Source organism: Isoptericola sp. NPDC057191 (genome assembly GCF_042670225.1).
GTDB lineage: Bacteria > Actinomycetota > Actinomycetes > Actinomycetales > Cellulomonadaceae > Isoptericola.
In genome coordinates this window covers 1-55,892 of record NZ_JBHUWC010000004.1, presented here as the reverse complement: position 1 = coordinate 55,892, position 55,892 = coordinate 1, and the positions used below count along the sequence as shown (strand labels likewise).

Below are 55,892 nucleotides of genomic sequence, written 5' to 3'. Positions count from 1 at the left end.
GACGCTCAACATGGGGCTGTTCTTCTGCCTCGTGTACCTCGCGGCCCAGCTGCTCCCGGCGAGCGTCGCCGCCTCGCTGATGTCGCTCAGCCCGCTCGCCATCGCCGGCGCCGCATGGTTGCTGGTCCGCGAGCGCCCCACGCCGCGGATCCTCGTCGGGGCCGGCGTGGGCGGGGCCGGCGTCCTCCTGATCGTCAGCACCGCGACCGCCGCGCTCGACGGGTGGGGCATCGCGGCGTCGGTCGCCTCGATGGCGCTGTCGTCCGTCGGAGCCGTCCTCACGAAGCGGTGGCAGGACGGCACCCCCGTCCTCACGGTCACCGCGTGGCAGCTGGTCGTCGGCGGCATGGAGCTGCTGGTCGCCGCGGCCCTCGTCGAGGGGAGGCCGCCCGCGCTGTCGCTCTCCGAGACGCTCGCGTTCGCTTACGTGAGCGTCGTCGCGACGGCGCTGGCGTTCGTCTGCTGGTTCAGCGGGTTCCAGCACCTGCCGGCGGGCGCCGTCGGGGTGATCGGGCTGCTCAACCCCGTCACCGGGGTCGCCCTCGGGGTCGCCGTCGGCGGGGAGACGCTCACCGCGCTCCAGGGAGTCGGGATCGGCCTCGTGCTGGCGAGCATCGCGTTCGCCACGGGCGGCCACCGGGCCGGGTCCGCGCGGCGGGAGGCGCCTCGCCCCGGGACCCTCCCGGTCCGGCAGCAGGAGCCGGTTCAGCGCGTCGCCGCCTCCAGCAGCTCCAGCACGTGCACGTAGTCCCTGCCGGTGGCGCGGGCCATCCCCATCTCGCAGGTCCGGTTGTTCGAGACGTACGCGTCGTACCGGCCGTCCGGCAGCGTCCGCTCCCCTGCCGCGACCTCCGTCGCCTCGGCGTGCGTGGCGGCGGCGGTCAGCTCGGGGTGGAGCATGCCGCGGTCGCCGGCGAAGCCGCAGCAGCCCCACGCGGCGGGCACGACGGCGTCGTCCGCGACGGCCGCGGCCACGGCGCGCAGGTCGTCGACCGCGCCCAGGTGCACGGTGGCGCAGGTCGGGTGCACGACGACGCTCGGCAGGCGCTCGACGTCGACCCCGCGCGCCGCGAGCGCCGGCAGCACGTCGGTGCGCACGAACGTCACGGCGTCGACGATCCGCAGCCGCGCGAACCGTGCGGCGTCCTGCGCCGACAGGTGGTGCGGTGTCTCGACCAGCCCGTGCGTGCAGCTCGACGCGTCGCACACGACCGGCAGCTCGCCGCCGCGGGTCGCCGTCCACAGGGCGTCGAGCACCTGCCGCGCCATGCGCGCGGCGCCGTCGGGCAGCCCCTTGCTCACCCACGGCGTGCCGCAGCACAGCCCACCGATGCCCTGCGGCACGACGAGGCCGACCCCTGCCCGCTCGCACAGGGCGCGGAACGCGGCCTCCGCGCCGACCGGGCGTCCGTCGTCGGGCAGCCCGCCGTCCGCCGGGGCGAACAGCTCGCCCATGCAGGAGGCGAACAGGACGGCGCGGGGCGCGTCGCCGTCGGCCGCCGCCAGGTCTGCCTCCTCGCGCTGCGGACCGGGCCCGGGCAGGTCGCCGTCGACGCGCGGCACGACGTCGGTCCCCACCGCGCCGCGCGCGACCTCCGACGCGACGCGCACCACCGGCGTCGGCACCTTCTGCACGACGCCGAGCGCGCCGCGCAGCACGTCCACGACCGGCCCCCAGGACCCGGCGAGCGCCTCGCCGCCCTTCTGGACGAGGGCGGGGTTCGACCGCGCCCGGTGCCCCTTCATCACGACGCCCGTGTCGATGCCGACGGGGCAGGCCTCGACGCACATCGAGTCGGCGGCGCAGGTCTGCACCCCCCAGTACTCGTACGCCTTCGCCAGCTCCTCCCGCTCCCCCTCGGGGGCGACGGCGAGCTCCTTGAGCAGGGCGATCCGCTGCCGCGGCGTCGTGGTGACGGTGCGCGAGGGACAGCCGGGCTCGCAGTACCCGCACTCCACGCACCGGTCGACCAGCGGGGCGTCCTCGCCGCCGGCCGACGCCTCGACCTTGAGGTCGCGCAGGTGCTCGCGCGGGTCGTCGGTGAGGACCACGCCGGGGTTGAGCACGCCGCGCGGGTCGAACAGGCTCTTGATCTCGCGCATCACGGCGTACAGGTCGTCGCCGTACTGGCGCTGCACGAACGGCGCCATGATGCGGCCGGTGCCGTGCTCGGCCTTGAGCGAGCCGCGGTGGCCGAGGACGAGGTCCACGAGGTCGTCGCTGAACGCCTCGTACCGGTCCAGCTCGGCCGGGTCGCCGAGGCGGGGGCTGATCATGAAGTGCAGGTTGCCGTCCTTGGCGTGCCCGAACGTCACGGCGTCGTCGTACCCGTGCCGGGCGAACAGGCCGCCCAGGTCGCGCACGGTGGCGGTGAGGTCGGGGACAGGGACGACGACGTCCTCCAGCAGCGCCGTCGCCCCGGCCGGCCGGGCGCCGGCGACCGCCGTGTACAGGCCCTTGCGCACCCGCCAGAGGCGCTCGCGCGTGGCGGGGTCGGTCGTGAGGGTCGCGGGCACCTCCAGCGCGAGGCCGTCGACGACGGCGCGCGCGGCGTCCTGCAGGGGCGCGAGGGCGTCGTCGGTCGCCGCGCGGTACTCGACGAGCAGCGCCGTCTGCCCCGTGATGCCCGCGCCGCGCGCGAGGGACCGCATCGACGGGTCCGCCTTCGGGTCGGCGGCCGCCACGCGCAGCGACGCGGCGTCCATGAGCTCGATCGCCTCCGGCCCGGAGAGGCCGAGGGGCACCAGCGCGTCCGTGGCGCGCTCGAGCGAGTCGAAGACCAGCAGCGTCGTCGCGACCTTCGTCAGCAGGGGCACGGTGCGGAAGGTGACGTCGGCGACCCAGCCGAGCGTGCCCTCCGAGCCCACCAGCAGGTGCTCGAGGATCTTCACCGGGGAGTCGTGGTCGAGCAGCGCGTTCACCGAGTAGCCCATGGTGTTCTTCATCGCGAACTGCCGCTCGACCTCGGCGCGCATCGCCGGGCTCGACCGGACGCGGTCGCGCAGCGCGGCCAGCCCGCGGTGCAGGTCCGGCTCCCGCGCCGCGAGGCGCGCGTCGGCGTCGGGCGCCCCGGTGTCCACCACGGTGCCGCTCGCCAGCACCACCGTCATCGACTCGACCGTCCGGTACGCCGTGCGCGTGGTGCCCGACGACATCCCGGACGAGTTGTTCGCGACCACTCCCCCGACCGTGCACGCGATCTCGCTCGCCGGGTCCGGGCCGAGGCGGCGACCGTGCCGAGCCAGGTGGCCGTTGACCAGCCGCAGCGTGGCGCCGGGCTGGCAGCGCACCCGCTCCCCGCCGTCCAGCACCTCCACGCGCGTGAACCGGGTGCGCGTGTCGATGAGCATCCCCGCGCCCGACGCCTGCCCCGACAGGCTCGTGCCGCCGGAGCGGAACGTCACCGGCAGACCCCGCCGGCTCGCCTCCCGCATCGCGGCGACCACGCCGTCGACACCGTCCGCGCGCACCACGACCTCCGGCCGCAGCAGGTAGTGCGACGCGTCGTGCGCGTGCGCCACCCGCGTCAGCAGGTCCGTCCGCAGCTCATAGCCCAGGGCGTCCTCGGGAGACGGTGGGCGCCGCCGCGTGCGTCCGGTCGTGAGTCGTGCCGTCATTCCCGCACCTCCGTGGGCCTCCCTGGCAACGATGCCTCGCGAGCACGGACCCCGCCGGGCGGAACCGCGCTGCCCTCCCGCGTCACGACGGCCCTGTCCCCTGACCCGGTTGGCAATTTTCTCCACACCGTACCGGGTGTCGGGCAAGTGACTTCACGGCCGCGCGCGTCCGTGTGGCCGGCCGGAGCGCCGACCAGGGGGCAGCCTCGTCTAGCGGCTGACGTCGACCCCGTCGAGGGCCGCGGCCAGCGCCTCCACGATGCGCACGTCGCCGTCGAGCCAGTCCACGCCGAACAGGTCGTCACGCCCGAGCCAGCGCAGCTCGTCGTGCTCGACCAGGGGTGCAGGGTCGCCGTCGGTGACGACGGCGAGCCAGAGCCGCAGGTCGTGCCGGTCGGTGATGATCCAGGCGCCGTCGTCGGGCCCGGGAAGCTCGTCGCCGAGCTGGACCCGGACGCCGAGCTCCTCCACCAGCTCGCGGTGCAGCGCCTCGACCGGCGTCTCCCCCGGGTCGACCTTGCCGCCCGGGAACTCCCACCGGCCCGCCAGGTGGGCCGGGCGGCTCCGCCTGGCCGCGAGCAGGCGGGCCGGACGGTCGAGGTCGTCGACGATCGCGGCAGCGACCACGAGGCGGCGTGCAGTCATGAGCGGAGTCTTTCATCCGGGCCCGGACGTGCGAGAGCCCCGCACCGACGACCTCCCCTGTCGTCGAGCGGGGCTCCTACATCACGCGTGCGGTCAGCCGATGCCGTACCCGGACTGTCGCGCCCATGCGACGGCCTCGGCCCGGCTGGAGACGCCGATCTTGCGGTACACGCTGCGAACCTGCGACTTCACCGTGTTCCGCGTGACGAACAGCTTGGTCGCGATCTGCTCGAGGGTGACGTCCTCGGACAGGTTGGAAAGAACCACTCGCTCGCGGCGCGTCAGCAGGCGGGACGTCGTGGGGCCAGTCAGCTCGATGGTGCTCATCGTTCTTCCTCCTCGACGGCCGCCGACCGTTGGTCGACCAGGGGAAGCCGTCATGGATGAGGAGGAACGTGCAGCCTGGTCATGACGCAGATTTCTGCGCGTTGTCGCGACGGCGGGACGTCCACGGCCGGCTTCGGACCCCGTGGAGGCGAAGCCGGCCGTGTTGTCGCAGGTCAGCGCGGTTATCCCAGGCAATCAACCCATATCGGACCCGAAAGTCACGATTTGGTCACGGAATCCGGGAAAGCGTCAGCCCGCCTGCGCGGCGTACTGCTCGGCCGTGAGCAGGTCCCCGCGACCGGTCACGTCCACCTTGAAGAGCCACCCCGCACCGAACGGGTCGGAGTTCACCACGGCGGGGTCGTCCACGGCGGACTGGTTGACCTCGACCACCGTGCCGCTCACCGGCGAGTACAGCTCCGAGACCGACTTGGTGGACTCGATCTCCCCGACGACGGAGCCCGCCTCGATCGTCGCGCCCACCTCCGGCAGCTCGAGGTAGACGACGTCGCCGAGCGCGTCGGCGGCGACGGACGTCACGCCGATGGTCGCGGGGGACGCGTCGTCCACCCACTCGTGCTCGGCGGAGTAGCGGAGGTTCTCGGGGAAGTCGGCCATGGGACTGCTCCTTCAGGGGCTTCGGCAGGTGTGGAGAGGATCAGGACGGTCAGAGGACGATGGTCCTACGCACGCTGGTAGAACGGCAGCGGCACGACGACGAACGGCTCGGCGCGGCCCCGGACGTCCACCGCGAGGGCCGTGCCCTCCGCGGACACCTCGGGCGTCACGTACGCCATCGCGACCGGGTAGCCGAGCGTGGGCGACGGCGCGCCGGACGTCACGTGGCCGACGACGGCGCCGACGGCCCCGTCCAGGCCGCGCTGCACGACGTCGTACCCGGCACGGGCGGGCCGGCGCCCCTCGCCGCGGAGCCCGACGAGCACGCGCGCCGGCTGGCTCTGGGCACGTGCCGCCAGCGCGGCGCGGCCGACGAACGGCAGCGGCTCGCCGTCGGAGTCGGTCTTGTCGAGCTTCACGACGCGCCCGAGGCCGGCCTCGTACGGCGTGGTGGTCTCGTCGAGCTCGTGCCCGTACAGGGGCATGCCCGCCTCGAGACGCAGGGAGTCGCGCGCGGACAGGCCGGCCGGGACCAGGCCGTGCCCCTCCCCCGCCGCGAGCAGCGCCCGCCACAGCTCCACGGCCTGCCCGGCGGGGACGAACAGCTCGAAGCCGTCCTCGCCCGTGTACCCGGTGCGGGCCACGAGCGCCGCGACCCCGGCCACGGTCGCGGGAGCGGAGGCGTAGTACTTCATGCCGCGCACGGTCTCGACGTCGTCCGCGGCCGTGAGCGAGGCGAGGATCTCCTCCGCACGCGGCCCCTGCACCGCGACCAGCGCCGTCTCGGCCGACCGGTCCGTGACGACCGTGTCGAGGCCGGCGGCCCGCGCGACCAGCTCCGTCGCGACGCGCGGCGCGTTGCCCGCGTTCGCGACGACGAGGAAGTGCTCGTCCGCGAGCCGGTAGACGATGAGGTCGTCGAGCACCGCGCCGTCCTCGGCGCAGATCATCGAGTACCGCGCCCGGCCGACGCCGATCGCGCTCGCCTTGCCCACCAGCGCCAGGTCGAGCGCCGCGCCCGACCCCGGGCCCTCGAGGTGGATCTCTCCCATGTGCGACAGGTCGAACAGGCCCGCGGCCTCGCGCACCGCTCGGTGCTCGGCGAGGTCCGAGGTGTACCGCAGCGGCATCAGCCAGCCCCCGAACCCGGTGAGGCTGGCACCCAGCGCGACGTGCTCGTCGTGCAGCGGCGTGGTCTTGTCCTGCTGGTCCTCGGCCATCGAGGCTCCCTTCGGTGCTACTCAGGTCGTGCGTTGTGAGCGGGCGTTTGGCCCCGGTTCATCCCCGAATCAGGGCCACACGCCCGCCCACAACCGGGTCAGTGGGCGGTGGGCTCGGCGTACGACTCGAGGGGCGGGCAGGCGCACACGAGGTTGCGGTCGCCCTTGGCGCCGTCGATGCGGCGCACCGGCGACCAGTACTTGCCCGCCCGCAGGCTCGGCAGCGGGAACGCCGCCAGCTCGCGGGGGTACGGGTGCTCCCACGTGTCGGTCATGACGCTCGCCGCGGTGTGCGGGGCGTGGCGCAGCGGCGAGTCGTCCGCCGTCCACTCCCCCGCCCCGACGCGGTCGATCTCGCCGCGGATGGCGATCATCGCGTCGACGAAGCGGTCGAGCTCCGCGAGGTCCTCGCTCTCCGTCGGCTCCACCATGAGGGTGCCCGCGACCGGGAACGACATCGTGGGGGCGTGGAAGCCGTAGTCGATGAGGCGCTTCGCCACGTCCTCGGCCGTCACGCCCGTCTCCGCCGTCAGGGGGCGCAGGTCGAGGATGCACTCGTGCGCCACCAGGCCGTTCTCGCCCGTGTAGAGCACGGGGAAGTACGGGTGGAGGCGCGACGCCACGTAGTTGGCGGTCAGGACGGCGGCCTTGGACGCCTCCGTGAGCCCGTCCGGACCCATCAGCGCGAGGTACGCGTACGAGATCGGCAGGATCCCCGCCGAGCCGTGCGGCGCCGCGCTCACGGGCGCGATCCCCTCGTGCCGGGCGACGCCCGGGGTCGGGTCGGCCGGCAGGAACGGCACCAGGTGCGCCGCCACGGCGACCGGGCCCACGCCCGGGCCGCCGCCGCCGTGCGGGATGCAGAACGTCTTGTGCAGGTTGAGGTGCGAGACGTCGCCGCCGAACTCCCCCGGCCGCGCAAGGCCCACCAGGGCGTTCAGGTTCGCCCCGTCGATGTACACCTGACCGCCAGCCTCGTGTACAAGATCGCACACCTCGCGGACGTGCTCCTCGTAGACGCCGTGCGTCGACGGGTAGGTGATCATGATCCCGGCCACCTGGGGACCGTGCGCGGCGAGCTTCGCGCGCAGGTCGTCGAGCTGGATCTCGCCGTCGTCGGCGGTCGCCACGACGACGACGCGGAGCCCTGCGAGGGCCGCGGACGCCGCGTTCGTGCCGTGCGCGGACGCCGGGATCAGCACGATGTCGCGGTGCTCGTCGCCGCGCGACCGGTGGTAGCCCTTGATCGCCAGCAGGCCGGCGAACTCCCCCTGCGAGCCCGCGTTGGGCTGCACCGACACCGCCGCGTACCCCGTGATCTCCGCGAGCTGCGCCTCCAGGGTGGAGACGAGCTCCGCGTAACCGAGCGCCTGGTCGGCGGGCACGTACGGGTGCATGTCCGCGAAGCCGGGCCAGCTGATGGCCTCCATCTCCGCGGTGGCGTTGAGCTTCATCGTGCACGAGCCCAGGGGGATCATCGTGCGGTCCAGGGCGAGGTCCTTGTCGCTCAGCGCGCGCAGGTAGCGCAGCATCGACGTCTCGCTGCGGTGCAGGTGGAAGATCGGGTGCTGCAGGTACGGCGTGGTCCGGGTGACGGCGGCCGGGAGGCCGGCGTCCCGGGAGGCCGGGACGTCCGTCGCCCCGAACGCGGCGAGGACGCCGGACACGTCCGCGGCCGTCGTCGTCTCGTCGCAGGCGATCTGTACATGATCGGCGTCGGCCTTGTACAGGTTGTAGCCCGCGTCGGCGGCGGCGGTGACGACCTCCTGGGCGCGACCCGGGACGACGGCCCGCACCGTGTCGAAGAAGACGTCGTGCTCGACGGTGATCCCCGCGGCGCGCAGGCCGGCAGCCACGTCCGCGGCGCGCGCGTGGGTGCGCTCGGCGATCGCGCGCAGGCCCTCCGGGCCGTGGTACACGGCGTACATCGAGGCGACGATGGCGAGCAGCGCCTGCGCGGTGCAGATGTTGCTCGTCGCCTTCTCCCGGCGGATGTGCTGCTCCCGGGTGGCGAGCGCGAGACGCAGGCCGGTGGCACCGTCGGCGTCGGTCGAGACACCGACCAGGCGGCCGGGCAGCTGACGCTCGAGCCCCTGGCGGACCGCCATGAACGCGGCGTGCGGGCCGCCGTAGAACAGCGGGACGCCGAAGCGCTGCGCGGAACCGACAGCGACGTCCGCGCCGAGCTCGCCCGGAGAGGTGAGGAGGGTGAGGGCCAGGAGGTCCGCGGCCACGGTGACGAGCGAACCGCGCTCCTTGGCCTCGGCGACCACGCCGCGCGCGTCGAGCACCCGCCCGGACGCGCCCGCCTGCTGCACCACGACACCCACGAGGTTGCCCTCGGGCAGCGTCCCGCCCGCGGCGACGAAGGCGTCGAGCCCCGCCTCGAGCCCGGCGTCGAGCCCCACCACGACGACGGGCAGCCCGATGGCCTCCGCGCGGCCGCGCGTCACCGCGAGGCTCTGGGGGAACAGGTCGGCGTCGAGCACCACGTAGCCGCTCTTCGCCCGCGAGGCGCGCCACATGAGGGCGACGGCCTCGGCGACGGCCGTCGCCTCGTCGAGGAGGGACGCACCCGCGATCCCCAGGCCGGTGAGGTCCTCCACCGCCTGCTGGAAGTTGAGGAGCGCCTCCAGCCGGCCCTGCGAGATCTCCGGCTGGTAGGGCGTGTACGCGGTGTACCAGGCGGGGGCCTCGAGCACGTTGCGGCGGATCACCGGGGGAGTGGTGGTGCCGTAGTAGCCGAGGCCGATCATCTGGCGCTTGACCTGGTTCTTCCCGGCGAGCTCGCGCAGGTGCGCGAGCACCTCCGCCTCGGAGCGCGCCGCGGGCAGGTCGAGCGGGCGGTCGGCGCGGATCGTCCTCGGCACCGCGGCGTCGACGAGCGCGTCGAGGTCGGAGTAGCCGAGCTGCGTGAGCATCGCCGCGATCTCCCGGCCCCGCGGGCCGATGTGCCGGTCGGCGAAGACGTCGGGGTCGACGACGGTGCCCTGCGAGGGTGTGTCGTACGGGGTGGTGGTCACGTCGGACGCTCCGTGGGTCGGGCCGGGGCAGGCGGGGGACGGGCAGGTCCTCCCCGCTCTGTCATCCGACGCGCACACGTCGACCTGAGAGTTTTGCCGGTCCGCCGTGGCGTCGTCGCGGGGCTGGCCCCGCGACGCGACGGGGCGCGCCGACTTGCACCGTCGGTGGGCCCACCCGTCGCTGACGACGACGTGGGCCGCTTTCCAGAGTTGCCTCGCCGTGACGGTACGGGTGCCTGAGAGATTCCCGGGGAGGGTTGCTCCTTCGGCGCCGGCCGGCCCTCCTTCGGGGGCGCGGCGCGAGCTCTCCCGTCGCGGTTCGAGCGGCTATGTGGCGGCAGCACCAGGGTGCCGCTGCGTTGTGGTGGCAGCCGGGGCTGCCGTGTGACGCGGCCGATCCTACCCGGCCTCGCCGTCCTGCCGGGCCTTGCGTGCGTCACGGGCTCGCGTGCCCGTGGCGAACGCCCCCACCACGAGCACGGCGCCCGCGAGCACCAGGTACATCGCGAGGAGCTGGGCCGACGTCGCGACGTCGGCGCCGGGGCGCAGCAGCATGACCAGGCCGAGCACGACCCACAGCACCGCGTTCACGAGCTGCCAGTCCCAGGAGGCGGTCCGCAGGGCGCGGCCCCGCAGCCCGCCGATGACCCCGACGACGCCTGCCGCACACGCCCACACGGCCACGACCAGGTACATCACCGGGCCCGTCATGGACGGCCACACGATGACGAGGACGCCCGCGAGGAGGCTCACGACGCCCGCGATGAGCCGCCAGCTGATCTCGTCGCCCGCGCCCTCCGGCCGGCCGGAGCGCTTCGTCGGGGCGCCCTCGACCGTGAGCAGCACGCCCTGCGCGACGATCAGCGCCCCCACGATCCACCGCACCCACACCAGGCCCCGGTCCGGGTTCGCGAAGAGCACGATGCCCGCAGCGAGGTACAGAAGTGCGCGCAGGTAGACCAGCCCCCACAGGCGCCGCACCACGCCGAACGTGCGGTCGGACAGGGGAGCGGCCCCCGTGCCCGAACCCGCCGACCCCGCAGTCGTGTCGCTCATGGTCGCGATGCTAGGAGCGTCCACGCCCGGACGCGCGCCGGGCGTCGCCGGGGCTCGGCGGCCGGCCCGCGCCACGGGGTCAGCCGAGCTCGAGGTCCCGGGTCACCTCGACCATCGCGTCGACGACGGCGCGCACGGCCGGCCCCGGCTCGTGGCGGGTGGCCCGGTGCCGCGCGACGATGCGGCGGGTGCCGAGGCCTGCGAGCCGGGCGACCTCGAGCCCCTCGGGCACGTCACCGCCCTGCAGCGCGAGGGCGGGGAGCATCGCGACACCCTGGTTCGCGGCGGCGAGCGCGAGCGCCGTGTCGAAGTCGAAGAACCGGTGGCGCTGGTTCATGGTGGTGCCCAGCGTGCGCGCCAGGCGGCGCAGCGCCCGGTCGGAGGCCGTGTCCTTCTCCGCCCCGATCCACTGCAGGCTCGCGAGGTCGTCGAGCCGCTCGGGCATCGGCAGGCTCGCGGGGACGACGACGCACCAGGGCTCGTCGAGCAGCGGCACGTCGTGCACCCCGCGCGGGGCGGGGGCGTCCATGTCGGCGTCCCGCTCGAGCAGGATCACGTCGAGGTCGCCGGCACGCAGCATGCGGACGGCCTCGGCGGGCTCGTGCTCGCGCACGTCGACCTCGACGCCCGGGTACCGCTCCGCCAGATCCATGAGCATCGGCGCGACGACGGCGCGGATCGCCGTCTGGAACGCGCCGAGGACGACGCGTCCGCTCACCCCCTCGCCGAGCGCCGCGATCGCCTGGCGGGCCTCGAGGAGCTCGCCCTCGATGCGCTCGCCCGCCTCGGCCAGCACCCGACCGGCCGGCGTGAGCGTCACGCCGCGCGGCCCGCGGTCGAGGACGGCGAAGCCCTCCTCTGCCTCGAGGCGCGCGATCTGCTGGGAGACCGCGGACGGGGTGACATGCAGAAGGTCTGCTGCCGCGAGCACGCCTCCAGCACGGTGGACGGCAAGGAGGAAGGCAAGTCTCCGTGGGTCGGTGGCCATGTAGTGATCCTAACTACCTGTCGGAGAAAGATTTGATTGTGCTGAACGCCCTTCGTACCGCAGAATCGTTTCGACGCCAAGCCGGTGCCTCGCCCCGGCCCCCCGGTTCCCGGTGGCCGGCGTCCACATCCCTCAGTTCCTTCCTCTGTCGTGGCACAGGTGTGCCGCGCCGACCTACCCGGAGGTGCCCGTCATGACGATCTCCCTGCTGACCGTGATTACTGCCCTCGGATGGGCCGGCGCCCTCGCCGGGCTCATCGCCTACGGGATGGTGAGCAAGGGCCGCTGGACCGCGAGCTCCTTCGCGTTCCAGATCACCAACATGTGCGGCGCGGTCGTGATGACCGTGGTCGCGGGCGTCAACGGCGTCTGGCCGTCCGCTGCCGCGAACCTCGCCTGGATCGTCATCGGCGCGCAGACGCTCCTGACCGTGAGCAAGGCGCGGGCCGCGGCCCGGCGCGAGCAGGAGGACGCCCTGCGCGTCGAGTCCGCCGCACAGGTGGACCTCGCCGCCTGAGCCCCGGCTAGCTGCGCCGCCGGACCACGAGCGGCACGACGACCCAGAGCACCAGCAGCACCCCGAGGATCGACGCGCCGACCACCACTCCCGCGGCGCGGCTCACGACGACGTCGAACACGAGCATCACGGCGCCCGTCATGACGAACGCCATGAGCACGATGGCGACGCGCGTCATCCGGTCACCACCGGTGACGATCTCCTGCTTGAGCCGCCGCCGGAACAGGGCGCGGTGCAGGGTGACGGGGGAGACGAGCATCCCTGTGGTCGCCACCGAGAGGACCACCAGGACCAGGTAGAGGCCGACCTGGTACGAGTCCAGGTCGGCGAAGCGCTGCTGGAACGGCAGCGTCAGCAGGAACCCGGTGAGGATCTGCACGCCCGTCTGCATGACGCGCAGCTCCTGGAGCAGCTCGACCCAGTTCCGGTCGGAGCGCTGCTCCGGCGTCTCCGAGCGGCCGCGCCCGTGGTCCGGGACGCCGCCCGTGGGCTCGTCGGTCATGCCGCCTCCCCGCCGAGCGCGACGTCGACCACGACCGCGCGATGGTCGCTGACACCGAGGTCCACGGCGCGCGCGGACCCGGTCGCCGTCACCGGGCCGTCGGCCAGGACATGGTCGATGCGGAGCCGCGGCCGCGTGCGCGGATAGGTCGGCACGTGCACGAGCTCCCGCCAGCCCGTGCGCCGGGCCGGCAGGTCACCGCGGGTGTTGAGGTCACCCAGCAGGACCAGCGGCCGCGGCGCGTGCCGCACCCGCCGCTGTAGCCGGCGCAGCTGCGCACCCTTCCACGGCTCGTTCGTGGACAGGTGCGTGGCGACCACGGTCAGCGGGCCGTCAGGGGTCGCCACGGTCGCGGCGAGGGCCACCCGGGGCTCGTCCACGCCGAGCGGCGGGACCCCTGGCAGGTTGAGGCCGGGCAGGCGCATCGCGTGCCAGGCGCGCACCGGGTGGCGACTCAGCAGCGCGATGCCGTAGCCGGCCGGGGCGGGCATGCGGCCGTCGTCCCCGGTGGCGCTGCGCGGGGCGCGACGACGGCGCCAGGCCGGGTCGAGGGACCCGCGGATCGCGGGGAGGAAGCGGTGCTCCGGCATCCCGAGCGCCGCGGCGACGCGGTACGCCTGCGCCTCGCCGCCGGACCGCCCCTGGCCGTGGTCCACCTCCTGCAGGGCCACGACGTCGGCGTCCAGCGCGGCCAGCGCCGCGCCGAGCCTCTCGAGGTCCACCTGCCGCCCGTCCACCAGCGCGTGCTGGACGTTCGCCGTCACCAGCCGGATCATCCGTCCTCCGTTCGCGAGCCCGTACGCCCCTGCGAAGGCGCACCGCGCCCCGAGGTAGAGCGAGCCTCCCGCACGACGCGGCGTCTCGCACCACCTCGCGGCGCGCGGGCAGCCCCGGCGCCAGAGGTCGGCAGCGAGTGCGGCAGAGAGCCCGTCAGAGGGTGCGGTGCCAGGCCACGATGCGGTCGACGGCGCGGGTGACGACGTCGGGCGCGGCGGCGAACGAGAGGCGGACCCAGTCCCCGCCGTGCACGGTGTCGAAGTCGGCACCGGGCGTGAGGGCCACGTCCGCCTCGGCGAGCAGCCGCCGGCAGTAGGCCACCGAGTCCCCGCCGACGGCGTCGCGGAAGCCGGACACGTTGCCGTACAGGTAGAACGCGCCGTCTGCGGGGGCGACGGGGCGCCAGCCGAGCTCGTCGACGCGGTCGAGCAGGGCGGCGCGCGACACCGCGTACCGCGCCACGTTGTCGGCCGCGGCGGCGTAGCCCGCGGGGGAGAAGGCGGCCACGCCCGCGTGCTGCGCCAGCGCCGGCGGCGAGAGCGCCACGTTGCCCGCGAGCGCGTCGACGGGACCGACCAGCTCGTCGGGCAGCACCAGCCAGCCGAGGCGCCAGCCCGTCATGGCCCAGTACTTGGAGAACGAGTTCACGACGACCGCTCCCGAACCCGTGTACATCGCGGCCGTCGCCTGCTGTACATCGGGGGAGTAGGCGATGCCGTGGTAGATCTCGTCGCTGATCAGGCGGACGTCGTGCTCCTCGCACCACCCTGCGAGAGCGGCCAGCTCGGCGGGCGGCAGCATCGTCCCGGTGGGGTTCGCGGGGGAGGCGACCACCAGGCCGTCCAGGCCGCCCTCGTAGTACGCCTCCATGAGCTGGGAGACCGTGGGCTGGTAGCGCGTGCCCGGTCCGCAGTCGAGCTCCACGACCTCGCACCCCAGCGCCGCGAGGATGTTCTTGTAGGCGGGGTACCCGGGCCTCGCGAGGGCCACCCGGTCCCCGACGTCGAACGCGGCGAGGAACGCGAGCAGGAACCCGCCGCTCGACCCCGTCGTCACGGCGATGCGCGCCGGGTCCACCTCGACGTCGTACCAGCGGCGGTAGTGCCCCGCGATCTCCCGGCGCAGGGCGGGCACGCCCATCGCCTCGGTGTAGCCGAGGTCGGCGTGCCGGAGCAGGTCGGCCGCCTTCTCCCGGACGACGTCGGACGCGCCGGTCGACGGCTCGCCCGCGCACAGGTTGAGCACGTCGCGGCCGGCGGCGCGGCGCTCGTTGGCGGTGGCCAGCACCTGCATGACGGCGAACGGCGGCACGTGGCTGCGGCGCGAGACCTTCATGCGGCCATCATGCCGGGTCGCCGCCGCCACCGGGCGGAGCGCGCCTAGGCTGGAACCACCGACCGGAGGGATGCCGATGTTCCGACGCCGCCGCGACTCCCAGCACGAGCCCGGGACCGTGCCCGGGAGCGAGCAACCGAGCGACCCGGCCCGCCGAGCTGCGCAGTACCGGGTGGACCAGGAGATCGCCGCCGACACCGCCTCGGCCTCGCGCGACACGTCCGACGAGACAGGTGACGCGGAACGTGCCGAGGCATCCGAGGACGGCGCGCGCGGCCGCGCCCGGCGCCGGATGGACGACCGCGCCCTGTGGGTGGACACCGTCGTCGACCAGGCGATCCGCCGCGGAGAGTTCGACGACCTGCCGCTGGCGGGCAAGCCCATCCCGGGCCTGCGGGGCACGCACGACCCGGACTGGTGGTTGAAGAACCTCGTGGAGCGCGAGCAGATCACCGGGGTGCTGCCCGCCGGCCAGCTGCGCCGTGACGACGCGGAGCTCGACGAGACCCTCGATCGCGAACCGGAGGAGTCCCGGGTCCGCACGATCGTCGAGGAGTTCAACGCGCGCGTCGTCGACGCCCGACGCCAGCTGCTGGGCGGGCCGCCCGTCGTGACCCCCACGCGCGACGTCGAGCGCGAGGTGCAGCGGTGGCGCGAGCGCCGCCGCGCCCGCGGGATCTTCTGAGGCCACTGTGGGCGGTGCGTCCGAGGAGGTGCGGGGGACGACCGGGCACGCGGTCCTGCTCGACCTGCAGGGCACCGTCTACGAGGGCGACCGGCTCGTGCCGGGGGCGGACGACGCGGTCGCAGCGCTGCGCGACGCGGGGCACGCGGTCCGGTTCGTCACCAACACGGACTCGCAGGACTCGCCGTCGGTCGTCGCCATGCTGCGCGACATGGGCCTGGCCCTGGACGCGGCGGAGCTGTTCACGCCCGTGGACGCGGCGATCGCCGACCTGAGGCCACGGGACGCGCGGGTGCACGTGCTCGCGACGGGGGCGGTGCGCGACCAGCTCGCCGCGAGCCTCACCGTCGTCGGCGTGGACGACGGCCCGACGCACGTGCTGGTGGGCGACGTGCACGACGTGCTCGACTACCCGGCGCTGGACGGGGCGTTCCGCGCGGTGCTCGGCGGTGCGGAGCTGCTCGCGCTGCAGCAAGGGCGCTGGTTCCTGCGCGGTGGGCGTCCGGCCCTGGACACGGGGTCGGTGGTCGCCGCGATCGAGCACGGTGCGGAGGTGACCGCGCGCACGCTGGGCAAGCCGAGCACCGACTTCCTGCGGCTCGCGCTCGGCACGGTCGACCCCGCGCCCGGGCCGGCACGCACGTGGGTCGTGGGCGACGACCGCTCGTCGGACGTCGCGATGGGCCGTGCCGCCGGGGTCCGCACCGTGCTGGTGCGCACCGGCAAGTTCGCGCGGCAGGAGCACGACGGCGCCCTGCCGCGCCCGGAGCACGTGCTCGCCGACGTCACGGGGCTGCCGGCGCTGCTCGCGGGCGCGGAGGGCGCCGCGGGATAGGTGGGGGCTACCTCACTCGACGAATCACTCGACGAATCACTCGACGTAGGCGAGCGCGTCGATCTCGACGAGCATCTCCTCGCGCGGCAGCTCGACCATCACGGTGGTGCGGGACGGCAGCACGGCGTCGGGGCCGAGACGCTCGGTGAGGAACGCGCCGTAGGCGTCGTTCATCGCGGCGAAGTCGTCGCGGGTGGTGAGGTAGACGCGCAGCATGACGACGTCGGCGAGGGAGCCGCCGCCGGCGGTGACGATCGCCTCGACGTTCTGGAGCGTGCGCGTGGTCTGCGCGGCCACGTCGCCCGGGTACAGGTACTCGTTGGTGGCCGGGTCCACGGGGCCCTGGCCCGAGACCTGCAGCAGGTTGCCGACCCGCACGCCCTGGTGGAACGTGTGCGCGGGTGCCGGAGCCTGGTCGGTGGAGATCGCGGTCTTGGTGGTCATGCCGGGGTCCTTTCGGTGGAGGGGTGACGGGACGTGTCACGCCCCGCCCAGTCGGCCTCGACGGCGGCGGCGGTCGCCGTGAGGAGCGGGACGAGGTCGCGGACCCCGTCGAGGTCGAGAATCACGTCGGGCACGGAGACGGACACCGCTGCCACGATCGTGCCGGACGCGTCGCGCACGGGCGCGCCGACGCAGTTGACGAAGGGCTCGTGCTCCGCGGCGTCCTGCGCCCAGCCCTGCTCGCGCACACGCGCCAGCTCGGCACGGTAGGCGTCGGGGTCGGTGAGGGTGCGGGGCGTGAAGGCATGGAAGTCGGAGGCGGCCAGCACCTGGGCGAGCCGGCCCTCGGGCAGCTCGGAGGCGAGCACCTTGCCGACGGCGGTGGCGTGCAGGGGCGCCGGGAGCCCGAGCTCGGAGTACATGCGGACCGAGCTGGTGCTCTCGACCTTCGCCACGTACACGGGGCGCGTGCCCTCGAGCACGGCGAGGTGCACGGCCTGCCCGCCGGTGTCGCGCCCGAGGCGCTCCAGGTGGGGGAGCGCGACGTCGCGCACGCCGTGGCCCTCGAGCGCCTGGCGCCCGAGCTCGAACAGGCGCGAGCCCAGCGAGTAGCGGTGCCGGTCGTCGCGGCGCACGAAGCGCTCCTCCTCGAGCGCGCGCAGCAGGCGCAGCACGGTGGTCTTGTGCACGCCCAGCTCCTGGGCGAGGTCGTCGAGGGTGCGCGACCCGTGGCCGAGGAGGCCCACGATCTGCAGCGCCCGACCCACGCTCTGGCTCATCGCACCCTCCCTGACCTGCTGCCCGGCTCGCGCTGGGAGACCAGCGGGCACATGCTCGGACTCGTGCCGGATTGACGGCACGACCGGCGCGATGCTAGCAAGGTGCCACACCATGCGCAACAAACGTTGCGCTATGCGCAACGCAGCGGGAGCAAGGAGGGTCTGCCGATGGACCGCACCGGAGCCGACGACGCCTGTCGGATCGACCGTCAGAAGGTCGCGCGCCGCGACGGCGAGCGTGTCGACTGGCGCCACAAGGCCCTGCCGCCGACGTTCTGGGGGCTCACCGTGGCGGAGGTCCGCGAGCGCCGCCCGCGCCTGTCGGAGCTGCCCACCCCGCTGCTCACGCTCTCGCGCGCCGCCCTCGACACCAACCTGCGGGTCATGGCCGACTGGTGCGCCGCGCGCGGCCTCGACCTCGCGCCCCACGGCAAGACGACGATGGCGCCGCAGCTGTGGGCGGAGCAGATCGACGCGGGCGCGTGGGCGATCACGGTGGCGAACCCGTTCCAGCTCGGCGTCGCGCTGGAGTTCGGCGTCGGCCGGGTCATGGTCGCGAACACCGTCATCTCGCCCCTCGCGCTGCGCTGGATCGCCGACGAGCTGGCTGCCGACCGCGACCTGCGCGTCCTGGTCTGGGCGGACTCGCCGGCGACGGTCGACCTCATGCACGACGCGCTCGCGGCCCACGTCGCCGACGCCGGCTCGCGCCCGCCCGTCGACGTGCTCGTCGAGCGGGGCGGTGCCGGGGGCCGCACCGGCGCCCGCGACCTGGACACGGCGCTGGCGGTGGCGGAGCGCGTCGTCGCCTCGCCGCACCTGCGCCTCGCGGGGGTCGCCGGGTACGAGGGCGCGCTCGCGCACGACTCCGACGCGCACAGCCGGGACGTGGTGCGCGGCTACCTGGACGACATGGTCGAGGTGCACCGCCGGCTGGCGGACGCGTACGAGGTCGACGTGCCTGTGGTGTCCGCGGGCGGCAGCGCGTACTTCGACCTCGTCGACGAGGTGCTGTCCCCGCTGACCACGCAGGGGGCGCGCGTGGTGCTGCGCAGCGGCGCGTACGTCGTGCACGACGACGGCTTCTACCGGCACATCTCACCGCTCGGCGAGGAGCCTCGCACCGACGGCCCCGGGTTCCGCAGCGCCATGCACGGCTGGGTCCGGGTGACCTCGCAGCCCGAGCCGGGGCTGGCGCTCTTCGACGCCGGCAAGCGCGACCTCCCGTTCGACGAGGGCATGCCGGAGGTGCAGCTCCGCCGCCCGCGCGAGGCGGGGGAGGCGCCCACCGCGCTGCCCGGCGCCCAGGTCACCGCCTTGAACGACCAGCACGGCTTCCTCCGGTGGGAGGGCGAGGCGCCGGTGCGCATCGGCGACGAGCTGCGGCTCGGCCTGTCGCACCCGTGCACCGCGATGGACAAGTGGTCCCTCGTGCCGGTGGTCGACGACGCCGACGCGGCGGACCCGGTCGTCGTCGACCTCGTGCGCACGTGGTTCTGAGCGCGGGATGACGGCCGACCTGCTGGTCCGTGACGCGCTGGTGCTGGACGGCACCGGCGCGCCGGGCGTCGTGGCCGACGTCGCCGTGGCCGCGGGGCGGATCACCGCCGTCGACGCGGGCCGCTCCGACGCCCGCGCCGGCGGCGCGCACCGCACCGTGGACGCGGGCGGGCGCGCGCTGACGCCCGGGTTCATCGACATGCACGCCCACTCGGACGTGCAGCTCCTCGCCAACCCGGACCACACGGCGAAGGTGAGCCAGGGGGTCACGCTCGAGGTGCTGGGCCAGGACGGCCTGTCGTTCGCGCCCGTCGACGAGCGCACCCGGACGGCGGTCCGTGCCCAGATCGCGGGCTGGAACGACGACCCGCCGGACTTCGACTGGGACTGGGAGTCCGTGGCGGGCTACCTGGACCGGCTGGACCGGGGCATCGCGTGCCACGCCGCGTACCTCGTGCCCCAGGGCACGCTGCGCCACCTGGTCGTGGGTCCCGACGAGCGGCCCGCCACCGCCGCCGAGGTGGCGCGCATGGGCGAGCTGCTCGCGCAGGGGATGCGGGAGGGTGCGCTCGGGATGAGCAGCGGCCTCACCTACACGCCCGGCATGTACGCGGACGACGCCGAGCTCGCCGCGCTGCTGCGCGTCGTCGCCGCGCACGACGGCTACTACAGCCCGCACACGCGGTCGTACGGCAAGGGCGCGCTCGAGGCGTACGCGGAGATGATCGACCTGTCGCGGGCCACGGGCTGCGCCCTGCACCTCACGCACGCGACGATGAACTTCGCGCCGAACAAGGGACGCGCGGGCGAGTTCCTCGCCCTCGTCGACCGAGCCCTGGACGACGGCGTGGACGTCACGCTCGACACCTACCCGTACCTGCCGGGCTCGACGACGCTCAGCGCCGTCCTGCCGAGCTGGGCGTTCTCCGGCGGGCCTGACGCCCTGCTGGCGCGGCTCGCCGACCCGGACGACCGGGCCCGCATCCTGCACGAGGTGGAGCACGTCGGCACGGACGGCTGCCACGGCTGCGTCGCCGAGTGGGACACCATCGAGGTCAGCGGGGTGCAGAACCCGGCGCTCGAGCACCGGGTGGGACGCACCGTCGAGGCGATCGCGCGCGACGAGGGCCGGGAGCCCGGCGACGTCTTCGTGGAGCAGCTCCTCGCCGACCGGCTGGGCACGACGATCCTGCAGCACGTGGGCCACGAGGAGAACGTGCGCGCGATCATGCAGCACCGGGTGCACTGCGGAGGTTCGGACGCGATCCTCGTCGGCGGCCGCCCCCACCCGCGCGCGTGGGGCACCTTCCCGCGCTACCTCGCGCGCTACGTGCGCGAGCTCGGCGTCCTCACCCTCGAGGACTGCGTGCACCACCTCACCGGCCGCCCCGCGGCCCGCCTGAGACTGGTCGACCGCGGCCTGGTCCGCCCCGGCTACGCCGCGGACCTCGTGCTGCTCGACCCCGACACCGTCCAGGACACCGCCACGTTCGAGGACCCGCGCCAGCAGGCGACGGGCATCGACCTGGTCCTGGTCGACGGCGTCGCCGTCATCGACGACGCCGTCCGCACCGACGCCCTTCCCGGCCGCGCGCTGCGGCGCACCGGGAACGGCACCCGCTGACGTCCACACCGACGCGGACCGACAGACAGGAGACACCCCCGATGCGATCACTGCTTCAGGCAGCCGGGGACGACGACACCCTCGAGCTCATCAACCAGCCGTGGAGCAGCCACGACACGCAGGTGCTGGTGGTCACGGCCATCGGCATCGCGATAGTCGTGCTGCTCATCACGATGCTGAAGATGCACGGCTTCCTCGCCCTGACCCTCGGGTCGTTGTTCGTGGCGATCGGGTCGGGCATCCCGCTCGGCGACGTCGCCAAGGTGTTCGAGGGCGGCGTGGGCGACGTGCTCGGCAGCGTCGGCGTGCTGGTGGTGCTGGGCGCGATGCTCGGCAAGCTGCTCGCCGACTCCGGGGGCGCGGACGAGATCGTGGACAAGATCTTCCGCGGCAGCACGGGGAGCCTGCCGTGGCGCATGGCGCTCATCGCGTTCCTCATCGGCATCCCGATGTTCTTCGAGGTCGGGCTGGTGCTGCTGATCCCCGTGATCATGCTGGCCGTGCGGCGTTCCGGGCTGCCCGCGATGCTGCTGGCGATGCCGGCCCTGGCCGGCCTGTCCGTGCTGCACGGCTTCGTGCCGCCGCACCCCGGTCCGCTCGCCGCGATCGGCAACCTCGGCGCCGACGTCGGCATCACCATGGCCCTCGGCCTGCTCATCGCCGTGCCCACCGTGATCATCGCCGGCCCCGTGTGGGGGCGGTTTGCCGCGAAGCTGGTGCCGATCGGCGCCCAGGGCGGCGGCGGCGGCATCGTCGCGGAGGACACCCGCGGCACTGACGGCACCGACGAGCCGGGCACCGTGAAGACGCGCAACCCCACGTTCGTGCTCACCCTCGTGACCATCCTCAGCCCGGTGATCCTCATGCTGGTGCGCGCCGGCGTCGAGGTCTGGGCCAGCCCCGACTCGTGGTTCTACCCGTTCGTGTCGTTCATCGGTGAGCCCCTGGTGGCGCTGCTCATCGCCGTCCTGCTCGCGATGATCACGTTCGGCACGAGCGTCGGCTTCTCCCTCGGCACCCTGAGCTCCAAGATGACGGAGAGCCTCAAGCCCATCGCGAGCGCCACGATGATCGTCGGTGCCGGCGGCGGCTTCAAGGCCGTGCTGGTCGAGGGCGGCACCGGCATCGCGATCGGCAAGGCGGCGGTGGCGATGAGCCTGTCCCTGCTCCTCCTGGGCTGGCTGATCGCCGTGCTGGTGCGCATCGCCACCGGCTCGGCGACCGTCGCCATCGTGACGGCGTCCGGCATCGTCGCGCCCCTGGCCACGGGCCTGACCCCGACCCACCTCGCGCTCGTCGTGCTCGCCATCGGCGCGGGGTCGCTCATCCTGTCCCACGTCAACGACGCCGGGTTCTGGCTGGTCAAGGAGTACTTCGGCATGACGGTCGGCCAGACCCTCAAGACGTGGACGGTGATGGAGACGATCATCGCCGTGCTGGGCCTGCTGTTCACCTGGCTGCTCTGGCTGGTCGTCTAGGGCCCGCCCTGATCCACGGTGCCAGGGCGGCGTCGGGTCGCGCGGGCGCGCCACGTTCTCTACCTTCGGGACGTGGGGGTGGACGGGACGAGCGCCGTGTGGACGCCCGACGTGCTGCCCGGTTTCGAGCAGACGACGCTGGACCTCGAGGAGGACTTCGAGGGCCCGGTCGTCGCGACCCTGGTGCGCCGGGCGCCCGAGCCCGGTGACCCCGGCGGCGTGCCGGACGCGGGCGTGGACGTGCTGTACGTGCACGGCTGGACCGACTACTTCTTCCAGACCCACCTCGCCGCGTTCTGGGAGCGGCAGGGCGCCCGGTTCTACGCCCTCGACCTGCGCAAGTACGGCCGCAGCCTGCGCGACCACCAGACGCCCGGCTTCATCACGGCGCTCGCGACGTACGACGAGGACATCGAGGCCGCGCTCGCCGTCCTCGGCCACGGCCCGGAGCCGTCGTCCGACCGTCGCCTGGTGCTCATAGGGCACTCCACGGGCGGGCTGGTGCTCAGCCTGTGGGTGGCGCACAAGCCCGGCCGGGCGGAGGCGCTGGTGCTGAACAGCCCGTGGCTCGAGTTCCAGACCCGCAGCGTGGGCCGGTGGGTGCTGGAGCCGGGGCTGCGCGCGCGGGCCGCCCTCGCGCCGCGCAGCCACCTGGTGAACGTCGACCTGGGGTACTACGTGCGCAGCGTGTCGAGCCGGTTCGACGGGGCGTGGGACATCGACCCGCTGTGGCGTCCCGACAAGGGCTGGCGCACCACGCCGGCATGGCTGGCCGCGATCTTCCAGGGGCAGGACCGGGTGTCGCGGGGGCTCGGGATCGACGTCCCGGTGCTGGTGCTGCTCTCGGCACGTTCGACGGCGCCCTTGCGGTGGAGCCCCGAGATGCTGCGGACCGACTCGGTGCTGGAGGTCGGCGGCGTGGCGCTGCGGGTCCCCGCGCTCGGCAGCCTCGTCACGCTGGTGCGGCTCGACGGCGCCGTGCACGACGTGACCCTGTCCGCGCCGGACGTGCGCGAGGTGGTCTGGCGCGAGACCGCCCGCTGGTTCGCGGCCTACGTCGGGCCGCGTCCGACGCCTCCCGCGCCCGAACGCTCCGGGGCGGGGGCGTGGTGGCAGCGCACGTTCCGCCGTCGCGCCGACCGGCGGCGTGTCACACCGCCCGCACCATCTCCAGCTCCTCGCCCTGCTCGAGGGTGAACCGCACGCCCGACGGCGCGAAGCCGAGCTTGCGGTAGGCGGCCTGCGCGCGGGGGTTGTCCACGTGCACGCACAGCCGGACGCGCTCGACGCCCTGCCCGCGCGCCCACTCCTGGACGCCGTCGAACAGCCGCCCCAGCACGCCCGCACCCCGGGCCTCCGGCCGCACGAACACGCCCACGAGGTGCACCTGGCGCTGCTCGACCGGGCCGCCGAGCACGTCCGTCGCGCCCGGCTCCTCGATGAGGCCCGTGGTCGCGCCCACCCAGCGCCCGTCCGCGTCGACGGCGACGAACGCGCACACGGCGTCGCTGGTCGCGGCCGTGGTCGCGCGCTGCTGCCAGAACTCGTCCGGCCGGGCCTCGGCCACGTCGTGCGTCTCGAGGAACGCCACCGGGGCCGCGGGGTCCCGCAGCGCCGCGAGTCGCAGCTCCCGGGTCTCGCGCCACTCCTCGGCGCGGGCGCGGCGGACGGTGAGGGAGGGGGTCGTCGTCATGCGGCGATCCTTCCACCCCGGAGACCGGGAGACGGGCCCGGGGGTACGGGCCGCCGTCAGCTGGCCTGCTCGCGGGCGGTGAGCCGGTCGCGCACGTGCGCGACGACGCCGTCGGCGGCGGCCTCGATCTCGGCCAGGCAGTCCTCGAACCCGGCCTCGTCGCCGTACCAGGGGTCGTCGACGTCGAGAGGCTGCTCGTCGCCGCCCGGCTCGACGACCGGCGCGTCCGGGTCGAACGACCGGTACATGCGGATCTCGGCGAGGCCGTCGGCAGGCGCCCCGGCGGCGAGGCGGCGCAGCCGTCGCGCGTGCTGGGCGGTCATCGGGAGCAGCAGGTCGCTGGAGGCGAGGTCGTCGACGGTGACCTGGCGCGCGCGGTGCCCGTCGCCGCCGGGGTAGCCGTGGGCCTCCAGCGTGCGGCGCGCGCGCCGGTCCACCGGGCGGCCGTGCTCCTCGTCGCTCACCCCGGAGGAGCTCACCTCGACCTGGTCGCCGAGCCCGGCGGCGTCGAGCCGGTCGCGCAGCACGATCTCGGCCATCGGGCTCCGGCAGATGTTGCCGGTGCAGACGGTCATGACACGGAACGGGATCACACTCACCGCGCCATTCTCGCCCGGCCGACCCGCTCGACGGGCCCTACCGCCACGGTCGTGCCTACCGTGGGGCATGGCGAGATGGGCGGCGGACGGGCTGGTCGCCGTGACGGGGGCCAGTGGCCGCCTCGGGTCGCGGCTCGCGTTCCGGCTGGCCGCGGAGGGTGCGCGGCAGCGGCTGGTGGTGCGCGACCGGGCACGGGCGCCCCGACTGAGCGACGGCCGTCCGTTGCCCGTCACCGAGGTCGCGGTGGCGGACGGATATCACGACGCCGCGGCGATGCGGGCGGCCTTCGAGGGAGCGCGCACCGTCTTCCTGGTGAGCGCGCGGGAGGCCCCCGACCGCGTCGCGCAGCACACGGCGATGATCGACGCGGCGGCGGAGGTCGGCGTCGAGCGGCTCGTGTACACGTCGTTCGCGGGCGCCGCCCGGGACGCGGTCTTCACGTTCGCGCGCGACCACTGGTACACCGAGCAGCACCTGGCGGGCGTCGCGGCACGCACCGGGCTGCGGTGGACGGTACTGCGCGACAACCTCTACCTGCACGCGCTGAGCACGTTCGTGGGCCGCGACGGCGTGATCCGCGGCCCGGCGGGCGACGGCCGCGTCGCCGCGGTGTCGCACGACGACGTCGCGGACGTCGCGACCGCCGTCATCCTCGACGAGCGGCCTGCCCGCCACGACGGTGCCGTCTACGAGGTCACCGGGCCGCAGGCCCTGACGCTCGACGAGGTCGCGACGACGCTCGGCCGCGCCGCCGGCCGGGCCATCACCTACGACCCGGAGACCGTGGAGGAGGCGTACGCCTCCCGCGCCGGCTACGGCGCCGAGCCGTTCGAGGTCGAGGGGTGGGTCACGTCCTACACGGCGATCGCCGCGGGCGAGCTGGCGCACGTCTCCGACGACGTCTCCCGCCTGGTGGGCCGGCCCGCGCGCTCCCTCGCGCAGTGGCTGGACGACTACCCCGGCGAGTGGGCTCACCTGCGACGCGCCTGAGACCTCCCCGGCCGTCGTCGTTCACCCTGAGGAAAACCCTTGGCCTCGCCCGGGGGTGCGGCGTACCGTCGTCGGCACATGAGAAAGGAGGTGATCGAAGCAGTGAAGACTCTTCGGACCCATGAGGTGGTCGCGCGCTAGTCGCGTGCGCCCTTGAGCGTTTCGCGCTGTCCCCCTGACGACCGGTCGTCAGGCAGGACGGCGCACGGGACGGGTAGCGAGTTCCTCGCGACCACCGGAGCCCGCGGGTGCCGTGCCCTCGTCCAGCACGGCAGGAGGTTCGACCTCCAGCCCGCGGGCTTTTCCCTGCCTCAGACCAGGACGGCCGCGCGCCGCTCCCGCAGGAGGCGCCGCTCCGCCTGGGCGACGAGCTCGTCCGCGTCCGCCGCACCGGCCACCGACCAGGCGGCGGCCGAGTGCAGCGCGGGCCACACGACGGCGTCCCACCCTCCCGGCGGGTCGGCGAGCTGCGCCAGCACGTGCCGCCGCAACGCCTCGGCGGACGCCGCGGCACGGAGGTCGTCCATCGCCGGCAGGGTCGCGAGCACGGCGAACCCGTCGCCGTCCACGCGGCCGGCCTCGCACCCGGCGGGCATCGCCGCTCGCAGCCGTGCCGCCAGCTCGACGAGCAGCGCGTCGCCGTCGTCCTGCCCTCGCTCGGCGTTGAGCCCGCCGAGCCCGCGCACGTCGAGGAGCACGAGCACGACGCGGGTCGCGCCGCCGCGCACGAGCTCGCAGCGCCGGGAGAGTGCGTACCAGGTGGCGGCTCGCCCGGGCAGGCGGGTGAGCGGGTCGTGCGTGGATCGGTCGGCCAGCTCGGCGACGACGGCGCGCATGACGTCGGCCGTGCTCGCGGCGCCCCACGCCGTCGGGCCGGGCACCAGGACGTCGTCGTAGCGCCGCACGGCCGTCCGGGACATCGCCAGCCCGGCGACGTCCGCGACCGGCGTCCCCGGCCCGACGACGAGGGGGGACCAGTCCGCCACCGCCCCCGTGGGCCGGCGCTCCAGGACCGCCCGGCCGTACCCGAGACGCCCGGTGAGCGCCGCCGTCAGCCCGGCGCGCGTGACGATCCCCGTGCGGGTCGTGTCGGCGTCGTCCTGCACCGCGACGGAGCCCACCTCGGGCCGCCGGAACATCACCTCGAGCTCCCCGACCGGCAACGTGGAGCCGACCACGAGCACCGGCCGCGCCAGGTCCGCGATCGCCCCGGCGCGCGTGGCTCCGCGTGGGGCGACGTGGCGCGCCAGGCGGGCGATCTCATCATGCACAGCGGAAGTATGGTCGCGCTCGCGGCCCTCGTCAGGGGGTCGCGGGTGATGTTCGCCGAGCGTTCGCCCGTCGTTCAGCCGCCGGTGCGACACCCCTCCCGAACGTGGGAGCGCGACCACCGCGCGGCCCGGGCCGCGCGTCCCTAGAGTGTCGCGAGGCGGACAGGACGGCGCTCACCGGGGGTAGCGGTACATGCACAGATCGAGCTCGACCAGCGGACGCAGGACGACGAGCGGACTGCTGGCCGCGGCACTCGCGCTCGGCGGGCTGGTGGGTCTCGGCGCCCAGGCCGCGACGGCGCCGCCGGCGGCCGCGGCCGCCGAGGGCGACGTCAACCCGTTCTCGTCCGCCGGCGGGTTCACCGTCTACGCGCAGCGCGACGCGCGGGTGGGCAACCAGGAGCTGGAGGGGTCGCTCGCGGCAGGGCGGGACCTCACCGTGACGCAGGCGGCCCAGTGGGCGGTCATCCACGTCGCCGCCGGGACGGCGGACTACACGATCCCCACCGTGGACGGCGACCCGACGCGCCTCCTCGTCGGACGCTACGACCCGGACACCTCGGAGAACGTCGGCCAGGTGAACATCACCAGCCGTGGTGCGACCACCCCCGAGAACGTCGGGGCGCTGAAGATGGCGGACCGCGACCTCGGTCCGTTCGGCACCGAGGCACGCGGCGAGGGCTGGGTGCGGGTGGCCCTGCCCGGGTCGAGCCCGCCGCTGATCGACGCGACGGCGCAGTCCTACCCGGCCGACGCCCAGCCGCCCACGGGCGACAACACGTCGATCTTCACCGAGCAGACGGGCGACACCCAGGACGTCGTCGCCGGCTACGTGCAGGCGGCGCAGGACGCGACCCTGGCGGACACCGCGCAGTGCCTCGCGACCGTCACCGCGCCGGACGGCCAGGAGGCGAACCACCTGACCGTCGCGGAGGACGACGGCGAGCGCAAGGTGCTCTCCCCGCTCTCCGCCGACCGGCCCAACGTGGTCGCCTACGAGGACGTCGCGGGCGCCGACCTGCTGCAGTTCTCCCCGGGCAGCCCCGTGCCCGGCCAGCAGAACCCACTGATCATCCGGGTCCCTGCCGGCACCACCGACGTCCACGGCCTGCGGATCGACCCGCAGGGCCAGTACTCGCCGTACATCCTGTGGGACCTGTCCGCCGTGACCGGGGACGTGACCGTGGGCCACACGGGAGAACGGATCGACGGATCGATCTACGCGCCGTTCGCCGACGTCACCGTGGACGCCGCCCCGCTCGACGGCCAGGTGATCGGTCGTGACGTCACCCTGCTGGGCGGGGAGGTGCACTCGTTCCTGTTCGCGGGCACCGTCCCGTGCGGGGCGCCGAGCGGCACGTTCGAGGTCTCCAAGGCGCTGGAGGGTGTCACGGCGGGCGACCTGCCCGACGGCACCACGTTCCCCGTCGACTGGACCGCGACCTCTCCGGGCGGCGAGGTCCTCGGCTCCGGGACCCTCGTGCTTCCCGCCGACGGCACCGCGGTGCGGCCCCAGGACGTGGACGGCACCCTGAGCACCTTCCCCGTGGGCACGGTCGTCACGTTCGACGAGCAGCAGCCCGGGGACGTCCCCGGCTGGGAGTGGACGGGGGCGGCGGTGTCGCCGTCCTCGCTCACCGTCACGGCCGACGGCGACGGTGTCGTCTCCGCGACGCTCACGAACACGGCGGAGCGTACGACCGGCACGTTCGAGATCACCAAGACGGTCACGACGGGCACGGACGACGCGGTGCCGGTGCCGGAGGGCACCACGGTCACGGTCGGGTGGTCCGCCACCGACCCGGACGGCAGCACCAGCAGCGGCACGATCGACCTCGTCGCCGGCGCCGACGGGACGTTCGCCCCCACCGGTCCCGTCGACGACGCGGGCGACCCGGTGTCGTTCCCCGTCGGCACGGAGGTGCGGCTGAGCGAGACGAACCGCGGCGACCCGCCGGACGGCTTCTTCTGGGGTGGGGTGTCGCTGAGCCCGGGGCAGAGCATCGTCATCGACCGGGACGACCAGGTGGTGGGCGTCGACCTCACGAACCTCGTGAGCGACACCGAGGCCGAGACCGCGTTCAGCATGGTGAAGGTGCTCGACGTGGACGGTCCGGTGGACCCCGACCTCCAGTTCTCGGTCCTGTACACCTTCGACCCGCCGGGTGGTACACGCCAGGCGCGCCAGCGCGAGATCGCGGTCGGTGACCCGGTGACCGTCACGTCGCTGCTGGACGGGGACCCGATCCCTGCGGGGTCGACGGTGTGGGTGCGCGAGGCGCCGCCGACCTTCGACGACGGCATCGAGTGGGAGACACCGGTCCTGTCCGTGGACGGGACACCGCTCACCGACCCGGACGAGGACGGCTTCTACCCGCTCGAGCTCGTCGACGGGGAAACGGTCGCGCTCGAGGTGACGAACGTCGGGCACGTCCCCACAGGCACGTTCGCGCTCGCCAAGACGCTCGACGGGCCTGCCGCGGAGGACGTCCCGACCGGCCTGGAGTTCACGGTCGGCTGGACCGCGACCTACGTCGACGGCACGACCACCAGCGGCTCCACCACGCTCGCCCCGGACGGCCGGCCCGTCGCCCCCACGGACGCCGAGGGCGACCCGCTCGACTTCCCGGTCGGCACCACGGTGACGTTCGACGAGGCGGACCTGCCCGACGTGCCCGGCTGGGACTGGGGCACGCCGACGATCTCGCCGGCCGAGATCACGGTGGGCGACGGCGGGACGACGCGGGTGACGGTCACCAACGAGGCGACGGTGGAGCACGGCACCTTCGAGGTGAGCAAGGACCTGCTCGGCGCCGACCGCGGCGACGTGGAGGCGGACGCCTTCGACGTCGCCTGGACGGCGACGCTGCCCGACGGCAGCAGCGTGGACGGCGTCCTCCGGGCGCCGACCGACGGCAGCCCCGCCGGACCGGACCGCGACTTCCCGGTCGGCACCACCGTGCACGTCACGGAGCGTCCGCCCTCCGACGCCGTCCTCCCGGACGGCTGGACGTGGGCGGTCGCGACGTGGTCGCCCGGCAGCAGCATCACCGTCGACGAGGGGACGGGTACCGCGCAGCTCGCCGTGACCAACACCGCGGTCCCGACCACGACGCTGCGGGTGGAGAAGGTCGTCACCGGCGCGGACGTGCCGGACGGCACCCGGTTCCCGGTCGAGTACCGCGTGGACGACGGGCCCGTGCAGCGGGGCGACCTGGTGCTCGGCGACCCGTTCGTCGCCGACGACGTCCCCCTCGGCACCACCGTGACGCTCCGCGAGGCCGACCCGCCGGGCGTGGACGGGGTCGCGTGGCGCGCGGAGGGCTGGCAGATCGACGGGCAGCCGCTCGAGCCCGACGACGACGGCTGGGTGGTGATCCACGCGGACGACGAGCGGCTCAACACCGTCACGCTGACGAACACGGCCGCGCCGGTCGTCACGACCCCCGACCAGCCCGAGCTGCCGGAGACCGGCTTCGGGGGCGGACCGCTCTCCCTGCTCGCCGCCGGGCTGGTGCTCCTGGGCGTCGTCGTCCGCCGGCTGGCCGCCGTCGTCCGCGCCTGACGCCGGACAACCGTCGCCTCCAGCGACGAATACGGGTGACGGGTGCGCGGCCCGCCGCTAGCGTGCGCGCATGGACGAACGAACCCCGGCCTGGGAGCTCACCGAGGACCCGCAGGCGTTCCTCGACGCCGTCGCCGGTGTGCTGGCCGCCGACCCGGTGCGCGCGACGATCGTCGCGTCCACGGCGGACCGGCTGGCCGCCCGCGCCGCGCGGGGCGAGCCGGCACCCGAGCACCCGCACTGGTTCGCGATCGCCCGGGCCGCGGACGGAGAGGTCGTCGGAGCCGCGATGCGCACGGCCGCCACGCCGCCGCACCAGGCGCACCTCATGGCGATGGAGCCGGACCTAGCCACGTCGCTGGCGGACATGCTCCTGGCCCGCGGCGAGATGGTCCCTGCCGCGAACGGTGCCCAGGTGCCGGTCCACGCCTTCCTCGAGCGGATGCGCGCACATGCCGGCGGCGACCTGGTCCTCGCGCGCCCGACCCGCCTGTTCGAGCTCGGCACGCTGGTCCCGCCCGCGCGGACGCCCCCCGGCGGGCCACGGCCGGTGAGCGCGGCCGAGGTCGACGTCGTGCACGGCTGGTTCGGCGACTTCGGCGCCGCCGCCGACGAGCAGGCCGGACGTGCGCCCGGCACGACCGACGCGCGACCGACGCGCGACACGGTGGAGCGCCGGGTGACCGGCCAGAAGCTGTGGTGGTGGGAGGTCGACGGCGCACCCGTCTCGCTCGTGGGTGTCGTCGGCCCGTCCCTCGGTGTGGCCCGTCTCGGCCCGGTCTTCACCCCGGCGGCGCACCGCGGGCGCGGGTACGCAGGCGCACTGGTCGCGCACGTGTCGGCCCTGCTGCGCGACCGCGGGGACCGGGTCTGCCTGTTCACCGACCTGGAGAACCCGGTGTCGAACGCCCTGTACCAGCGGCTCGGCTACGAGCCGGTGGTCGACATGGGCGAGCTGCGGATCGCGTCGTGAGCGAGGGGCCGGGCACCGTCCCCGACGTCGCGGCGCTGCGCCGCGGCGCCCGCGAGCGCGCCCTGGCCCGACCTCCGCGCGCCTTCGCGGGTGTCGTCGAGGAGCTCGCTCCCACCGGCCGGGCGTGGCGCCGGTACACGCCGGACCGGCGGGCCCCGGGCGCGGCGGCCGTGTTCCTGCACGGCGGGTACGGGCTGTTCGGCGACCTCGACCTCCAGGACGGCTGGTGCCGGCGGGCTGCCGAGGCGCTCGGCGTCGTCGTCGTGTCGGTGGACTACCGCCTGGCGCCCGAGGCGCGGCTGGACGACGCCGTGGAGGACGCGGTGGCGGCCGTCGAGATCCTCGCGGACGAGGGATTCGACCGGCTGTACCTGGACGGCGACTCGGCGGGCGGTGCCGTCGCGACGCTCGCCGCTCTGCACAGCCGGCGTCCGCTCGCCGGTCTGCTGCTCACCAACCCGAACCTGGACCTGTCGCTCGCGACGTACGACGACGCGCTGCCGGGCGGCCCTGGCCGGGAGCTGTCGGCGTACGCGATGCGGGCGTGGACCGGCGTCGAACCTGCCGCCGCGCCGCGGCTGCACCGGTCCGCGCGGGGGCTGCCGCCGACGGTGGTCGCGGTGGGCACGCTGGACTCGCTGCTGCCGGAGGCGCGGGACCTGGCCGCGGCCTGTCGACGCGAGGGTGTGCCCTGTCGCCTGGTCGAGCTGACCGGCGCGGAGCACGGGTTCGTGGGCTCGGAGCGGGCGGGCGAGGTGCTCGCCGCGGCCGCGGACTTCTTCGGCCTCGGCGAGCACCTGCCCTGACCTGCTCCCGTCCCGCACGCAGGGCGGTCCGGGTCAGCCGAAGGTCACCTCCAGCGTGCCGTCCGCGGCGAACGACCAGTCCAGCGCGCCGGCGTAGGCCCCGCAGCCGCCGGTACCGTTCCAGGCGTTGGTGCCGTCGTCGGTGCCGGACAGCTTGTCGTCCGAGCCGCCGCCGCAGGAGACGTTCCCGCTGAAGAGGTGAGAGCCCTCGTCGAACGCGAAGTTGCGCTCCTCGTTGCCGACGCCCACGTTGTCGGTCACGGTGATCGACCCCGGGTTGCTGTTGTAGGTGAACCCGTGGTGCCCGTTGTCGTACGCGATCGAGTCCCTGATCACGTGGTCCACCGGGATGTCGGAGCCGCCCAGCTTGAAGCCGTTGCGGTCGCCGCTGCCGGCCTGCGAGCCGTCGGACAGCGTCCCGTTCTCGTACGACAGCGAGTGCTCGATCGTCACGACGCCGATCGGGCCGGTGTCGGTCTTGGCGTACAGGTCCCAGCCGTCGTCGATGTTGTGGTGGGACACGCAGTCGCGGAACACGTTCCCCTCGCCCACGGTCAGCTTGGCCGCGAACCCGTCCGCGTCCTCGCCGTCGGAGTCCACGTTGTCGTGCGACTCCGAGCTGAGCACCAGGTTGTCCGCCGGCCACTCCGCCTTCGGCGCGCCCGCGACGAGCCGGGCGATCTGCAACCCGGTGTCCGCGTTGCCGCGGGTCACGACCCGCTCGATCACGTTGTCGTCGCCGCCGAGCAGGATGCCGTTGTCGCCCGCGTTCTGCACGGTGATCCCGTACACGTGCCAGAAGTTGCCGCCGATGGCGAGGCCACGGTTCGACGGGTCCTCCGCCTGGGCGGAGAAGTCGAGCACCGGCGTCTCGCCCGGGTAGGCGGCGAGGACCGTGCGCGCCGCCGCGGTGCCGTCGTCGCCCGGCTCGATCGTCAGGGTCTGGGCCAGGTCGTAGCGTCCGCCGCGCAGGAAGATCTGCCCGCCGGGCTCGACGGCGTCGATCGCCGCAGCGACCGTCGTCGGGTCCGCCGCGGTGCCGGCGGCGGAGGCCGAGCCGTCCGGGGCGGCGTAGATCGCACCGCTCGCGGGGGTCGGGCCACCGGTCGGCGGGTCTGTCGGGTCCGTGGGATCGGTCGGGTCCGTGGGATCGGTCGGGTCCGTCGGGTCGGTCGGGTTCGTCGAGCCCCGGCCGGCGTAGGTCTCGAGCTCAGCCACCTTCGGTGTACCGGAGGCGCCGGTGATCTCGAGGTCGAGCTTGCTGAGCGTGGTGGTCGGCAGCGCGACGGCTCCCGCCCGGGTCCCGGTGGCCAGCACGGCCCCGGTGTCGTGGTCGACGATGCGGAACCCGGTGATGGTGCCGGCGGAACCGGCCGCCTCGACCACGTTCACCTGCGACACGCTCTGCGCGGTGGCCCACTTGACGGACACGCGGCCCGTCGTGCCGGAGGGTGACCAGAAGGTGGCCGGGTCACCGTCGACGACGTTCCCGTAGCTGGTGCCCGAGGCCTTGCTCGACCCGTCGGCCCCCGCGCCGAGGCTGAGGTTGGTGCCGCTCGGCGGGTCGGTCGGGTCGGTCGTCGGGTCGTCGGTGGGCTCGGGGGTGGGCTCGGGGGTGGGCTCCTCGGTCGGGTCCGGCGTCTGTGCCTCGCACGACCCGTCGGAGACCTGGAGGCCCTTGCCGGCGCCGGCCGTCGCGTCGACGACGTCGGGTACGCAGCTCGCGTCGTCGAGCGTGTACGCGTAGGGCACGGACACCGTCGTCGTCGACGTCGGGTTCGGACCCGCCGGGTGGGTGTCTTCGCCGGGAGCCGACCAGGTCACGTTGTCGAAGGTGTTCCCGGAGACCTGCCAGTAGCCGGGCAGGTCGGTGTAGAACGTGCCGAGCACGTCCTTCGAGTCCTCGAAGTAGTTGTTGTCGACCTTGGCCTTGCCGCCGGCACGGGCGTTGATGCCTGACTCGTGGATGTCCACGTAGTGGTTGTTGTAGATGTGTGCCGTCGCCCCGCGCAGCAGGGGGAGGCGCGAGTCGATGTTCTCGTAGAGGTTGTGGTGGTAGGTGACGGGCCCGTTCTCGAGGTCGCTGTCGCTCGACCCGACGAGTCCGCCGCGCCCCGAGCCGCGCAGGATGCTGTAGGAGAGCGTCACGTACCTCGTGTCGGCCTTCATGTCGAAGAGGCCGTCGTAGCCCTCGGACTCGCCGCCGGACGCCTCCAGCGTCACGTGGTCCACCCACACGTTCGACACGCCGGACTCCATGCCGATCGCGTCGCCGCCGTTGGACGTGGGGGAGCCCGACTTCTTGACGTTCCGGACGGTGACGTTCTGGATGATGACGTTGCTGGACTCGCGCAGGTGGATGCCGAGCTGGTCGAACGTGGCCCCGGACCCGACACCCACGAGCGTGACGTTGCTGATCTGCTTCAGCTCGATGACGCCGTCCGCGGTGTTGCAGCTGTCCCCGGAGACCTTGCTGGTGTTGGCGTGGTTGATCGTGCCCTCGACCTGGATCGTGATCGGGGTGTCGTCGGCGGCGCGCCGGCACAGCGCCTCGTGGATCTGGGTACCGGTCGTGGCCTTCACGACGGCGCCACCGGCACCGCCGGTCGTACCGCCGTTCTGGGTGGCGAACCCGGTCACGCCGCCTGTCGCGGCCTGGGCGCCGGGGAGCGTCAGGGCAGTCACTCCGATCACGGCGGCCAGGGATGTCGTCACCCCCGCCGCGAGGAGTCGTCGCGCAGCATGTCGGTTCATCGTCGTTGCCTCACCTTCGTCGTCGAACGCGGGACTTTCACCGGGTGCACGGGGTGCGCCAGCCAGCGCGCACCCGCCCTTCCCGACCGTCGTTGGTCATGGGGAAGGTCACAGCAACCGGTTTCCGACACTAGAGACCGGTTTCTCGCTGCGCAACCCCATGCCGCGTCCATCGCCGTGAGAGTCAGCGCCGGGGCGCCCCGGCTGCCTGGAGGGCGTCGCGCCGGGCCAGCCCGGCCAGCAGGTCGGCGACCTGGACGCGCGCGTCGCGGCGCGAGTCCACCTGCCGCACGCCGAGGAGCGGCGGCGGGGCGGGAGCGACCGCCACGGCGAGGGCGGCCGCCAGGAGGGTGGTGCGCTGCGGGGTGAGCGCGCTCTGCTCGTCGTGCACGACGGCGACCGACCGGCGGCCGTCGCTCCACCGCAACGCCGTCGCGGCCAGCGCAGGGACGAGCGGTTCCAGCGGGGGCGGCACCGCGGGGTCGCCGTCCAGCAGGCGCTCCAGGACGGTGACGACACCGGCGCAGGTGAGGCCCGCGAGCTCCGGCACGTCCGCCGGGACGACGGCGAGGAACCGGTCGACCGCTCCGCCGTCCACGCGCCGCCGGTGCTTGAGCCGTGTCATCGCGACGAACGCGGCGAGCACGTCGGCGCGCTCCCGCAGCACGTCGGCCGACACCCCGTGGTCGCGGCCGAGGGGAGTGCCGTCGAGGTACGACGGCGTCCCGGTCAGGAGGTCCAGCACCCGCGCCGCGAGGTGGCCGCGCTTGTCCACGACGTGCACCGTGGACCGTCCGTCCAGCGCGTCGCGGAACCACGCCACCGCTTCCGGCTGCCCGGGCCGCAGCAGCAGGTGTGCCTTGTGCTCCGTCGTCCCGCGGTGGTGGAACCGCGTCCGCAGCGTGCCCAGCAGCTCCGCCGCGTCCGCCTCGCCGAGGTCCACCGCCGCGTGCACGATCACCGGCGACGCCGGGTCCAGCAGGTTCGTGCCGGAGAACCCCGACTCGTCGCACGCGACCTCGACGACCTGCGCGGTCTCGCCGGTGGGCACGGTCATGGGGTCATCGTGGGCCGGACACCACCGAGCGCACCAGCGGATACCTTCCCCACCACGACCCGCGCCTCGCCGGCCCCTGGTCGAAGGACCGAACCGGTGCGGTGACCCTAGTCTTGGGGCGTCGTCGCAGGTGCCGGGCTTGCGACCGCCCCCTGACCAGCCGGCGACGCGTCCGGTGCTCTCCCACGACTCGTCGGACCGCGAAGGAGAATTGCATGCGCAAGCTCGTGTACTACGTGGCCACGACTCTCGACGGCTACATCGCCGGCCCCGACGGGGGCGACCCCAGCGGCGCGGAGTTCTTCCCGATCACACCGGACGTCGTCCAGTTCATCGTCGAGCACTTTCCCGAGACCCTCCCCGGCCCGGCCCGCCAGGCGATGGGCATCGACGCGCCCGGGCGGGCGTTCGACACCGTCCTCGAAGGCCGGGCCTCGTACGAGGTCGGGCTCGCCGCCGGGATGACCGACGCGTACCCCCACCTGCGCCACCTCGTCTTCTCCAGCACGTTGGAGAGCCGTGATCCTGCCGTCGAGATCGTCCGTGACAACGCCCTGGACCGGGTGCGCGCGCTCAAGGCCGAGGACGGCCTGGACCTGTGGCTGGTGGGTGGCGGCAAGCTCGCGCACGCGCTGCTGCCGGAGATCGACCGGCTCGTCCTCAAGCAGAACAGGTCGGTGATCGGGTCGGGCATCCCGCTCTTCGACGGCCCGTTCCAGCCGCACCTCTTCCAGCCGGCCGAACAGGTCACGCTCTCCTCGGGCGTGCAGGTCCTCACCTACGACCGCGCCTGACCCGTCCGGGTCACAGCAGGTCCCGCCCGCATCCAGGTCCTCACGCGTGCTTGATCGCACGCAGCGCGATGTCGGCGGAGGCGCGCAGGCTGGCGCGGTCCACGCCGGCCGCCGCATGGACCGCGTGCCCCTCGCTCACGGCCATGACGAACCGCGCCAGGTCGGTGGCGTCGGTCCCGACGGGCAGGTCGCCCTCGACGACGGCGCGGGCGAACCGCTCAGCCATCGCTCGTTCGCCGCGCAGGCGGCTCTGCGCCAAGAACGCTGCGGCCCGTCCGTCGTCGCCGCCCGCGGCCAGGCCTCCCTGGACCGAGAGGCAGCCGGACGGGCGGTCGGGGCGGGTGAGCGCCTCGACGTTGGCGTGCAGGAAGGCGCGGGCGACCTCGTAGGCGGTGGGCTCCTGGAGCGCCTGACGGGCGTAGGCCATGTCGACCTCGGCATAGCGGCTCACCGCGCGGTGGAAGAGCTCCTCCTTGCTGCCGAACGCCGCGTACATGCTGGGCCGGTTGATCCCCATCGCGGCCGTGAGCTGTGCCAGCGACGCGCCCTCGTAGCCGTGCCGCCAGAACACCTCGATCGCGCGATCGAGCGCCTCCTCGACGTCGAACTCGCGGGGCCTGCCCCGCCTGCCGTCTGCGTCGGTCACCGCATCCCCTCCCGCGTTCTGTACCGCACCGTACAGAGATCCGCCGCCCTCGGAATACCGGGACCCGCACGCGACTTATGTACCGCACGATACATAAATAGCCCCGGCCTGACGCCAGGGCAGAGCGAGGGAGAAGTCGTGGGAGAGTTCGACGGCAAGACGGTGCTGGTCACGGGAGCGACCTCGGGCATCGGTTTGGCCACCGCGCAGCGGTTCGCGCGCGAGGGTGCCCACGTCTTCCTCACGGGCCGCCGCCAGACGGCCCTGGACGAGGCGGTCGCCTCGATCGGGGACGGCGCGACCGGCGTGCGGGGCGACGTCGCCGACCTGGCGGACCTCGACCGGCTGGTGGCCGCGATCGAGGAGCGGGGGGCAGGTCTGGACGTCGTGTTCGCCAACGCCGGCGGCGGAGGGTTCGCCTCGCTGGAGGAGATCTCCTGGCAGCACTATGCCGACATCTTCAACGGGAACGTCGGCGGGACGCTGTTCACCGTGCAGAAGACGCTGCCCCTGCTCAACCCCGGGGCGTCCGTCGTGATCACCAGCTCGAACATCGACGTCAAGGGCAGCCCGAGCTTCAGCGTGTACGCCGCGAGCAAGGCCGCCCTCCGGTCGTTCGCGCGCAGCTGGGCAGCCGAGCTGGTCGGACGCGGGATTCGCGTCAACACGGTGGCGCCCGGCCCGATCAGGACGCCCGGCCTGAGCGGGCTCGCGCCCGACGCCGCGGCGTCGGAGCAGCTCCTCGCGGGCCTGGCCAGCGGCGTGCCGGCCGGACGCCTGGGGACGCCCGACGAGGTCGCCGACGCGGTGCTCTTCCTGGCATCGCCGCGCAGCTCCTACATCACGGGCACAGAGCTGTACGTCGACGGAGGCGCCAGCCAGGTCTGACCGGACCGCCCCACACTTCTCACCACCAACGAATGGAGGCTCGTGATGACTCACGCTGTTGCCCTGACCCGATTCGGCTCTCCCGAGGTGCTGCGCCCGGCAGATGTCCTCGTGCCCGCTCCAGGCCCAGGCCAGATCCGGGTGGCCCTGCGCCTCGCCGGCGTCGGCCCGACCGACCTGGCGCTGCGGTCGGGGAGGCTCAAGGCCTTCGGCGCCCACGAGGGCACCGTGCTCGGTTTCGAGGGCGCGGGCACCGTCGAGTCCGTCGGGTCCGGCGTGGACGACGTCGGGCCAGGAGACGAGGTGGCGGTCTTCCTCCCCGGCCTCGGCGGCTACGCAGCGCTCGCCGTCGCCGACTTCTGGGTCCGCAAGCCCGCCACCGTCTCCTGGGAGGACGCCGCGGCGCTCCCCGCGTCCGGCGAGGCCGCCGTCAGGGTGCTCGACCTGGTCTCCGTCGGCGAGGGCGACACCCTGCTGGTGCTCGGCGCGGCGGGTTCGGTCGGCACCATCGTGACGCAGCTCGCCATCGCCCGGGGCGCCACCGTGATCGCCGCCGTCCGACCGGCGGACTTCGCCACCGTGGAGGGCTGGGGTGCGGTCCCTGTCTCCTACGGCCCGAACCTCGTGGCGGACGTCCGCGCCCGTGCACCGCACGTCGACGCGGTGGTCGACGCCGCGACCCGTTCCGAGCTCCGCGATGCGATCGCTCTGGCCGGCGGCCCCGAGCGGGTCGTCACCCTGAGCAACGCGAGCGGGCCGGCTCTCGGCGTGCCGCTGTCCGGGCCGAGGCCGGAGGGCATCGTCGGCGCGCTGTCGGAGGCGATGAGCCGTCTCGCCGACGGGAGCCTGGCGCTCCGGTCGCGCACCGTGGTCCCGCTCGACGCAGCGGCCGACGCGCACCGACGGCTCGAGGCGGGCGAGCGCTCGAAGTTCCTGCTCGCTCCCTGACGCTCGCCCCGGCGCCACGACCGGATGAGATGCGGAAGGCCCCGGTCTCTCGACAGTCCACCGTCCGGTCCCGGCCGGCGAGGAAGATCGCGATGGCGTGGCGCCGCCGGTCAGCCGTCGTGCGGGCCGGCGGGATGGGCGAGGTCGTAGGCACGGGAGAGCTTGCGTGGGACGACCATCCGCCAAGCATCGACGACGAGCTCGCGCGCCTCGGTCGGGTCCAGGGCCGCGAGGTCGGCGTGGACCCAGTTGAAGCGCAGGTCCGACTCCGCGGGGAGCTGGAAGGTGCGGGGATCCCCTCCGACCAGCGCTGCCCGTTCTTCCTTCGGGAAGGCGAAACCCATCACTGTCTCGTCCAGGGAGAAGGCCACGTAGACCATCTGACCGACGCGGAACTTCAGCCGCCCCCGCACGTAGACCTCGGAGGAACGCTCGAGCTGTGTGCCCAGCGCTCGAACGTCGTCGACGGCCGCCATGGTTCAGTTCCCTTCCTGGCCCACCGTTCCTGAGGCGGCCGATGGTTTCGGTGAGCTGTCGTCGGAGGCTGCCAGCTCTTGGAGGCGGGCGGCGCTGAGGGGGTCGGCGGGGAGGAAGGTCTCGATGGCGAGGCTTGCTGCGGTGACCTCGAGGGGGGCTCCGATGGTGGCGATCAGGGTGAACAGGCGGACGTTGCCGCGGCGGGTGCGGAGGTCGAGAGTGACCATCGGCTGGGTGGCGGCCCTGGGTGCTTGGTGGGGTAGGTAGGACTCGACCTCATCGACCAGCTCGGCCAGGGCCCCGTCGGCGTTGTCGCGGCTCTGGCGTCTCAGCTGGTGGATCAGTGGGGCGCTGCACGCGGCCGTCATCGACGAGATGCTGGGGATGCCACCGGGATGCACCGACAGCCGTAACAGGTTGACGGGCGGTTTCAGCAGTTCGGGGTCCACCCCGGCCCAGAGCAAGGACGCCGCGTCGTTGGCGTCGATCAGGTTCCACAGTCCGTCGACGATCAGCGCCGGGTGAGGCATGTGTGCGTCGAGCAGCTGGTGCAGGGATTCGCGCAGCGGCCGCAACGTCTCGGATTCGTACGACTTCTCCAGGTAGATCGGCGCGAACCCACCGGCCAGCAGGAGACGGTTGCGTTCGGCCATCGGCAGGTCGAGCTGGTTGGACAGATGGACCAGCAGCTGCCGGCTGGGCTGGGCACGCCCGGTCTCGACAAAGCTGAGGTGCCTGGTCGACATCTCGGCCTGGAGGGCTAGGTCGAGCTGACTCAGGCGCCTGTGCACCCGCCAGAAGCGGACGAGCTCGCCGACGGCCTGTGGCTCGTCACGAAGTTCTGCAGTCATCGCGGTCGCATTCTTCGGGTGCGGTGGTCACGCCAGTGTGGCGCGCTCACAGGCGAGCGGCCATGACCAGTCAGGTCATGCGGGTTGCTGTACCTAGGAGGTCATGGCGGCTGCCACGGACGGTGGTGATCGTTGACAGCGTTCCCCGGTACACCAGGACGGAAGGTCAGAACATGAACCCGACGTACACCGGCGTCGCCACGTCATCTGGACGCGACGCCCGCGCTGTCAGCTCGGACGGACGGCTGGACGTTCAGCTCGCGCTGCCCAAGGAGATGGGTGGAACAGGCGACGGCGTCAACCCTGAGCAGCTCTTCGCCGCGGGCTGGGCGGCCTGCTTCTCCACCACGATGGGTCTCATCGCCCAGAGCAGAGGCCTCGACGCCAAGGACGTTGCGGTCACTGCCGAGGTCAGCCTCGTGCCGACCGGGCCGGGCTTCACGCTCGCCGCCACACTGCGGGCCGAGCTCCCCGAGCACCTGGCCGGCGACACCGGCAAGACCCTGCTGGAGGCAACACACCGTTCCTGCCCGTACTCCTTGGCCACCCAGGGGAACGTGCCGGTCGAGATCGTCGTCGAGTGAGCAGTCTGGGTCGATGGGTCGTCGAGCGGCGTCAGGTCGGGCGGCTCGCCCGCCGTCCGCACGAACGCTGCGGGGAGCACGGCGACCTGGGTGACGACGAGAGCGGCGAGGACGACGGCGAGCAGGCCACGGGCCCGTGCCGTCGCCCACAGCCGGATCGTACGTGGGTGGTTCCGGAAGCTCGCTGACCAGCACGTCCGCGACTAGGGCACCGGTGCCAGGCACACCCGGTCGGAGGTGGGTGGGGTCGAGCGCGCGTAGCGCGCGGTCAGACGGCGGAGATGTGCGACGAGCTCCGGCGGTCCGGTGACGTCGAAGTCCGCGTCGAGCAGTCCCAGGTACGCGCCGAGCGTCTCCACGGTGTCGGCTCCGGTGTCCAGCACGCACGTCTGCTCGTCGATGCGTTCGACGACGCCCACCGCCGGGCTGATCCGTTCGCCCACCACCTCGGCAGGGGCGTGCACGGTGACCCGCGTCCGGTATCGCCAGGCGGCGGCGGAGACCCGGCTCGACACGTACGCCGCGACGTCGTCGGGCAGCTCCCGCGGGGCGAACCGCGGACCGGTCGGGATGCGCGGCCGCATCCGGTCGACGCGGAAGGTCCGCCAGTCGTCCCGGTCCAGGTCCCACGCGAAGAGGTACCAGCGGCGGCCCCAGTTCACCAGCCGGTACGGCTCGACGGCGCGGACGGTGGCCGCGCCGGAGTGGTCCGCGTAGTCGAACCGGAGCCGCTCGCGGTCGCGGCAGACGGCGGCGAGCGTCGTCAGGACCTCCGTGTCGACGGTCGGTCCTGCGTCGTCGTGGGGCACCGGCACCGTGTAGGTCTGCAGGGCGCCGACCCGGCGGCGCAGCCGGGATGGCAGCACCTGCTCCAGCTTGGCCAGCGCCCGGAGCGACGCCTCCTCGATCCCCGCGATGGCGCCACCCGTCGCCGTGCGGAGTCCGACGGTGACCGCGACCGCCTCGTCGTCGTCGAGCAGCAGCGGCGGCAGGTTCGCACCCGCGCCGAGGCGGTAGCCGCCCACGTTCCCGCGTGTGGCCACGACCGGATAGCCGAGGTCCCGCAGACGCTGGACGTCGGCGCGCACGGTCCGCCCGCTCACCCCGAGCCGCCGGGCCAGCTCGGGACCGGCCCAGTCGCGCGGGAGCTGGAGGAGCGAGAGCAGGCGCAGGAGCCGCGCAGAGGTTTCCGACATGGCCCAAGATTCGCATTCCATGAGGAAGCAAGTCTTCCTCATGGGCCGACAGAGTGGGATCCATGGACATCAACGAGTACCGCATCGACATCCCCCAGGCCGACCTCGATGACCTCGACCAGCGCCTCTCCCGCGTGCGCTGGACCAACGAGCTGCCCGACGGCGGCGCCGACTACGGCGTGTCGCTCGAGTACCTGCAGGGTCTGGTCCGGCGCTGGCGCGAGGAGTACGACTGGCGCGCCTGGGAGGCGCGGCTCAACCGGTACCCGCAGTTCACCACCACCATCGACGGGCAGAACGTGCACTTCATGCACGTCCGCTCACCCGAGGCGGGTGCGACTCCCCTGCTGCTGACGCACGGCTGGCCGACGACGGTCGTCGAGTACCTGGACGTGATCGACCGCCTGAGCGACCCGCGAGCCCACGGCGGCGACCCGGCCGACGCCTTCCACCTGGTGATCCCGTCGGTCCCCGGCTTCGGCTTCTCGGGCCACACCACCGACCGGGGCTGGAGCCGGTACCGGATCGCGAAGGCGTGGGCCGAGCTGATGCACCGCCTCGGGTACGAGCAGTACGGCGCTCACGGCAACGACGGCGGCTCCCTCATCTCGCCCGAGGTCGGGCGCTGCGACCCCGAGCACGTCCTCGGGGTGCACGTGACCCAGGTCTTCTCGTTCCCGTCCGGCGATCCCGCCGAGCTGGAGAACCTGTCGCCGGAGGACCGGAAGAACGTCGAGTTCCTGTCGTGGTGGCTGGAGAACGGCGGTGCGTACGACAAGCTGCAGTCGACCGCCCCGCAGACGCTCTCGCACGCGCTCGCGGACTCGCCCGTGGGACAGCTCGGCTGGAACGCACAGCTGCTCGGCCCGAACCTCGACCCCGACTACGTGCTCACCAACACGATGATCTACTGGCTCACCAACACGGCGGCGTCGTCCGCGCGCCTCTACTACGAGGACTTCCACGCCACGGACAAGCCGACCGAGCCGACCACCGTGCCGCTGGGGCTGGCCAACTTCGCCTGGGACTTCCACTCGATCCGCGCGTTCGCCGAGCGGGACCACAAGAACATCGTGTCGTGGAACGTCTACGACACGGGTTCCCACTTCGCGGCCCACGACGCGCCCGACCTGCTGGTCGACGACATCCGCGGGTTCTTCCGCAGGCTGCGCTGAAGCGTCAGGTCGGCCGTCGACCTCTGAAACGACGAAAGTCCCGGCCGAGTTGAACTCGACCGGGACTTTCGTCTTGTGGGCTCCCGACTACCCGGGAACCTCCTCACGTGCGCGAGGGGGGAGTTGAACCCCCACGCCCTTTCGGGCACACGGACCTGAACCGTGCGCGTCTGCCTATTCCGCCACTCGCGCGTGCCGCAGAACATTAACACGGCGCAGGGGGTAGCCCCCAATCGCCTCCGGCCCGTCCGGACGCGCCCTGGCGAGGGTCGGTTCCCGCGCAGGTCGGCGGCGGGTCAGGAGGGCGCGCCGTCACCTCGCCGTGACCTGCTGGTCGCGGTTCTGCGCCGAGCGTTCGCAGGAAATCCACACCGCGCGGAGGAGTGGTGCTGCGGCCCTGCCTACGATCTAGATAGTCTGCCCGCGAACGAGTGGGCCGACGGGAGGAGGTGGCATGGGCGCCCTGGAGCGCTTCGAGAAGAGCGTCGAGCGCGTGATGAACAACGCGTTCGCGAAGGTGGGACGCAACAGCGAGATCAAGCCGGTCGAGCTGGCGAGCCGGCTGCGGCGCGAGGTCGACGACCGCGCCGCCGTCGTCGGGCGCGACCGCACGGTCGTCCCGAACGAGTTCACGATCGAGCTGTCGACCGCGGACTTCTCCCAGATCGACGCCTGGGGTGCGGAGACGATGGCCGACGAGCTCGCCACGAACCTCACCGAGTACGCGGCGTCGCAGCACTACGCCTTCGTGGGCCCGGTCAGCGTCTCCTTCGAGGAGCACGAGGACATCTCCGCCGGACGTTTCGAGCTCCGCTCGGCCACCGTGCGCGGCAACGTCGCGCCCGCCACGTCGGCCGCGCCGTCCACGCGCCACCCGCTCATCGACATCGACGGGCAGCGGTACCTGCTCACCGGCCCCGTCACGGTCATCGGCCGCGACGCCGAGGCCGACATCGTCGTCGACGACCCGGGCGTCTCGCGCCGCCACCTGGAGATCCGGGTGACGCCGGACGGCGTCGTCGCGACCGACCTCGGCTCCACCAACGGCCTGTTCGTCGAGGGCCACCAGGTGCCTGCGGCCACCCTGCTCGACGGCAACACCCTCACGATCGGCCGTACCCGCATCATGTTCTGGACCGGCAGCGCCTCCGGCCAGCAGACCGAAGGCTGGTGATCCCCCCAGGATGAGTGAGCTGACGATCACCCTGCTGCGGCTGGGCTACCTGGTGCTGCTCTGGGTGTTCGTGCTCTCCGCGATCGCGGTGCTGCGCCGCGACCTGGCACCCCGGGGCACCCCGCGCGCCTCCCGCGCGGACCGGCGACGCACGGACCCGGCCCCGGCCGCCCCCGCCGCGACACCCGCCGGCGCGGCCGCGGCTCCCGCGCCCCCGCGCCGTTCCGGCCCCACGCGCCTGGTCGTCACGACCGGCCCGCTGACCGGCACCACGCTCCCGTTGTCCTCCGCGTCGATCCTCATCGGCCGGGCTCCGGGCTGCACCCTCGTGCTCGACGACGACTACTCGTCGTCGCGGCACGCCCGCATCTTCCCGCAGGGCGACCAGTGGTACGTGGAGGACCTCGGATCGACGAACGGCACCTTCATCGGGGACACCCAGGTGTCGGGGCCGCAGCCGCTGGCGCCGGGCGTCGGCGTGCGGATCGGCCAGTCCGTCGTCGAGCTCCAGGGGTGACTGCTCCGTGACCCTCACCCTGCGCTACGCCGCACGGTCCGACGTCGGCCTCGTGCGCTCCAACAACCAGGACTCCGCGTATGCCGGACCGCACCTCCTCGCCGTCGCCGACGGCATGGGCGGGCACGCGGGCGGCGACGTCGCGTCGCGGCTGGCCATCGCCGCGCTCGCGCCCCTCGACAGCACCGAGCACGGGCCCGAAGAGGCCCTGACCGACCTCGAGCACACGGTCGAGCGCGCACGCCAGGACCTGGTGCGCGCCAGCGACGCCGACCCCGAGCTGGTCGGCATGGGCACCACCGTCACGGCCCTGCTGCACACCGGCACCACGCTGGTCATGGCCCACCTCGGCGACTCGCGCGCGTACCTGCTGCGCGACGGCCGCCTCACCCAGGTCACGGTGGACCACACGTTCGTGCAGCACCTCGTCGACACCGGCCGCATCTCGCCGGAGGAGGCGGAGCACCACCCGCAGCGCAACGTCGTCATGCGGGTGCTGGGCGACTTCGACGTCGACCTCACGCCCGACATGTCCGTCCGGGAGGCGCGCGCCGGCGACCGGTGGCTGCTCTGCTCCGACGGCCTGTCCGGCTTCGTCACGCCCGAGCAGATCACCGAGGTGCTCGCCGAGACGCCCTCGCCCGACGACGCCGCCGACCTGCTGATCACGCTGTCCATGACGGCCGGCAGCACCGACAACATCACGGTGATCGTCGCCGACGTCGTGGACGACGACGCGTCGACCACCCAGGAGTCCGTCGCTGCCGTGCCGGTCGAGGGCGTCACCGTCCCGCAGGTGGTGGGCGCGGCCGCGACCGGCGAGCTCCCCGACGTCCTCACGACCCCGGTGGAGACCTCCGAGAGCACGCCCGCGGCCACCGACCCGGACGACGACGAGGACGACGAGGACCCCGACGACGAGGCCGACGACACCGACGCCCGCCCGCGCCGCCGCCGACGTCCGTGGCTCACTGCCCTCGTGGTGCTCGTCGTCCTCGGCGGCGTCGGGTACGGCCTGTGGTGGGCCTACGGGTGGACGCAGCAGCAGTACTACGTCGGGGTCGCCGACGGCGAGGTCGCCGTCTACCAGGGCATCCCGGCCAGCGCCGGCCCCATCACGCTCTCCACCGCGGTGGAGCTCACCGGCACCCCCGTCTCCGACCTGCCGGACTACTGGACCGAGCGGCTCGACGGCTCCATCCGCGCCTCCTCGGAGGCCGAGGCACGCGAGCGCGCGGACCGGCTCATCGCCGAGGCCGCACCCGAACCGACGCCGTCCCCCACTCCGACGCCGTCGCCGACACCGAAGGCCACGCCGTCCAGCACACCCAGCCCCAAGGCCACGGCCACGAAGGCCGGCGGGGGGTCGAAGGGGTGAGCGCCGCCGCCGTCGAGACTCCCGCCGCTCGCACCGTCGAGCCGACGGAGCGCCGCCCCGCACGCCTGGCCGAGCTGTTCCTGCTGATCCTCGCCCTCACGGCCGGCATCACTGCCTTCGCCATGGTCGGCCGCAGCGTCACCGGCTCCCTGCCGACCGAGTTCTGGCCGGTCAGCATCCTGCTGGTCGTCGTCGCGCTCGCCGGGCACGTCGTCCTGCGGCTGCGCGCCCCGTGGGCGGACCAGGTGATCCTGCCCGCCGTCGTGCTGCTCAACGGGCTCGGCCTCGCGATGATCCTGCGGCTCGAGCTCGCAGGCATGGCCGGCGCGAACGCCTGGGCACAGATGATGTACACGGTGCTAGGCGCCGTCATCGCGATCCTGCTCATCTGGTTCCTGCGCGACCACCGCTGGATCCGCCGCCTCACCTACACGGCGATGCTGGTAGGCCTGGCGCTGGTGCTGATGCCGCTCCTGCCCGGCATCGGCACCGAGATCAACGGCGCGCGCATCTGGGTCAACATCGCCGGGTTCTCGCTGCAGCCCGCCGAGTTCGCCAAGATCGCGTTCGCGATCTTCTTCGCCGGCTACCTGGTGACGAACCGCGACACCCTCGCCCTCGCGGGCAAGAAGGTGCTCGGCCTCCAGCTGCCCCGCATCCGCGACCTCGGCCCCATCATCATCGTGTGGGCCGCGTCCCTGGCGGTCCTCGTGCTGGAGCGCGACCTCGGCACGTCCCTGCTGTTCTTCGGCCTGTTCGTCGCGATGCTGTACCTCGCCACCGAGCGGTTCAGCTGGGTGCTCATCGGCCTCGTGCTGTTCGCCGCCGGCGCCGTCCTCGCGACGAGCGTGTTCTCGCACGTGGCCGCGCGCATGGAGGTGTGGCTGCACCCGTTCGACGCCGAGCTGTACTCGTCGGGCGCGTCGTACCAGATCGTCCAGGGCACGTTCGCGATGGCGGCCGGCGGCCTGTTCGGCACCGGCTGGGGCGAGGGGTACCCCTACAAGGTCCCGTACGCCTTCTCCGACTTCATCTACTCGTCGCTGGGCGAGGAGCTGGGCCTCACCGGCCTGCTCGCGATCCTCATGGCGTACCTGCTCATCGTGCAGCGCGGCCTGCGGACCGCGGTCGCCGTGCGCGACGGCTTCGGCAAGCTGCTCGCCGGCGGTCTCGCGTTCGTCATGGCGCTGCAGCTGTTCGTCGTCGTCGGCGGCATCACGCGCATCATCCCGCTCACGGGTCTGACGCTGCCGTTCATGGCGCAGGGCGGGTCCTCGCTGCTGGCCAACTGGATCGTCATCGCGCTGCTGCTACGCATCTCGGACAACGCCCGTCGCCCGTCCGCGCTGCCCGTGCGCGGCACGGTCGCGCAGGGCGCCGCGATGCACGACCCGATCGTCGTCGGCGCCTACGACGAGTCCAGGTCGGGCACCGGCACCCCGGCGGGCGGCACCCCGGTGCGGCGGTCCGTCACCGGCTCCGACCACCCGACAGAGGCGCTCGAGCCTTTCCGCGACACCCGAGAAGGTGAGCAGCAGTGAACACGACCCTGCGCCGGCTGGCGGGCGTCGTCATGGTCATGTTCCTGGCGCTCATGGTGTCGACCACGTGGATCCAGTTCTTCCACGCCGACGAGCTGAACAACGACACCCGCAACGTCCGGTCGATCTACGCCGAGTACGGGCGCGCCCGCGGCCCGATCGTCGTGGGCGGCGAGGCGGTCGCGCTGTCCAAGCCGGTCGACGACGAGTTCGGCTACCAGCGCAAGTACGTCGACGGCCCCTTGTACGCCCCGCTCACCGGCTACTTCTCGCTGGTCAGCGGTAAGTCGAAGATCGAGAGCACGGAGAACGACTTCCTCAACGGGCAGGCCGACGCCCTGTGGATGGACCGGGTGCGCAACCTGCTCACAGGGAGCGACCCGGAGGGCTCGTCGGTCGAGCTCACGATCAACGCGAAGGCGCAGAAGGCCGCGTCGGAGGCCCTGGGCGACCAGCGCGGCGCCGTGGTGGCCGTCGAGCCGTCCACCGGCAAGATCCTCGCCATGGTGTCGAACCCGACCTTCGACCCGAACGACCTCGCCACCCACAACACCAAGAAGGCCAACGACGCTTACGAGAAGCTCGCCAACGCCGACGACGACCCGCTGCTGAGCCGGGCGACGTCCTGGCTCTACCCGCCCGGGTCGACGTTCAAGCTGGTGACGGCGGCGACCGCGATCGAGAGCGGCGACTACACCGAGGACACCCAGATCGACGCGCCGGTCACCTACACGCCGCCCGGCACCACCAGGTCGATCCCCAACTACGGCGGCGAGGCGTGCTCGTCCACCGGCAAGATGTCGCTCGCGGACGCCCTGCGGATCTCCTGCAACACCGCGTTCGCGCAGCTCGGCGTCAAGCTCGGCAACGAGGCGATCTACGACCAGGCGAACCAGTTCGGCTACAACAGCCCGTTCGAGGTGCCGTTCAGCACGTACAAGAGCATTTTCCCCGCCCCTGACGACGAGCGCTGGGCGCCCGCGTTCGAGGCGACCGCCGCCATCGGGCAGTGGGACGTCCAGGCGACGCCGCTGCAGGTCGCGATGATCTCGGCCGCGATCGCGAACGGGGGCGAGATGATGGCGCCGTACTCGGTGGACACCATCCGCGACCCGCAGCTCGAGGTCGTGCAGCAGACGTCCCCGCACCGGCTCGAGCAGTCGATCTCGAAGTCCACAGCGGACCAGCTGACCGACATGATGGTGGGCGTCGTCGACTCCGGGACGGGCACCGCCGCTCAGATCTCCGGCGTCAAGGTGGCCGGCAAGACCGGGACCGCCCAGCACGGCGACACCACCAAGACCAAGCCGCACGCCTGGTTCACCGGTTTCGCTCCCGCCGACGACCCGAAGGTCGCCGTGGCCGTCGTCGTCGAGGACGGCGGGTCGACCGGCTCCGAGGCCACCGGTGGCCGCGTCGCGGCGCCCATCGCCAAGGCCGTCATGGAAGCGGTGCTGAACGGATGAGGCCGAGCACGGGGCTCGCGCTGGGCGAGCGGTACCGCCTCACGCGCCAGATCGCGGTGGGCGGCATGGGCGAGGTCTGGGTGGCCGACGACGGCTACCTAGGGCGCGAGGTCGCGGTCAAGGTGCTCCGGGAGGAGTACACGGGCAACGAGGACTTCCTGCGCCGCCTGCGGACGGAGGCGCGCAACAGCGCGGCCCTGTCGCACCCGAACATCGCCCAGATGTACGACTACGGCGAGCAGGACGGCGCGGGCTACCTCGTCATGGAGCTCGTGCTCGGCGAGCCGCTGGCCGACCTCCTGGAGCGCGAGCCCGTCGTCGCGCCGCGCAAGCTGCTGCCGATCCTCGCCGCCACCGCCCGGGGCCTGCACCACGCGCACCTGGCGAAGGTCGTGCACCGCGACGTCAAGCCCGGCAACATCCTGCTGGAGCACGGCGGCAGCGTGAAGATCACCGACTTCGGCGTCTCCCTGGCCGCCAACCAGGCCCCGATGACGGCCACCGGCATGGTCATGGGGACCGCGCAGTACCTGTCGCCGGAGCAGGCGGTGGGGCAGCCGGCGACGGCGGCCTCGGACGTCTACGCGCTCGGGGTCGTCGCGTACGAGGCCACGGCGGGCAAGCGCCCCTTCACCGGCTCGACGCCGGTCGACATCGCGGTGGCGCACGTCAACGCGCCCGTACCGCCCCTGCCCACGCACGTGCACCCCGGGCTCGCGGACGTCATCGGCCGCATGCTCGAGAAGGACCCGTCGCGCCGGCCCGAGTCCGCCGCCGCGCTCGCGAGCGAGCTCGAGGCGCTCGCCCGCGAGATCGCGGAGGACCCGCTGGGCGCGCGGTCGCGGTCGGCCCGTCGCGTCGCCGCCGCGGCGCGGCAGAGCGCGCGCCCGCCGCGTGCCGTCCCCGCGCACGCCGCCCCGACGCCGCGACCCTCCACCCCGCCGTCCACCGCGATGCCCGTGACCTGGGCGTCCGTCGGGTCGGCCGACGACGCGCGCCACGCCGCGGACGGACCGACGACGCCGGAGGCGCGGGCGGAGGCCGATCCGGCCGTCGCCCCGACCGCGCCGCCGTCCGACGACGTCGCGCGCGCGTTCCCGTCGCGCCGGGACGTGCGCGCCGGCTCGCACGACCCCCGCCGACCCGCGGTCCGCAAGGCGCCGACCGCCCCGGCCACGACCCGCACCCGCGCGGGGGCGTCCCGGCCGGACCCGGAGGCGAAGCCCGCCACGCGCCGCACCTCGACGTCCACAGGCCAGCGTTTCGGCCCGCTCGGACGGCTCTCGTGGCCGCTCCTCGCGCTGCTCGGCCTGCTGGTGGTGCTGCTGCTCGCCACGCTGGTGCAGGCGATGGCCGCCGGTGCCGACGACCAGGCCGCGGCGGCGGTCCTCCTCGGCCCGGCCCTCACCCTCACGGGCGGCCGGCTCGCACCACTCACCACCCGCCCGACGGCACGGCGCGCGACGCGGCGCACCGTGCAGGGCACGAACCAGGGCACGCCGTGCGTACCGCGCGACACGTCGCCGTGCCCGACGACCGTTCGCGCGGGCGTCCGTCCCAACTCTGGGATGATGCTCCGAGACACGCCGCGCGCCGCGCGCGCGGCCATGACCAAGAAGGACGACTGAGTGGTGGACAAGACGCCCCGGGTACTCGCGGGCCGGTACGAGGTCGGTGAGCTCATCGGCCGCGGCGGCATGGCTGAGGTACACATCGGGCACGACACGCGCCTCGGTCGCACCGTCGCGATCAAGGTGCTGCGCTCCGACCTCGCGCGCGACCCGTCGTTCCTGGCCCGGTTCCGCCGCGAGGCGCAGTCCGCGGCCGCCCTGAACCACCCCGCCATCGTCGCCGTGTACGACACGGGCGAGGACACGCACACGGACACGCAGGGCGCGTCCGTCCCCATCCCGTTCATCGTCATGGAGTACGTCGAGGGCCACACGGTCCGCGACATCCTGCAGGACGGCGCGGCGGTGCCCATCGAGGAGGCCATCGAGATCACGGCGGGCGTGCTGAGCGCGCTCGAGTACTCGCACCAGGCCGGGATCGTGCACCGCGACATCAAGCCGGCCAACGTGATGATCACGCCCACCGGCGCGGTCAAGGTGATGGACTTCGGCATCGCCCGCGCCATGGCGGACTCCGCCGCGACGATGACGCAGACCCATGCCGTCATCGGCACCGCGCAGTACCTGTCGCCCGAGCAGGCCCGCGGCGAGACCGTCGACGCCCGCAGCGACCTGTACTCCACCGGCTGCCTCCTGTTCGAGCTCCTCACCGGCCGACCCCCGTTCATCGGGGACTCCCCGGTGGCGGTGGCCTACCAGCACGTCGGGCAGGCGCCGCAGCGTCCGAGCGAGCTCGCGTCGGACGTGCCGGAGGTCCTCGACCGCATCACGCTCAAGTCGCTCGCCAAGGACCGCGACGACCGGTACTCGACGGCCGCCGAGTTCCGCGCGGACCTCGAGACGGCGCTGCGCGGCGGGGACGTCACGGCGCCGCTGCTGGGCGCCGCCGCGGCCGGTGCCGCCGCGACCCAGGTCATGGGTCAGGGCGGTGCCACCCAGGTGATGGACCCGGCCGGGGCCTCTCCGTGGGGCGCGACGGCGGTGCAGACCCCGCCGGGCGGCGTGCCGCCGCAGGAGGAGGAGAAGAAGAGCCGCAAGGGCCTCATGTGGACGCTGATCGCGATCGGCGCCATCGCCCTGGCCACGATCATCACCCTGATCATCGTCAACTCCGCCGGCGAGGACACCGTCACCGTCCCGTCGCTGAGCAAGACGATCACCCCCGCCGAGGCCGAGGACCAGATCACCAAGGCCGGCCTCGTCTACCGGCAGGAGATGGACACCGACTCCACGGAGCCGGAGAACACCTTCCTCGGCCAGGACCCGCAGGGCGGCACGGAGGCGGACCGGGGCAGCACCGTCACCGTCACGTTCTCCGCCGGGCCGGACACCGTCGCCGTCCCCGAGCTCTCCGGGCTCACGCAGTCCGAGGCCGAGCAGAAGCTCTCTGACGCGAAGCTCAAGCTCGGCGACGTCTCGCAGGCCAACAGCGCCACGGTCGAGAAGGACCTCGTCATCAGCTCCGACCCGGGCGAGGGCAAGGCGGCGAGCGAGGGCGACTCGGTCGACATCGTCGTCTCCACCGGCCAGGTCGACCTGCCGAACCTCGTGGGGATGTCGGAGAAGGACGCCAAGAAGAAGATCAGCGAGCTCAAGCTCAGCTCGTCCAGCACCACCGAGGAGAGCGACGAGACGCCCGGCACCGTCATCCGGCAGAGCCCGAACGCCGGCCCGGTCACCCAGGGCAGCGACGTCGCCATCGTCATCGCCAAGAAGAAGGCGCCGGACATGACGACGGTGCCCGACGTCGTGGGCAAGGGCGCGGAGGAGGCCCAGACCCTGATGGGCGACTCCCAGCTCACGCCGGACACGACCTTCGCGCCCTCGGACGACGTTCCCGTGGGCTTCGTGATCTCCCAGGAGAAGCCGGCGGGCACTGAGGTGGAGGTCGGGTCCCACGTGGGCATCGTGGTCTCGACCGGCCCGGAGGCCGGGTCCACCCCGACCGACGAGCCGACACCCACGGACACCTCGACGGACGGCGGGGACGACGGCGCGCTGCCCGGCCTCGACCTGGGCGGCGACGACTCCTGAACCACCGGCTCTGACCCGGCGCCGGTCGGCCCTGCCGACCGGCGCTGGGATCAGCCTGCCGTGTGGACCAGCGGCGCCATGCCGTGCGAGCGCTCCACCGCGCCGGCGTCGCCGCACACCGTGAGCCAGTTGGCGAGCAGGCGGTGGCCGCCCTCGGTCAGCACCGACTCCGGGTGGAACTGGACGCCGTGCAGCGGCAGGTCGCGGTGCTGCAGGCCCATGACGACGCCGCTCTCCGTCGCGCCGGTCACCTCGAGCTCGGCAGGCACGGTCTCGGGGAGCACCGCGAGCGAGTGGTAGCGCGTGGCCGTGAACGGGGACGCGAGACCGTCCAGGACGCCCTCGCCGTCGTGCTCCACCAAGCTGGTCTTGCCGTGCATCAGCTCCGGCGCGTGCGCGACGGTGGCGCCGTACACCTCGGCGAGGGCCTGATGGCCCAGGCAGACGCCGAGCATGGGGGTGCGCGACCTGGCGCAGGCCCGGATCACGTCCTCGGACGCGCCGGCCTCCTTCGGCGTGCCGGGGCCGGGGGAGACGAGCACGCCGTCGAACCGCTCGCCGTCCGCGTCCCGGAAGACGCCGTCGGCGTCCGGCTCGGGCACGGCGTCGTTGCGCACGACGACGGTGCGCGCCCCGAGCTGGTCGAGGTAGCCGACGATCGTGTAGACGAACGAGTCGTAGTTGTCGACCACGAGGATGCGCGGCGCGGCGGGGGTGGCGGGAACGGTCATGGCAGAGGGCTCGTCTCGACGGGGGCGGCGGGGGAGGACGCGGGGGCGTGGCGCGTGCGCCATCGCCGGCCCGGGTGCCCGACGCCGGTCACGAGAACACGTCCGTCCCGGCGGGGACCTTGGCGAACTTCATCTCCGAGCTGCCGGTGTAGGCGGGCAGGTCCAGGTCGTCCGACTGCTTGACGGACCAGCCGAGGGCGACCCAGTCGACGTACTGCTTGTAGATGGCGACGCCCGGGTCGGCGTCGAGCGACGCGCGGAGCGCCGTCGGGTCCCCGACGGCCTCGATGACGTACGGCGGGGAGAACACCTTGCCGTGCAGCAGCAGGATGTTGCCGGAGCAGCGGAACGCCGACGTCGCGGTGACGCGCTCGCCCTGCAGGGTCATGGCCTCGGCACCGCCCGCCCACAGGGCGTTGATGACGTGCTGGACGTCCTGCTGGTGCACGACGAGGTCGTCCGGGCGGGCGCCGCTGATGGACTGGCTGGACGCCGGAGCGTCGTCGAGCGCCACGCGCACCCCCGGTCCGCCCACCGGCAGGGCGCCCGTCACGACGGACTCGTCGGCGGCGAGGGCGGCGCTGCGCGTGGGCAGGTCGGCGTTCGCCTTCTTGCCGAGGTCGTCGATCTCGGTCTCGAGCTCGTTCATCCGGTCGGTGAGGTCCGAGACCCGGTCAGACTCCGTCGTGACGAGCTCAGCGAGGTCCTGCGGCTCGCGGCCGTCCTTGCCGTCCGCGAGCTGCGCGCTGGCGGTGAACATGAGCCCGGACGCGGCGAGGACGCACGCGACGGTCGCGCTCGCGCGCAGTCGTCGGTTCATCGCAGTACACCTCAGTCCCGGGCTGTCCTTCTTAAGCCTGCTGACGACTACGCTAGTCGACAGAATCACCGGCGGTGTCAGGCATCCGGCCTACGACCGCCGGACCCGCCCGTCCGGACAGGAGCCCACCCCGTGCCCGAGTCGAAGTCCCGCAAGAAGAAGAGCGCGCCGGTCGAGCAGAGCGCGACCGCGACCCCGAAGGCCAAGGCGCAGGGCAACCCGCCGTGGCTGGTGCCGACGATGCTCACGCTCATGATCGTCGGCCTGGCGTGGATCGTCCTGTACTACCTGACGGCACCCGGGCTCGGCCTGCCGATCCCCGCGCTCGAGGGCTGGAACCTCGCCGTCGGCTTCGTGCTGATCATCGCGGGCTTCGGTCTCACCACGCGCTGGCGCTGACGACCTCGGGCTGACGACTTCCACAGGTGTAGTTCGTTCCACACCTGTGGACAACCCTGTGGGCGAAGCTCAGAGCATCCCCACCGAGGCGTACTTCCACAGGGTCGCGGCGACGAGGACGACGGCGACCCCGGCGGGCAGCAGCCACGCCACGAGCGCCTGCCGCTCGCGTGGCGCGAAGGCGAACCCCGCGCCGACCGCCAGCCCGACGGCGAGGCCGCCGAGGTGCGCCTGCCAGGCGATGCCGCCCACGAAGAACGGGATCGCCATGTTGATGGCGATGAGCGCGACGATCTGACCTGCGCTGCGCCCGGTGCGGCGCAGCACGGGGATGATCGCGCCGAACAGCCCGAACACGGCGCCGGAGGCCCCGACGACGGTCGCGTCCCAGCTGGCGCTGTCAGGGCTCGCAAGCAGCAGGTAGCCGACGGATCCCGCGACCGCGGAGAGCACGTAGAGCGCGATGAAGCGCCCGCGCCCGAACGCCTGCTCGAGGAACGGGCCGGTGAGCCACAGCGCGTACATGTTGAACAGGATGTGCAGGGGGCTCCTGGAGTGCAGGAACGCCGACGTGAGGAACCGCCACGGCTCGTCGAGGCCCAGCGCGGGCTTGAACGCCCAGAGACTGGTCCATCCCGGGTAGACGAGCTGCAGCACCCAGCTCACCACGCAGAGGGCCACGATCGTCAGGGTGACGACGGGCCGCCCGCCGCGCACGGTGCCGCCGAAGATCGTGCGGGTGCTCGGCACGGCCCGCGCGGCCCGGTTCACGCAGTCGACGCACTGGATCCCGACGGCGGCAGGCCGCTGGCACTCGGGGCAGGTCGGCCGTCCACAGCGCTGGCAGCGCACGTAGGAGACCCGGTCAGGGTGTCGCGGGCACACCGGAGGCGCCCCGGCGGGCTGTGCGGGCTGCGGTGCGGGTGGCGGTGTCGAGATGGCTCGGCCCTCCGGGGATCTGT

50 protein-coding genes, 1 tRNA gene and 1 riboswitch (1 of these 52 running past the window's edge) are annotated in these 55,892 nt (G+C 73.4%); of the genes, 25 read left to right on the top strand and 26 right to left on the bottom strand.

Features of this window, described 5'->3' with window-relative positions:
- Nucleotides 1-748 carry the 3' portion of a DMT family transporter gene (locus ACFT55_RS01625; RefSeq protein WP_380240809.1) on the top strand. Its footprint begins 233 nt before the window's first position, so the window shows 748 of its 981 coding nt (coding positions 234-981); its start codon lies beyond the left edge, outside the window; its stop codon occupies nucleotides 746-748.
- On the opposite strand, the gene ACFT55_RS01620 is transcribed toward ACFT55_RS01625, so the two are convergent.
- The 8 genes from ACFT55_RS01620 to ACFT55_RS01585 all read right to left on the bottom strand — a co-directional run bounded on the left by ACFT55_RS01620 (nucleotide 706) and on the right by ACFT55_RS01585 (nucleotide 11,495).
- The gene (locus ACFT55_RS01620; protein ID WP_380240807.1) at nucleotides 706-3,618 is read right to left on the bottom strand and encodes an FAD-binding and (Fe-S)-binding domain-containing protein; all 2,913 of its coding nucleotides are present in this window, start codon (nucleotides 3,616-3,618) and stop codon (nucleotides 706-708) included. The genes ACFT55_RS01625 and ACFT55_RS01620 overlap by 43 nt on opposite strands.
- Nucleotides 3,619-3,828: 210 nt before the next feature.
- Nucleotides 3,829-4,263: a (deoxy)nucleoside triphosphate pyrophosphohydrolase gene (locus tag ACFT55_RS01615; protein ID WP_380240805.1), complete on the bottom strand. Its 435-nt coding sequence runs from the start codon at nucleotides 4,261-4,263 to the stop codon at nucleotides 3,829-3,831.
- 93 nt (nucleotides 4,264-4,356) lie between these two features.
- On the bottom strand, nucleotides 4,357-4,590 hold the full coding sequence (locus ACFT55_RS01610; protein ID WP_380240803.1) for a LuxR C-terminal-related transcriptional regulator: 234 nt from the start codon (nucleotides 4,588-4,590) through the stop codon (nucleotides 4,357-4,359).
- Nucleotides 4,591-4,839: 249 nt separating this feature from the next.
- A complete protein-coding gene (gene gcvH, locus ACFT55_RS01605; RefSeq protein ID WP_380240801.1) occupies nucleotides 4,840-5,208 on the bottom strand; it encodes a glycine cleavage system protein GcvH in 369 nt (122 codons plus the stop codon).
- Between the two features lie 65 nt (nucleotides 5,209-5,273).
- On the bottom strand, nucleotides 5,274-6,428 hold the full coding sequence (gene gcvT / locus ACFT55_RS01600; protein ID WP_380240799.1) for a glycine cleavage system aminomethyltransferase GcvT: 1,155 nt from the start codon (nucleotides 6,426-6,428) through the stop codon (nucleotides 5,274-5,276).
- A gap of 98 nt (nucleotides 6,429-6,526) precedes the next feature.
- Nucleotides 6,527-9,451 carry an aminomethyl-transferring glycine dehydrogenase gene (gene gcvP, locus ACFT55_RS01595; RefSeq protein WP_380240797.1) on the bottom strand — a complete coding sequence of 975 codons (2,925 nt, stop codon included), beginning with the start codon at nucleotides 9,449-9,451 and terminating at the stop codon, nucleotides 6,527-6,529.
- 214 nt (nucleotides 9,452-9,665) lie between these two features.
- Nucleotides 9,666-9,773: riboswitch (glycine riboswitch) on the bottom strand.
- Nucleotides 9,774-9,850: 77 nt separating this feature from the next.
- Nucleotides 9,851-10,507, bottom strand: a complete 657-nt coding sequence (locus tag ACFT55_RS01590; protein WP_380240795.1) for an HdeD family acid-resistance protein — start codon at nucleotides 10,505-10,507, stop codon at nucleotides 9,851-9,853.
- Nucleotides 10,508-10,586: 79 nt separating this feature from the next.
- Complete coding sequence (locus ACFT55_RS01585; protein ID WP_380240793.1) at nucleotides 10,587-11,495, bottom strand: LysR family transcriptional regulator; 909 nt, start codon at nucleotides 11,493-11,495, stop codon at nucleotides 10,587-10,589.
- A 193-nt stretch (nucleotides 11,496-11,688) separates the two neighbouring features.
- On the opposite strand from ACFT55_RS01585, the gene ACFT55_RS01580 reads away from it, so the two are divergent.
- On the top strand, nucleotides 11,689-12,012 hold the full coding sequence (locus ACFT55_RS01580) for a hypothetical protein (RefSeq protein ID WP_380240791.1): 324 nt from the start codon (nucleotides 11,689-11,691) through the stop codon (nucleotides 12,010-12,012).
- 7 nt (nucleotides 12,013-12,019) lie between these two features.
- Here ACFT55_RS01580 and ACFT55_RS01575 read toward each other — a convergent pair whose 3' ends face one another.
- The 3 genes from ACFT55_RS01575 to ACFT55_RS01565 form a co-directional block, all read right to left on the bottom strand.
- Complete coding sequence (locus ACFT55_RS01575; protein WP_380240789.1) at nucleotides 12,020-12,514, bottom strand: DUF6328 family protein; 495 nt, start codon at nucleotides 12,512-12,514, stop codon at nucleotides 12,020-12,022.
- The gene (locus ACFT55_RS01570) at nucleotides 12,511-13,290 is read right to left on the bottom strand and encodes an endonuclease/exonuclease/phosphatase family protein (RefSeq protein ID WP_380240787.1); all 780 of its coding nucleotides are present in this window, start codon (nucleotides 13,288-13,290) and stop codon (nucleotides 12,511-12,513) included. Before ACFT55_RS01570 ends, ACFT55_RS01575 begins: the two co-directional genes overlap by 4 nt.
- 154 nt (nucleotides 13,291-13,444) lie before the next feature.
- Nucleotides 13,445-14,626 (bottom strand): aminotransferase class I/II-fold pyridoxal phosphate-dependent enzyme, encoded by a 1,182-nt coding sequence (locus ACFT55_RS01565; RefSeq protein ID WP_380240785.1) that lies wholly within the window; start codon nucleotides 14,624-14,626, stop codon nucleotides 13,445-13,447.
- A 76-nt stretch (nucleotides 14,627-14,702) separates the two neighbouring features.
- On the opposite strand from ACFT55_RS01565, the gene ACFT55_RS01560 reads away from it, so the two are divergent.
- The gene (locus tag ACFT55_RS01560) at nucleotides 14,703-15,311 is read left to right on the top strand and encodes a DnaJ family domain-containing protein (protein WP_380240782.1); all 609 of its coding nucleotides are present in this window, start codon (nucleotides 14,703-14,705) and stop codon (nucleotides 15,309-15,311) included.
- 7 nt (nucleotides 15,312-15,318) lie between these two features.
- Entirely contained in the window at nucleotides 15,319-16,146 is an 828-nt protein-coding gene (locus ACFT55_RS01555) for an HAD-IIA family hydrolase (RefSeq protein WP_380240780.1), read from the top strand.
- Between the two features lie 36 nt (nucleotides 16,147-16,182).
- Here ACFT55_RS01555 and ACFT55_RS01550 read toward each other — a convergent pair whose 3' ends face one another.
- Complete coding sequence (locus ACFT55_RS01550) at nucleotides 16,183-16,590, bottom strand: RidA family protein (protein ID WP_380240778.1); 408 nt, start codon at nucleotides 16,588-16,590, stop codon at nucleotides 16,183-16,185.
- Entirely contained in the window at nucleotides 16,587-17,369 is a 783-nt protein-coding gene (locus ACFT55_RS01545; RefSeq protein WP_380240776.1) for an IclR family transcriptional regulator, read from the bottom strand. The genes ACFT55_RS01550 and ACFT55_RS01545 overlap by 4 nt, the downstream gene beginning before the upstream one ends.
- A 168-nt stretch (nucleotides 17,370-17,537) precedes the next feature.
- Between ACFT55_RS01545 and ACFT55_RS01540 the strand changes: the two genes are divergently transcribed.
- The 4 genes from ACFT55_RS01540 to ACFT55_RS01525 all read left to right on the top strand — a co-directional run bounded on the left by ACFT55_RS01540 (nucleotide 17,538) and on the right by ACFT55_RS01525 (nucleotide 23,168).
- Complete coding sequence (locus tag ACFT55_RS01540; RefSeq protein WP_380240773.1) at nucleotides 17,538-18,869, top strand: amino acid deaminase; 1,332 nt, start codon at nucleotides 17,538-17,540, stop codon at nucleotides 18,867-18,869.
- Between the two features lie 7 nt (nucleotides 18,870-18,876).
- Nucleotides 18,877-20,493 (top strand): amidohydrolase family protein, encoded by a 1,617-nt coding sequence (locus ACFT55_RS01535; protein ID WP_380240771.1) that lies wholly within the window; start codon nucleotides 18,877-18,879, stop codon nucleotides 20,491-20,493.
- 41 nt (nucleotides 20,494-20,534) lie between these two features.
- The gene (locus ACFT55_RS01530) at nucleotides 20,535-21,971 is read left to right on the top strand and encodes a gluconate:H+ symporter (protein ID WP_380240769.1); all 1,437 of its coding nucleotides are present in this window, start codon (nucleotides 20,535-20,537) and stop codon (nucleotides 21,969-21,971) included.
- A 72-nt stretch (nucleotides 21,972-22,043) separates the two neighbouring features.
- Nucleotides 22,044-23,168 carry an alpha/beta hydrolase gene (locus ACFT55_RS01525; RefSeq protein ID WP_380240767.1) on the top strand — a complete coding sequence of 375 codons (1,125 nt, stop codon included), beginning with the start codon at nucleotides 22,044-22,046 and terminating at the stop codon, nucleotides 23,166-23,168.
- On the opposite strand, the gene ACFT55_RS01520 is transcribed toward ACFT55_RS01525, so the two are convergent.
- On the bottom strand, nucleotides 23,122-23,664 hold the full coding sequence (locus ACFT55_RS01520) for a GNAT family N-acetyltransferase (RefSeq protein ID WP_380240765.1): 543 nt from the start codon (nucleotides 23,662-23,664) through the stop codon (nucleotides 23,122-23,124). The two genes, ACFT55_RS01525 and ACFT55_RS01520, sit on opposite strands and share 47 nt — an antisense overlap.
- Before the next feature lie 56 nt (nucleotides 23,665-23,720).
- Nucleotides 23,721-24,239 (bottom strand): low molecular weight protein-tyrosine-phosphatase, encoded by a 519-nt coding sequence (locus ACFT55_RS01515; protein WP_380240762.1) that lies wholly within the window; start codon nucleotides 24,237-24,239, stop codon nucleotides 23,721-23,723.
- A 91-nt stretch (nucleotides 24,240-24,330) separates the two neighbouring features.
- Here ACFT55_RS01515 and ACFT55_RS01510 point away from each other — a divergent pair, with 91 nt between their 5' ends.
- Entirely contained in the window at nucleotides 24,331-25,254 is a 924-nt protein-coding gene (locus tag ACFT55_RS01510; protein ID WP_380240760.1) for an SDR family oxidoreductase, read from the top strand.
- Nucleotides 25,255-25,565: 311 nt separating this feature from the next.
- Here the strand turns inward: ACFT55_RS01510 and ACFT55_RS01505 are convergent, their stop codons facing one another.
- The gene (locus ACFT55_RS01505; RefSeq protein WP_380240758.1) at nucleotides 25,566-26,525 is read right to left on the bottom strand and encodes a diguanylate cyclase domain-containing protein; all 960 of its coding nucleotides are present in this window, start codon (nucleotides 26,523-26,525) and stop codon (nucleotides 25,566-25,568) included.
- Nucleotides 26,526-26,718: 193 nt separating this feature from the next.
- Between ACFT55_RS01505 and ACFT55_RS01500 the strand changes: the two genes are divergently transcribed.
- The 3 genes from ACFT55_RS01500 to ACFT55_RS01490 all read left to right on the top strand — a co-directional run bounded on the left by ACFT55_RS01500 (nucleotide 26,719) and on the right by ACFT55_RS01490 (nucleotide 31,869).
- Complete coding sequence (locus ACFT55_RS01500) at nucleotides 26,719-30,090, top strand: DUF5979 domain-containing protein (protein ID WP_380240756.1); 3,372 nt, start codon at nucleotides 26,719-26,721, stop codon at nucleotides 30,088-30,090.
- Between the two features lie 70 nt (nucleotides 30,091-30,160).
- A complete protein-coding gene (locus ACFT55_RS01495) occupies nucleotides 30,161-31,063 on the top strand; it encodes a GNAT family N-acetyltransferase (protein ID WP_380240754.1) in 903 nt (300 codons plus the stop codon).
- Complete coding sequence (locus ACFT55_RS01490) at nucleotides 31,060-31,869, top strand: alpha/beta hydrolase (protein ID WP_380240752.1); 810 nt, start codon at nucleotides 31,060-31,062, stop codon at nucleotides 31,867-31,869. Before ACFT55_RS01495 ends, ACFT55_RS01490 begins: the two co-directional genes overlap by 4 nt.
- Before the next feature lie 33 nt (nucleotides 31,870-31,902).
- Here the strand turns inward: ACFT55_RS01490 and ACFT55_RS01485 are convergent, their stop codons facing one another.
- Together ACFT55_RS01485 and ACFT55_RS01480 are read right to left on the bottom strand one after the other, a co-directional pair.
- Nucleotides 31,903-34,563: a polysaccharide lyase family 1 protein gene (locus tag ACFT55_RS01485; RefSeq protein ID WP_380240750.1), complete on the bottom strand. Its 2,661-nt coding sequence runs from the start codon at nucleotides 34,561-34,563 to the stop codon at nucleotides 31,903-31,905.
- A gap of 244 nt (nucleotides 34,564-34,807) precedes the next feature.
- On the bottom strand, nucleotides 34,808-35,680 hold the full coding sequence (locus ACFT55_RS01480; protein WP_380240748.1) for a hypothetical protein: 873 nt from the start codon (nucleotides 35,678-35,680) through the stop codon (nucleotides 34,808-34,810).
- Nucleotides 35,681-35,895: 215 nt separating this feature from the next.
- Here ACFT55_RS01480 and ACFT55_RS01475 point away from each other — a divergent pair, with 215 nt between their 5' ends.
- Nucleotides 35,896-36,474: a dihydrofolate reductase family protein gene (locus ACFT55_RS01475; protein WP_380240746.1), complete on the top strand. Its 579-nt coding sequence runs from the start codon at nucleotides 35,896-35,898 to the stop codon at nucleotides 36,472-36,474.
- Between the two features lie 40 nt (nucleotides 36,475-36,514).
- On the opposite strand, the gene ACFT55_RS01470 is transcribed toward ACFT55_RS01475, so the two are convergent.
- Nucleotides 36,515-37,120: a TetR/AcrR family transcriptional regulator gene (locus ACFT55_RS01470; protein WP_380240744.1), complete on the bottom strand. Its 606-nt coding sequence runs from the start codon at nucleotides 37,118-37,120 to the stop codon at nucleotides 36,515-36,517.
- A gap of 138 nt (nucleotides 37,121-37,258) precedes the next feature.
- On the opposite strand from ACFT55_RS01470, the gene ACFT55_RS01465 reads away from it, so the two are divergent.
- Nucleotides 37,259-38,008, top strand: a complete 750-nt coding sequence (locus ACFT55_RS01465) for an SDR family oxidoreductase (RefSeq protein WP_380240742.1) — start codon at nucleotides 37,259-37,261, stop codon at nucleotides 38,006-38,008.
- Nucleotides 38,009-38,053: 45 nt separating this feature from the next.
- Nucleotides 38,054-38,956, top strand: coding sequence for an NADP-dependent oxidoreductase (locus ACFT55_RS01460; RefSeq protein WP_380240740.1), 903 nt, complete (start codon nucleotides 38,054-38,056; stop codon nucleotides 38,954-38,956).
- Nucleotides 38,957-39,066: 110 nt separating this feature from the next.
- On the opposite strand, the gene ACFT55_RS01455 is transcribed toward ACFT55_RS01460, so the two are convergent.
- Complete coding sequence (locus ACFT55_RS01455; protein ID WP_380240738.1) at nucleotides 39,067-39,432, bottom strand: MmcQ/YjbR family DNA-binding protein; 366 nt, start codon at nucleotides 39,430-39,432, stop codon at nucleotides 39,067-39,069.
- A gap of 3 nt (nucleotides 39,433-39,435) precedes the next feature.
- The gene (locus ACFT55_RS01450; RefSeq protein WP_380240736.1) at nucleotides 39,436-40,284 is read right to left on the bottom strand and encodes a helix-turn-helix domain-containing protein; all 849 of its coding nucleotides are present in this window, start codon (nucleotides 40,282-40,284) and stop codon (nucleotides 39,436-39,438) included.
- A 62-nt stretch (nucleotides 40,285-40,346) separates the two neighbouring features.
- Here ACFT55_RS01450 and ACFT55_RS01445 point away from each other — a divergent pair, with 62 nt between their 5' ends.
- Nucleotides 40,347-40,868, top strand: coding sequence for an Ohr family peroxiredoxin (locus ACFT55_RS01445; protein WP_380240734.1), 522 nt, complete (start codon nucleotides 40,347-40,349; stop codon nucleotides 40,866-40,868).
- 203 nt (nucleotides 40,869-41,071) lie between these two features.
- Here ACFT55_RS01445 and ACFT55_RS01440 read toward each other — a convergent pair whose 3' ends face one another.
- On the bottom strand, nucleotides 41,072-42,064 hold the full coding sequence (locus ACFT55_RS01440; protein ID WP_380240732.1) for a helix-turn-helix transcriptional regulator: 993 nt from the start codon (nucleotides 42,062-42,064) through the stop codon (nucleotides 41,072-41,074).
- A gap of 62 nt (nucleotides 42,065-42,126) precedes the next feature.
- Here ACFT55_RS01440 and ACFT55_RS01435 point away from each other — a divergent pair, with 62 nt between their 5' ends.
- A complete protein-coding gene (locus tag ACFT55_RS01435) occupies nucleotides 42,127-43,239 on the top strand; it encodes an epoxide hydrolase family protein (protein ID WP_380240730.1) in 1,113 nt (370 codons plus the stop codon).
- A 108-nt stretch (nucleotides 43,240-43,347) separates the two neighbouring features.
- Here ACFT55_RS01435 and ACFT55_RS01430 read toward each other — a convergent pair.
- Nucleotides 43,348-43,431, bottom strand: a tRNA-Leu gene (locus tag ACFT55_RS01430).
- Between the two features lie 262 nt (nucleotides 43,432-43,693).
- Between ACFT55_RS01430 and ACFT55_RS01425 the strand changes: the two genes are divergently transcribed.
- The 7 genes from ACFT55_RS01425 to pknB are packed head-to-tail and all read left to right on the top strand — an operon-like array spanning nucleotide 43,694 to nucleotide 52,980.
- On the top strand, nucleotides 43,694-44,413 hold the full coding sequence (locus ACFT55_RS01425) for an FhaA domain-containing protein (protein WP_380240728.1): 720 nt from the start codon (nucleotides 43,694-43,696) through the stop codon (nucleotides 44,411-44,413).
- 10 nt (nucleotides 44,414-44,423) lie between these two features.
- Nucleotides 44,424-44,930: an FHA domain-containing protein gene (locus tag ACFT55_RS01420; protein ID WP_380240725.1), complete on the top strand. Its 507-nt coding sequence runs from the start codon at nucleotides 44,424-44,426 to the stop codon at nucleotides 44,928-44,930.
- Between the two features lie 7 nt (nucleotides 44,931-44,937).
- Nucleotides 44,938-46,308, top strand: a complete 1,371-nt coding sequence (locus tag ACFT55_RS01415; protein ID WP_380240723.1) for a Stp1/IreP family PP2C-type Ser/Thr phosphatase — start codon at nucleotides 44,938-44,940, stop codon at nucleotides 46,306-46,308.
- Nucleotides 46,305-47,849: an FtsW/RodA/SpoVE family cell cycle protein gene (locus ACFT55_RS01410; protein ID WP_380240721.1), complete on the top strand. Its 1,545-nt coding sequence runs from the start codon at nucleotides 46,305-46,307 to the stop codon at nucleotides 47,847-47,849. The genes ACFT55_RS01415 and ACFT55_RS01410 overlap by 4 nt, the downstream gene beginning before the upstream one ends.
- Entirely contained in the window at nucleotides 47,846-49,315 is a 1,470-nt protein-coding gene (locus ACFT55_RS01405; protein ID WP_380240719.1) for a peptidoglycan D,D-transpeptidase FtsI family protein, read from the top strand. The genes ACFT55_RS01410 and ACFT55_RS01405 overlap by 4 nt, the downstream gene beginning before the upstream one ends.
- The gene (locus ACFT55_RS01400; RefSeq protein ID WP_380240716.1) at nucleotides 49,312-50,943 is read left to right on the top strand and encodes a protein kinase; all 1,632 of its coding nucleotides are present in this window, start codon (nucleotides 49,312-49,314) and stop codon (nucleotides 50,941-50,943) included. Before ACFT55_RS01405 ends, ACFT55_RS01400 begins: the two co-directional genes overlap by 4 nt.
- Nucleotides 50,944-52,980: a Stk1 family PASTA domain-containing Ser/Thr kinase gene (gene pknB, locus ACFT55_RS01395; RefSeq protein WP_380240714.1), complete on the top strand. Its 2,037-nt coding sequence runs from the start codon at nucleotides 50,944-50,946 to the stop codon at nucleotides 52,978-52,980.
- A gap of 50 nt (nucleotides 52,981-53,030) precedes the next feature.
- Here the strand turns inward: pknB and ACFT55_RS01390 are convergent, their stop codons facing one another.
- Both ACFT55_RS01390 and ACFT55_RS01385 read right to left on the bottom strand, forming a co-directional pair.
- Nucleotides 53,031-53,711, bottom strand: a complete 681-nt coding sequence (locus tag ACFT55_RS01390) for an aminodeoxychorismate/anthranilate synthase component II (protein WP_380240712.1) — start codon at nucleotides 53,709-53,711, stop codon at nucleotides 53,031-53,033.
- Between the two features lie 88 nt (nucleotides 53,712-53,799).
- Nucleotides 53,800-54,531 (bottom strand): DUF881 domain-containing protein, encoded by a 732-nt coding sequence (locus ACFT55_RS01385; protein WP_380240710.1) that lies wholly within the window; start codon nucleotides 54,529-54,531, stop codon nucleotides 53,800-53,802.
- A gap of 132 nt (nucleotides 54,532-54,663) precedes the next feature.
- Here ACFT55_RS01385 and ACFT55_RS01380 point away from each other — a divergent pair, with 132 nt between their 5' ends.
- Nucleotides 54,664-54,930: a cell division protein CrgA gene (locus ACFT55_RS01380; RefSeq protein WP_380240708.1), complete on the top strand. Its 267-nt coding sequence runs from the start codon at nucleotides 54,664-54,666 to the stop codon at nucleotides 54,928-54,930.
- 69 nt (nucleotides 54,931-54,999) lie between these two features.
- Here the strand turns inward: ACFT55_RS01380 and ACFT55_RS01375 are convergent, their stop codons facing one another.
- Nucleotides 55,000-55,680, bottom strand: a complete 681-nt coding sequence (locus ACFT55_RS01375) for a rhomboid family intramembrane serine protease (RefSeq protein ID WP_380240706.1) — start codon at nucleotides 55,678-55,680, stop codon at nucleotides 55,000-55,002.
- Between the last annotated feature and the right edge of the window lie 212 nt (nucleotides 55,681-55,892).

What these genes read in the sequence shown, in the direction of transcription:
- ACFT55_RS01620 (WP_380240807.1), bottom strand. Translation starts at nt 3,618, where the DNA reads ATGACGGCACGACTCACGACCGGACGCACGCGGCGGCGCCCACCGTCT.
- ACFT55_RS01615 (WP_380240805.1), bottom strand. Translation starts at nt 4,263, where the DNA reads ATGACTGCACGCCGCCTCGTGGTCGCTGCCGCGATCGTCGACGACCTC.
- ACFT55_RS01610 (WP_380240803.1), bottom strand. Translation starts at nt 4,590, where the DNA reads ATGAGCACCATCGAGCTGACTGGCCCCACGACGTCCCGCCTGCTGACG.
- gcvH (WP_380240801.1), bottom strand. Translation starts at nt 5,208, where the DNA reads ATGGCCGACTTCCCCGAGAACCTCCGCTACTCCGCCGAGCACGAGTGG.
- gcvT (WP_380240799.1), bottom strand. Translation starts at nt 6,428, where the DNA reads ATGGCCGAGGACCAGCAGGACAAGACCACGCCGCTGCACGACGAGCAC.
- ACFT55_RS01590 (WP_380240795.1), bottom strand. Translation starts at nt 10,507, where the DNA reads ATGAGCGACACGACTGCGGGGTCGGCGGGTTCGGGCACGGGGGCCGCT.
- ACFT55_RS01585 (WP_380240793.1), bottom strand. Translation starts at nt 11,495, where the DNA reads ATGGCCACCGACCCACGGAGACTTGCCTTCCTCCTTGCCGTCCACCGT.
- ACFT55_RS01580 (WP_380240791.1), top strand. Translation starts at nt 11,689, where the DNA reads ATGACGATCTCCCTGCTGACCGTGATTACTGCCCTCGGATGGGCCGGC.
- ACFT55_RS01575 (WP_380240789.1), bottom strand. Translation starts at nt 12,514, where the DNA reads ATGACCGACGAGCCCACGGGCGGCGTCCCGGACCACGGGCGCGGCCGC.
- ACFT55_RS01570 (WP_380240787.1), bottom strand. Translation starts at nt 13,290, where the DNA reads ATGATCCGGCTGGTGACGGCGAACGTCCAGCACGCGCTGGTGGACGGG.
- ACFT55_RS01565 (WP_380240785.1), bottom strand. Translation starts at nt 14,626, where the DNA reads ATGAAGGTCTCGCGCCGCAGCCACGTGCCGCCGTTCGCCGTCATGCAG.
- ACFT55_RS01560 (WP_380240782.1), top strand. Translation starts at nt 14,703, where the DNA reads ATGTTCCGACGCCGCCGCGACTCCCAGCACGAGCCCGGGACCGTGCCC.
- ACFT55_RS01550 (WP_380240778.1), bottom strand. Translation starts at nt 16,590, where the DNA reads ATGACCACCAAGACCGCGATCTCCACCGACCAGGCTCCGGCACCCGCG.
- ACFT55_RS01545 (WP_380240776.1), bottom strand. Translation starts at nt 17,369, where the DNA reads ATGAGCCAGAGCGTGGGTCGGGCGCTGCAGATCGTGGGCCTCCTCGGC.
- ACFT55_RS01540 (WP_380240773.1), top strand. Translation starts at nt 17,538, where the DNA reads ATGGACCGCACCGGAGCCGACGACGCCTGTCGGATCGACCGTCAGAAG.
- ACFT55_RS01535 (WP_380240771.1), top strand. Translation starts at nt 18,877, where the DNA reads ATGACGGCCGACCTGCTGGTCCGTGACGCGCTGGTGCTGGACGGCACC.
- ACFT55_RS01530 (WP_380240769.1), top strand. Translation starts at nt 20,535, where the DNA reads ATGCGATCACTGCTTCAGGCAGCCGGGGACGACGACACCCTCGAGCTC.
- ACFT55_RS01520 (WP_380240765.1), bottom strand. Translation starts at nt 23,664, where the DNA reads ATGACGACGACCCCCTCCCTCACCGTCCGCCGCGCCCGCGCCGAGGAG.
- ACFT55_RS01515 (WP_380240762.1), bottom strand. Translation starts at nt 24,239, where the DNA reads ATGACCGTCTGCACCGGCAACATCTGCCGGAGCCCGATGGCCGAGATC.
- ACFT55_RS01510 (WP_380240760.1), top strand. Translation starts at nt 24,331, where the DNA reads ATGGCGAGATGGGCGGCGGACGGGCTGGTCGCCGTGACGGGGGCCAGT.
- ACFT55_RS01500 (WP_380240756.1), top strand. Translation starts at nt 26,719, where the DNA reads ATGCACAGATCGAGCTCGACCAGCGGACGCAGGACGACGAGCGGACTG.
- ACFT55_RS01495 (WP_380240754.1), top strand. Translation starts at nt 30,161, where the DNA reads ATGGACGAACGAACCCCGGCCTGGGAGCTCACCGAGGACCCGCAGGCG.
- ACFT55_RS01480 (WP_380240748.1), bottom strand. Translation starts at nt 35,680, where the DNA reads ATGACCGTGCCCACCGGCGAGACCGCGCAGGTCGTCGAGGTCGCGTGC.
- ACFT55_RS01475 (WP_380240746.1), top strand. Translation starts at nt 35,896, where the DNA reads ATGCGCAAGCTCGTGTACTACGTGGCCACGACTCTCGACGGCTACATC.
- ACFT55_RS01460 (WP_380240740.1), top strand. Translation starts at nt 38,054, where the DNA reads ATGACTCACGCTGTTGCCCTGACCCGATTCGGCTCTCCCGAGGTGCTG.
- ACFT55_RS01455 (WP_380240738.1), bottom strand. Translation starts at nt 39,432, where the DNA reads ATGGCGGCCGTCGACGACGTTCGAGCGCTGGGCACACAGCTCGAGCGT.
- ACFT55_RS01450 (WP_380240736.1), bottom strand. Translation starts at nt 40,284, where the DNA reads ATGACTGCAGAACTTCGTGACGAGCCACAGGCCGTCGGCGAGCTCGTC.
- ACFT55_RS01445 (WP_380240734.1), top strand. Translation starts at nt 40,347, where the DNA reads ATGACCAGTCAGGTCATGCGGGTTGCTGTACCTAGGAGGTCATGGCGG.
- ACFT55_RS01440 (WP_380240732.1), bottom strand. Translation starts at nt 42,064, where the DNA reads ATGTCGGAAACCTCTGCGCGGCTCCTGCGCCTGCTCTCGCTCCTCCAG.
- ACFT55_RS01435 (WP_380240730.1), top strand. Translation starts at nt 42,127, where the DNA reads ATGGACATCAACGAGTACCGCATCGACATCCCCCAGGCCGACCTCGAT.
- ACFT55_RS01425 (WP_380240728.1), top strand. Translation starts at nt 43,694, where the DNA reads ATGGGCGCCCTGGAGCGCTTCGAGAAGAGCGTCGAGCGCGTGATGAAC.
- ACFT55_RS01420 (WP_380240725.1), top strand. Translation starts at nt 44,424, where the DNA reads ATGAGTGAGCTGACGATCACCCTGCTGCGGCTGGGCTACCTGGTGCTG.
- ACFT55_RS01400 (WP_380240716.1), top strand. Translation starts at nt 49,312, where the DNA reads ATGAGGCCGAGCACGGGGCTCGCGCTGGGCGAGCGGTACCGCCTCACG.
- ACFT55_RS01390 (WP_380240712.1), bottom strand. Translation starts at nt 53,711, where the DNA reads ATGACCGTTCCCGCCACCCCCGCCGCGCCGCGCATCCTCGTGGTCGAC.
- ACFT55_RS01385 (WP_380240710.1), bottom strand. Translation starts at nt 54,531, where the DNA reads ATGAACCGACGACTGCGCGCGAGCGCGACCGTCGCGTGCGTCCTCGCC.